34 protein-coding genes and 1 pseudogene (1 of these 35 running past the window's edge) are annotated in these 57,671 nt (G+C 72.8%); 12 read left to right on the top strand and 23 right to left on the bottom strand.

Annotated elements, in window-relative coordinates; translation table 11 throughout:
• A protein-coding gene (locus tag AACH11_RS22500) for a pectate lyase family protein (protein ID WP_341376525.1) crosses the window boundary here: on the top strand, positions 1-1,172 show its 3' end. The gene continues 2,242 nt to the left of window position 1, outside the view; 1,172 of the gene's 3,414 nt are visible here — the last part of the coding sequence; its start codon lies off the left edge, out of view; the stop codon is at positions 1,170-1,172.
• 52 nt (positions 1,173-1,224) lie between these two features.
• On the opposite strand, the gene AACH11_RS22495 is transcribed toward AACH11_RS22500, so the two are convergent.
• A complete protein-coding gene (locus tag AACH11_RS22495) occupies positions 1,225-2,538 on the bottom strand; it encodes a diguanylate cyclase domain-containing protein (protein ID WP_341376524.1) in 1,314 nt (437 codons plus the stop codon).
• Positions 2,535-3,950: a sensor histidine kinase gene (locus AACH11_RS22490; RefSeq protein WP_341376523.1), complete on the bottom strand. Its 1,416-nt coding sequence runs from the start codon at positions 3,948-3,950 to the stop codon at positions 2,535-2,537. Before AACH11_RS22490 ends, AACH11_RS22495 begins: the two co-directional genes overlap by 4 nt.
• Positions 3,951-4,144: 194 nt before the next feature.
• Between AACH11_RS22490 and AACH11_RS22485 the strand changes: the two genes are divergently transcribed.
• Complete coding sequence (locus tag AACH11_RS22485) at positions 4,145-5,119, top strand: bifunctional riboflavin kinase/FAD synthetase (RefSeq protein WP_341376522.1); 975 nt, start codon at positions 4,145-4,147, stop codon at positions 5,117-5,119.
• Positions 5,120-5,173: 54 nt separating this feature from the next.
• Here the strand turns inward: AACH11_RS22485 and AACH11_RS22480 are convergent, their stop codons facing one another.
• The 5 genes from AACH11_RS22480 to AACH11_RS22460 form a co-directional block, all read right to left on the bottom strand.
• Complete coding sequence (locus AACH11_RS22480; protein WP_341376521.1) at positions 5,174-6,817, bottom strand: TolC family protein; 1,644 nt, start codon at positions 6,815-6,817, stop codon at positions 5,174-5,176.
• Positions 6,817-8,136 carry an HlyD family type I secretion periplasmic adaptor subunit gene (locus AACH11_RS22475; RefSeq protein WP_341376520.1) on the bottom strand — a complete coding sequence of 440 codons (1,320 nt, stop codon included), beginning with the start codon at positions 8,134-8,136 and terminating at the stop codon, positions 6,817-6,819. The genes AACH11_RS22480 and AACH11_RS22475 overlap by 1 nt, the downstream gene beginning before the upstream one ends.
• A complete protein-coding gene (locus AACH11_RS22470; RefSeq protein ID WP_341376519.1) occupies positions 8,133-11,549 on the bottom strand; it encodes a type I secretion system permease/ATPase in 3,417 nt (1,138 codons plus the stop codon). Before AACH11_RS22470 ends, AACH11_RS22475 begins: the two co-directional genes overlap by 4 nt.
• Before the next feature lie 367 nt (positions 11,550-11,916).
• Entirely contained in the window at positions 11,917-23,151 is an 11,235-nt protein-coding gene (locus AACH11_RS22465) for an SdrD B-like domain-containing protein (protein ID WP_341376518.1), read from the bottom strand.
• Positions 23,152-23,492: 341 nt separating this feature from the next.
• Positions 23,493-23,648, bottom strand: a complete 156-nt coding sequence (locus tag AACH11_RS22460) for a PEP-CTERM sorting domain-containing protein (RefSeq protein WP_341376517.1) — start codon at positions 23,646-23,648, stop codon at positions 23,493-23,495.
• Between the two features lie 706 nt (positions 23,649-24,354).
• Between AACH11_RS22460 and ileS the strand changes: the two genes are divergently transcribed.
• Both ileS and AACH11_RS22450 read left to right on the top strand, forming a co-directional pair.
• On the top strand, positions 24,355-27,264 hold the full coding sequence (gene ileS, locus AACH11_RS22455) for an isoleucine--tRNA ligase (RefSeq protein ID WP_341376516.1): 2,910 nt from the start codon (positions 24,355-24,357) through the stop codon (positions 27,262-27,264).
• 94 nt (positions 27,265-27,358) lie between these two features.
• Positions 27,359-28,654, top strand: coding sequence for a hypothetical protein (locus AACH11_RS22450; RefSeq protein WP_341376515.1), 1,296 nt, complete (start codon positions 27,359-27,361; stop codon positions 28,652-28,654).
• Positions 28,655-28,682: 28 nt separating this feature from the next.
• On the opposite strand, the gene ribBA is transcribed toward AACH11_RS22450, so the two are convergent.
• The 3 genes from ribBA to AACH11_RS22435 all read right to left on the bottom strand — a co-directional run bounded on the left by ribBA (position 28,683) and on the right by AACH11_RS22435 (position 31,471).
• Positions 28,683-29,795, bottom strand: coding sequence for a bifunctional 3,4-dihydroxy-2-butanone-4-phosphate synthase/GTP cyclohydrolase II (gene ribBA / locus AACH11_RS22445; protein ID WP_341376514.1), 1,113 nt, complete (start codon positions 29,793-29,795; stop codon positions 28,683-28,685).
• A gap of 186 nt (positions 29,796-29,981) precedes the next feature.
• Positions 29,982-30,923 (bottom strand): DUF2145 domain-containing protein, encoded by a 942-nt coding sequence (locus AACH11_RS22440; RefSeq protein WP_341376528.1) that lies wholly within the window; start codon positions 30,921-30,923, stop codon positions 29,982-29,984.
• A gap of 77 nt (positions 30,924-31,000) precedes the next feature.
• Entirely contained in the window at positions 31,001-31,471 is a 471-nt protein-coding gene (locus tag AACH11_RS22435) for a hypothetical protein (protein ID WP_341376513.1), read from the bottom strand.
• 254 nt (positions 31,472-31,725) lie between these two features.
• On the opposite strand from AACH11_RS22435, the gene AACH11_RS22430 reads away from it, so the two are divergent.
• The 5 genes from AACH11_RS22430 (at position 31,726) to AACH11_RS22410 (ending at position 38,373) form a co-directional block, all read left to right on the top strand.
• Positions 31,726-32,628, top strand: coding sequence for an FHA domain-containing protein (locus AACH11_RS22430; protein ID WP_341376512.1), 903 nt, complete (start codon positions 31,726-31,728; stop codon positions 32,626-32,628).
• Positions 32,621-33,169 carry a cyclic nucleotide-binding domain-containing protein gene (locus AACH11_RS22425; protein WP_341376511.1) on the top strand — a complete coding sequence of 183 codons (549 nt, stop codon included), beginning with the start codon at positions 32,621-32,623 and terminating at the stop codon, positions 33,167-33,169. The genes AACH11_RS22430 and AACH11_RS22425 overlap by 8 nt, the downstream gene beginning before the upstream one ends.
• Entirely contained in the window at positions 33,166-36,153 is a 2,988-nt protein-coding gene (locus AACH11_RS22420; protein ID WP_341376510.1) for an FAD-dependent oxidoreductase, read from the top strand. The genes AACH11_RS22425 and AACH11_RS22420 overlap by 4 nt, the downstream gene beginning before the upstream one ends.
• Positions 36,154-36,338: 185 nt before the next feature.
• Positions 36,339-37,421, top strand: a complete 1,083-nt coding sequence (locus tag AACH11_RS22415; RefSeq protein ID WP_341376509.1) for a hypothetical protein — start codon at positions 36,339-36,341, stop codon at positions 37,419-37,421.
• A gap of 268 nt (positions 37,422-37,689) precedes the next feature.
• Positions 37,690-38,373, top strand: coding sequence for an exopolysaccharide biosynthesis protein (locus AACH11_RS22410; protein WP_341376508.1), 684 nt, complete (start codon positions 37,690-37,692; stop codon positions 38,371-38,373).
• A gap of 129 nt (positions 38,374-38,502) precedes the next feature.
• Here the strand turns inward: AACH11_RS22410 and AACH11_RS22405 are convergent, their stop codons facing one another.
• Positions 38,503-39,180 (bottom strand): HD domain-containing protein, encoded by a 678-nt coding sequence (locus tag AACH11_RS22405; protein WP_341376507.1) that lies wholly within the window; start codon positions 39,178-39,180, stop codon positions 38,503-38,505.
• 170 nt (positions 39,181-39,350) lie between these two features.
• On the bottom strand, positions 39,351-40,955 hold the full coding sequence (gene garD, locus AACH11_RS22400; protein ID WP_341376506.1) for a galactarate dehydratase: 1,605 nt from the start codon (positions 40,953-40,955) through the stop codon (positions 39,351-39,353).
• 190 nt (positions 40,956-41,145) lie between these two features.
• Here garD and AACH11_RS22395 point away from each other — a divergent pair, with 190 nt between their 5' ends.
• Positions 41,146-42,159, top strand: coding sequence for a LacI family DNA-binding transcriptional regulator (locus tag AACH11_RS22395; RefSeq protein WP_341376505.1), 1,014 nt, complete (start codon positions 41,146-41,148; stop codon positions 42,157-42,159).
• Positions 42,160-42,217: 58 nt separating this feature from the next.
• On the opposite strand, the gene AACH11_RS22390 is transcribed toward AACH11_RS22395, so the two are convergent.
• Together AACH11_RS22390 and AACH11_RS22385 are read right to left on the bottom strand one after the other, a co-directional pair.
• Entirely contained in the window at positions 42,218-43,273 is a 1,056-nt protein-coding gene (locus AACH11_RS22390; RefSeq protein ID WP_341376504.1) for an NAD(P)/FAD-dependent oxidoreductase, read from the bottom strand.
• Between the two features lie 279 nt (positions 43,274-43,552).
• Entirely contained in the window at positions 43,553-44,545 is a 993-nt protein-coding gene (locus AACH11_RS22385) for a tripartite tricarboxylate transporter substrate binding protein (RefSeq protein WP_341376503.1), read from the bottom strand.
• A gap of 303 nt (positions 44,546-44,848) precedes the next feature.
• Between AACH11_RS22385 and AACH11_RS22380 the strand changes: the two genes are divergently transcribed.
• Positions 44,849-45,850 carry a Bug family tripartite tricarboxylate transporter substrate binding protein gene (locus AACH11_RS22380; RefSeq protein WP_341376502.1) on the top strand — a complete coding sequence of 334 codons (1,002 nt, stop codon included), beginning with the start codon at positions 44,849-44,851 and terminating at the stop codon, positions 45,848-45,850.
• Positions 45,851-45,880: 30 nt separating this feature from the next.
• Here the strand turns inward: AACH11_RS22380 and gndA are convergent, their stop codons facing one another.
• The 9 genes and pseudogenes from gndA to AACH11_RS22335 form a co-directional block, all read right to left on the bottom strand.
• Positions 45,881-47,317 carry an NADP-dependent phosphogluconate dehydrogenase gene (gene gndA / locus AACH11_RS22375; protein ID WP_341376527.1) on the bottom strand — a complete coding sequence of 479 codons (1,437 nt, stop codon included), beginning with the start codon at positions 47,315-47,317 and terminating at the stop codon, positions 45,881-45,883.
• Positions 47,318-47,390: 73 nt separating this feature from the next.
• Positions 47,391-48,614 carry an acyltransferase family protein gene (locus tag AACH11_RS22370; RefSeq protein ID WP_341376501.1) on the bottom strand — a complete coding sequence of 408 codons (1,224 nt, stop codon included), beginning with the start codon at positions 48,612-48,614 and terminating at the stop codon, positions 47,391-47,393.
• Between the two features lie 151 nt (positions 48,615-48,765).
• Positions 48,766-48,879 (bottom strand): annotated as a pseudogene (locus tag AACH11_RS24865) (PEPxxWA-CTERM sorting domain-containing protein); the annotation flags it as partial.
• 1,180 nt (positions 48,880-50,059) lie between these two features.
• Positions 50,060-51,919 (bottom strand): dihydroxy-acid dehydratase, encoded by a 1,860-nt coding sequence (gene ilvD / locus AACH11_RS22360; protein WP_341376499.1) that lies wholly within the window; start codon positions 51,917-51,919, stop codon positions 50,060-50,062.
• 135 nt (positions 51,920-52,054) lie between these two features.
• On the bottom strand, positions 52,055-52,786 hold the full coding sequence (locus tag AACH11_RS22355; RefSeq protein WP_341376498.1) for an ABC transporter ATP-binding protein: 732 nt from the start codon (positions 52,784-52,786) through the stop codon (positions 52,055-52,057).
• 7 nt (positions 52,787-52,793) lie between these two features.
• Entirely contained in the window at positions 52,794-53,540 is a 747-nt protein-coding gene (locus AACH11_RS22350; RefSeq protein WP_341376497.1) for an ABC transporter ATP-binding protein, read from the bottom strand.
• A gap of 6 nt (positions 53,541-53,546) precedes the next feature.
• Positions 53,547-54,527 (bottom strand): branched-chain amino acid ABC transporter permease, encoded by a 981-nt coding sequence (locus tag AACH11_RS22345; RefSeq protein ID WP_341376496.1) that lies wholly within the window; start codon positions 54,525-54,527, stop codon positions 53,547-53,549.
• A 14-nt stretch (positions 54,528-54,541) separates the two neighbouring features.
• Positions 54,542-55,417, bottom strand: a complete 876-nt coding sequence (locus tag AACH11_RS22340; protein WP_341376495.1) for a branched-chain amino acid ABC transporter permease — start codon at positions 55,415-55,417, stop codon at positions 54,542-54,544.
• Between the two features lie 83 nt (positions 55,418-55,500).
• Positions 55,501-56,649, bottom strand: a complete 1,149-nt coding sequence (locus tag AACH11_RS22335) for an ABC transporter substrate-binding protein (protein ID WP_341376494.1) — start codon at positions 56,647-56,649, stop codon at positions 55,501-55,503.
• A gap of 144 nt (positions 56,650-56,793) precedes the next feature.
• Between AACH11_RS22335 and AACH11_RS22330 the strand changes: the two genes are divergently transcribed.
• Complete coding sequence (locus AACH11_RS22330) at positions 56,794-57,591, top strand: IclR family transcriptional regulator domain-containing protein (RefSeq protein ID WP_341376493.1); 798 nt, start codon at positions 56,794-56,796, stop codon at positions 57,589-57,591.
• Positions 57,592-57,671 lie beyond the last annotated feature (80 nt).

Below are 57,671 nucleotides of genomic sequence, written 5' to 3'. Positions count from 1 at the left end.
CGGTCGGCGCCAGCGGTGCCACGCCGGACTTCCGCACCGTGCAGGGCGCGCTGAACTGGGTGATGAGCCGCTGCGCGACCACCGTCACCACCTGGGGCTGCGCCAGCGTCACCGTGCCCAAGACCATCACCGTGCTGCCCGGCCGTTATGCCGAGATGCTGGTGCTGCGCAACGTCGCCAACCTGACCCTGGCCGGCACGCAGCGCGATGCGGTCCAGGTCTTCGACCAGAACTTCGAGTCGCTCAACCGCGGCAGCGGCGCGACGGCGGCCGCGCCCGGCACCGACCTGACCACCAGCGGCAAGGTGCCCGGCCATCGCATCCTGGGCGGCGGACGCTCGGTGTTCCTGGTCGAGAACGCCGACCTGCTGCAGCTGCGCGACTTCACGCTGGCCAACACCCACGCCCGCGGCACGCTGCTCGACAACCAGGCCGAGGCGATCTACTTCAACACCTCGACCACGTCGGCCGCCGCGCGCCTGGTGGCCCGTCGCATGAACTTCCTGAGCGAGCAGGACACGCTGCAGCTCAAGGGTTATGTCTGGGTGCACGACACGCTGGTGGCGGGCAACGTCGACTTCATCTGGGGCAACGTGATGGCCGCGCTGTTCGAGGACAGCGAGATCCGCTCGGTGGCCGACAGCGCCGGCAGCTCGCCCGGCTACATCCTGCAGTCGCGGGCCACACCGGGCGATGCCGGCTTCGTCTTCCTCAACAGCCGGCTGACGGCCGGCCCGGGGGTCAGCCAAGCCTATCTGGCGCGCAGCGGCGGCACCACGGCCACCAGCTATGCCGACAGCATCGCCTTCATCGGCACCCGCATGGGCGGCCACATCCTGCCCGTGGGCTGGTGCGTGGGCACCGGCACCAGCCGCACCGGCACCGCTGCCGGCAGCTGCGGCAGCAACCCGCCGCCGTGGTCGGGCACGGCCGATGGCGGCGCCACCGAGACCACCGGCTGGCGGGAGTGGGGCAGCCTGGACGCCCAGGGCGCACCGCTGGACGTGTCGGCCCGGCTGGGCACGGTCACCGTCACCGCCGGCGGCCTGCCGCGCACCGTGACGCTGGCCCGCCAACTGGGCGCCCCGGGCGCACTGGCGCTGCGGGCCGAGGTCTTCCGGCAGTCGACGATCGCCACCGGCGCGCCCGGCGGCTGGGTGCCGGCGCCCTGAGCCGGGCCGGTCGACGCCGGCCGTCTGCCGGTCATGACGGACCGGCCGGCCTTCAGCCCGCCGCCACCCGCCCCGGCTTGCGCCGGTACATCGCCGCATCGGCCACGCGCAGCAGCGTGGCCGCGTCGCGGCCGTCCTCGGGGCTGAAGGCCAGGCCGGCCGAGGCGCCGACCTGCAGCTCCAGCCCGTCGACGCGCACCGGCTCGCTCAGGCTGTCGACCAGGCGGCCGGCGATCTCCTGCAGCACCGCCCGCGAGGACACGGCGGCGGCCATCAGCACGAACTCGTCGCCGCCCAGGCGGGCGACGACGTCACCGGGCCGGGTCTGGGATTGCAGGCGGCGGGCGAGCGCACGCAGCAGCGCGTCGCCGGCCTCGTGGCCGTGCTGGTCGTTGACCGGCTTGAAGCGGTCGAGGTCGATGTAGACCAGGCCCACGCCGTCGCCCTGGCGGTCGGCACGGCCCAGCGCCTCGGCCAGGCGCTCGTGCAGCAGCGCGCGGTTGGCCAGACCGGTCAGCGGATCGTGGAAGGCCTGGTGCTGCAGGCGCTCGTTGGCGGCCTCCAGCTCACCGGTGCGCGCGCGCACCAGCGCCTCCAGCTCGGCCGTGTGGCGGGCCACGGCCTGCGAGGCGGCCCACTTGGCCGTCAGCGTGTGGGCCAGCTGGGCCACCTCGATGGCGTCGAAGGGCTTCTTCAGCACCAGCAGGCGGTCGGCCGGCTCCAGCCGGGCCAGCACGTCCTCCCAGGCGTAGTCGGTGTAGGCGGTGCAGATGACGACCTGCAGCGCCGGGTCGGCCCGCCACAGCTGCTCGATGGTCTGCACGCCGTCCCAGCCCGGCGGCATGCGCATGTCGACGAAGGCCATCGCGTAGGGGCGGCCTTCGCGCCGGGCGGCCTCGACCTGGGCCAGCGCCTCCTGGCCCTGATAGGCGGAGTCGACGGCGAAGCCGCCGCAGCGGGCGCACTCCGGGCCGCGCCGGTGCGGGGCGGGCGTCGCGCCGCAGCCCTCCGCGGCCGGGGTCGGTGCCGCGGCAGCGTGCGGGCCGGCCATCGGCTGGGGCGCCGGGGACGGATCGCCGAACAGGCTGTCTTCCAGCGCATCGAATGCGGCGGCGCCGGCGGCCTCCGGCGTCCCGGCCGACCGGGAGCCGCCGGGGCACAGCACCTTGCGGAAGTCCTCGTGGATGGCCGGCATGTCGTCGACCAGCAGCACGCGGCGCTCGCCACCGGCCCAGGCGCAGGGCGGTGCCGCCACGGCGAGGGTGACGGCGCTGCGGATCTCGCCGGCGACGGGCCCGTCCGGGCGGAGCGGGGAGATCGGGGCGTCCGGCAGCAAGGCCGGGATGCGGACCGCGGGCGCGTTCATGCGGAGGTCTCCAGCGGCAGGCTGAGCGTGAAGCAGGCGCCATGACCGGGGCCGGCGCTCTCGGCCATCAGCCGCCCGCCCATCTCGTGCGCGGCCAGGATGCAGCTGTGCAGCCCGAAGCCGTGGCCACGCGCCCGCGTCGTGTAGCCATGGGCGAAGATGCGTTCCAGGTCCTCGGCGGCGATGCCGTCGCCCTCGTCGCTGACCGACAGCTTCAGCTGCCCCTCGGCCGGCTCGGCCCAGACGCGGATCGTCAGCTGGCGGCCCTGCGCACCGTCGGCCTCCATCGCCTGCTTGGCGTTCGAGATCAGGTTGACCAGGATCTGCAGCACGCGGTGGCGATCGACCGGCACCGGCGGCAGCTCGGCGATCTCGCGCCGCACGTCGATGTGGTGGCGGGTCAGCGCACCGGCCTGCATGCGCAGCGCGTCGTCGACCAGCTCGGCCGGGGCGATGGCCACGCGCTGGCGGGCCTGGGCGCCCGGCGTGGCATAGGCCTGCTGGGTGGCGACGATGTCCTTCAGGTGGTCGATGCTCTTGCCCATCTGGCCCAGCTCGTCGAGCAGCTGGGTCTGCTCCTGCTGCAGCTGGCCGTGCAGGCGCTCCAGGTACTCGGGCAGCTGGCGGCCGCGGGCATCCGCGGTCAGCAGGTGGACCAGGTCATCGCTGCCGCGCAGCATCTGCACCGCCTTGCCCAGGCCCGGCAGGCGCGAACCGCGCACCTGCTGGCCGATCACGCCCGCGGCGATGTTGACGCTGTTGAGCACGTTGCCGACGTTGTGCAGCACATTGGTCGCCACCTCGGCCATGCCGGCCAGACGGGCGCTGTCGACCAGCGCGGCCTGGGCCTGCTCCAGCTCGCGGGTGCGCTCGCGCACCCGTTCCTCCAGATCGGCATGCAGGGCCTCCAGGCGGTGGTTGGCCTGCTCCAGCTCGGCGGTGCGGGCCTGCACGCGGATCTCCAGCTCGTCGTTCAGGCGCCGCACCTCCTGCTCGATGCGGCTGCGCTCGGCGATCTGGGCCTGCAGGTCGGCATGGACGGCCTCCCACTGCGCCGGCCCGGGCAGGGCCACCGCCTTGGGCACCAGGGGCACCAGCACCGCCGCGGTGGCCACCGAGGCCGCGGCGGTCAGCACCTTGATCCAGCCGGCCAGCGCGTAGTCGGGATGCCACAGCGTCCAGATCGACATCACGTGGGTCGCGCCGCAGGCCAGGATGAAGACGCCGAACAGCAGGAAGACCCAGCCGAACTGCAGATCCTTGCGGCGATGGACGAGCAGGCCGAGCGACACCGGGATGGTGGCGTAGGACAGTGCCGTCAGCGCGTCGGAGCCGACGTGCATCAGCATCAGCCGGGGCTGCCAGGACAGGCAGTAGCCGTGGGGCAGGTACTGCGCGAGGGTCTGTTCCATGGGCGTGGGGTGGCCGTGGCGGGGGGCAGCCGGTGACGGGAGCGTGGTGGCCGCGTGGGCGCCGTGCGCGGGAGGCGGCACGGCGGCCGTGGCGATCGGGACGCGGGTCGGGGACTGCTGCCGGTCATATCGGCCGCGGGCCGGCGCGCTTGAGCCGCAGCGGGGCCGGGCGCTGCGCGGATAATCCCCGGACCATGCAGGTCTTCCGCGGCTTCCATCATCCTGGCCTGGCCGACGCCTGCGCCGTCACCATCGGCAATTTCGACGGCGTGCACCGGGGCCACCAGGCCATGCTGGCCTTGCTGCACAACGAGGCGCGTCACCGCGGCCTGGCCAGCTGCGTGCTGACCTTCGAGCCGCATCCGCGCGAGTTCTTCGCCCGTCGCGGCGGTCAGCCGGAATCCGCCCCCCGGCGCATCGCCACGCTGCGCGACAAGCTGGCCGAGCTGGAGCGCTGCGGCATCGACCAGGTCGTGCTGCTGCGCTTCGACCCGGCGCTGGCGGCGCTGGCCCCGCAGGACTTCATCCAGCAGGTGCTGCTGGACGGCCTGCGCGCGCGCTATGTGCTGGTCGGCGACGACTTCCGCTTCGGCGCCCGCCGCCTGGGCGACTACGCGACGCTGGACGCCGCCGGCCAGCGCCTGGGCTTCGACGTCGCCCGGATGATGAGTTACGAGGTGCACGGCCTGCGGGTGTCGAGCTCGGCCGTGCGCGAGGCGCTGGCCCATGGCGACATGGACGCCGCCGCCGCGCTGCTGGGCCGGCCCTGGTCGGTCAGCGGCCATGTGCTGCACGGCCGCAAGCTCGGCCGCAGCCTGGACGCGCGCACGCTGAACCTGCGCTTCGAGCCCGGCCATCCGGCGGCCGCCGGCATCTTCGTCAGCCGCGTCCACGGCCTGACGCCGCAGCCGCTGCCGGCCGTCTCCAGCCTGGGCGTGCGGCCGACGGTCGAGGACGCCGGCCGCGTGCTGCTGGAGACCCACTGCCTGGACTGGCCCGACGCCCTGGGCCGCGAGGGCGGCTACGGCCGCGTGGTGCGGGTCGAGCTGACCCACAAGCTGCACGACGAGCGCAAGTACCACTCGCTGGAGGCGCTGCGCGAGGGCATCGCCCGCGACTGCGCCGACGCCCGGGCCTGGCACGCCGCCCACCCGCCGCGCCAGGTCTGAGGCGCGGCCCGCGCGGGCGGCGCCCTGCACCGCCCCGCCCCGCCGCGGGCGGCCTCAGCGCAGCGTGGTCTCGCCGGTGGCCAGCGTGGGCAGCAGCTGGCCGGTCAGCGCCAGACGACGCAACTGCGCCTGCTGCCAGCGGTAGGTCTGCTCGGCCAGGCGCTGCTGGATGGCATAGAGCCCGTCCTGCAGCCCGATCAGCTGGGACAGCGAGCGCCGGCCGGCCTCGAACTGCAGCTCGCCGGCGCGCACCAGGCCGCCGTACTGCTGCACCTGCAGCCGCAGACGGGCGACCGCGCGCTCCGACTGCTCCAGCCGCGGCACCAGGGCCTCCAGCTCGGCGCGGTTGACGCGCTGCAGCCGCTCGGCCTCGGCCTGGGCGGCCTCGGCACGCAGCCGGCTCTCGTCGCGCCGGTACAGCGATTCGCCGCCGAGGGACACGTCCCAGCGGGCGGTCAGCGCCCAGGCGTGCTGCTCGATCGTGGTCGGCGCGGGCGTGGTGCGATCGCTCAGGCGCTGGCGCAGCTCCAGGTCGACGCGCGGGGCCAGCAGGCTGGCGGCGCTCGGCACGCGGGCCTGGGCGGCCTCGGCCCGGGCCTGGGCCGCGGCGATCTGGCCGGTCGGCTGGGCGATGTCGCCGCCGGCCGGCGGTGGCAGCAGCGTGGGCTGCACGCCCGGCACGTCGAAGCCGGTCAGGCGCATCAGCTTCTGCCGCGCCCCGGCGCGCTCGGCCTCCAGCTGGTCGAGCGCGATCTCGGCATCGACCTGCGACGCGCGGGCCTGCTGCAGATCGATGTCCGAGGCCTTGCCCAGCGTGTTCTGGCGGCCGACGAGTGCGACCAGGCGCTGCACGTCGTCGAGCCGGCGCAGCGCGTGCGGCGTCAGCTGCTCCAGCCGCAGCAGATCGAGATAGGCCTCGGCGATGCGCTCGGCGCCCTCCTCGCGCGAACGGCGCACGTCGGCATCGGCGGCACCGACCTCGCGGCGGCTGGCCTCGAGCTCCCGGGCATCGTTGCCGGCGTTGTAGACGTTCAGGCGCAGCGAGGCGTCGATCCGCTGGTTGCGCCGCGCGACGTCGGTGCCGGACTCCTCGTCACGCGCCTGGCCGCGCAGGACATTGACGCCGAGGGTCGGGGCGTAACGGGCGCCAGCCGCCTTGCGCCGGGCGTCCGCCGCCTCGCGCAGCAGGCCGGCTCCGCGCACGCCGGGGTCGTCGGCGAGCGCCCGGCCCAGCACCTCGGCCAGGGCCAGGGCATCGGGTCGCGGCTGCCAGAGCGGCGCGGCGGCCGGCGCGGGCGGCGGCGGCAGGCCGGGCTCGGGCGAGACGTCCTGCAGCAGGGGGCGGCCGGTGGCCGCTCCAGCCGCTCCGGTCGAGACGGCCGATGCCGCGGCCGCGGCGCCCGCCGCCCGGGCCGGTACCGCGCGCCGCACCGCCGCCCCGGAGACGCGGGCGCCGGACTGGGCGACCGTCAGCACACCGCCGTCGAGCCCCGGCGTGCGCCAGCCGGCGCGGCCGTCCTCCAGCGTCGCGGCGCCGGCCGAAGGCACCGCCAGGGCCAGGGCCATCGCCAGGGCCGCGGGCGCGCGCCGGCCGAGGGGAGCCGCCGCAGCGGCCACCGGTGCGACGGCCGCGTTGGCCGTCAGCGGGTTCATGCGGCGGCCGGCCACGCGGGTCGCCTTCTTCGGATCGCGGACCATCATCGCTCCTGCAGCGCGCCCTGCACGCCACGCAACACGGGTTTGAGCAGGTACTGCATGACGCTGCGCTGGCCGGTCAGGATGCCGGCCTCCACCGGCATGCCGGCATTGATCGGCAAGGCCTTGCCGTGCAGCTTCAGCTGGTCGCGCGCGGCCGCGAGCTGGACCTCGAAATAAGGGCCCTCCTTCTCGTCGGGCAGCGCATCGGCACCGACGCGCTGGACGGTCGCGCCCATCTTGCCGTAGGTCGATGCGTCATACGGCAGCACCCGCACCTGGGCCTGCTGGCCGACGTGGATGAAGCCGATGTCCTGCGGCTTGACCCGCACGCTGAGCACCAGTTCGGCCTCGTCAGGCACGATCTCGACCACCGGCTTGCCGGGCACGGCCAGCGCGCCGCGGGTGGTCAGCAGCACCCGGTTGACCACGCCGTCGATCGGCGCCAGCAGCTCGCGCCGGGCCGCCCGGTCGCGCCGGCCGCCGAGCTGGGCGTCCAGCGTCGCCGTGCGGGCCTGGAACTCGGTGCGCAGGCGGCCCCATTCGGCACGTGCCCGCGCATCGGACTGGGCCAGCTGGGCCTGGGCCTCGGAGGCACCGGCCCGCAGCCGCGGCAAGGACTGCTGGACGGCGTCGAGCTCGGTGCGCTGCTGCAGCAGGCGCTGCTGGGCGGCCAGGAAGTCGGCGCGCGACCCCGCGCCCTCGCGGAACAGCCGGTCCTCGATCGCGTGCGCCTCCTCGGCCACCTTGACCGCGGCCGACAGCGCCCGGATGCGGGCCTCGGCCTCGGCCAGCTCGGCACGGCGGGCGCTGGCCGCCTCGCGCAGGCCGGTCTGGGCCGACAGGTACTCGCGCTGGGCATCGCGCCACAGCTGCGTCTCCTTGTCGACCAGGGACGGCGCCTCGCGCTGCACCAGCGCATCGAAGTGCGGCTCGCCGCCCTGCAGCAGGGCGTCGACACGCGCCAGTCCGGCCAGCGCGGCCAGCTGCTGCTGGCGCGACTCACCGACATCGGCTTCGGCCTGGGCGGTGTCCAGCCGGGCCAGCACCTGGCCGACGCGCACGCGCTCGCCGGGCTGCACCAGCACCTCCTGCACGATGCCGCCTTCCAGCGTGCCGACCTCCTGCAAGCGGCTCGGCGGCACCACGGTGCCCCGGACCTGGACGGCGACATCGAGCTCGGCGAAGCTGGCCCAGGCGACCGCGGTGACCAGAAAGGCCAGGATCAGCCCGACCATCAGGCCGATCAGCCGGCGCGGGCCGGCATCGGGATCATGCGGCGGCGCCTCGAGCGAGGCGGCCGGAGAGGGCTTGCGGCTCATGACGGACGTCCGGGCGTGAAACGGGCACGGATGCGGCCGGGCGGCGGCGCAGCGCGCGAGGCGGGCATCGACGGCACGGGAGCGTCGGTGCGCGGAGCGGGCTCACGCCCGCGCCCGGCCCCGGGCGGGAGGTCGGACGGGAGCTCAGGCAAGGCGTCCGGCAGCACGCTGTGCAGCGTCGGCGGCTCGGGCGCCCTGTCGGCGGCCGCCACCGCACGGGCGGGGGGCGGACGCGGGGCGGCGACCGCACGGGGCGGTGCGGGCACCGGGGGCACCGGCGCCAGCGGATCGAAGGCCGGCTCCAGCGGCGGCAGATGGCGCCCCCAGGTCGCGGCGTCGATGGCGTCATCGACGACGATGCGCTCGCCCCCGGCGACCATGGCCGGATCGCCGAGCACACCCTCGGCCGCCGCGGCGGCGTCATCCCCGGGCTCGTCGGGCCACTGCAGATGGAGCGGACGGGGCGCCAGGCCCGCGGCGCCGCGCGGGCGGGCCGGCGGCACGGCCTGGCCTTGTGGCACGGGCGGCATCGACGGCGGCGGAACGGGCGACGGCGGGAGCGGCGGCGACAACGGCGACAGCGACTCCGGCACGCCGGACGGACGGACCGCCGGGCCCGCGGCCCCGGTCGCGCGAGGCGCCACCGGCTGGTGCGGCTGGTGCGGCTGGTGCGGCACGTGCGGCGCGAGGAGGTCGAAGGGCGAGAGCGGGAGCTCGACCGTGGGCGGTTCGAGATCGGGCGCCGGATCCAGCACCAGATCCAGCGCCAGATCGATGTCGAGGTCCGACGCGGAGGATGCCGTGGGCGCGGCGGCCTCGGCCTGGGCGGCCGGCTGCGCCGCGGGCACGGCGGCCGCTGTCGGCGCGGCCACCACCGGGCGCGCCGGCCGCACGGGCACGGGCACGGGCACGGGCACGGGCACGGGCACAGCGGCAGCGGCAGCGGCAGCCGACGCAGCCGCTCGGGGCGCCGCCGGGGCCGTTGCCACAGGGATCGTCGCCACAGGGGCTGTCGTCGCCTGGGTTGCCGCCTGGGTTGCCGACTGGGTCACCGCCTGGGTCGCCGCCACCGGCGCCGCGGCCACGGATCGGGCCGCCGGCTCGCGGACCGGCGCACGCGGTGGCGCCGTGCCCCGGGTCGAGGCCGGCAGGGGCACCGAGCCCGCAGCCGGCGGGACCGGCCGCGCCGCGCCGGACGCCGCCGGCCCCACGCCGGCGCCCTCGGCCGCCGGCCGCTCGGCGGACAGCGCCTTGAGCACCGCGTCGCGCGGGCCATCGGCGATCACGCGGCCACGGTCCATCACCACCAGGCGATCGACCAGCTGCAGCATCGCCATGCGGTGGGTGACCAGGATGATGGTCGTGTCGTGCAGCGCCCGCAGGCGCTCGATCAGGCGGGATTCGGTGCCCGGATCGACCATCGAGCTGGGCTCGTCGAGCAGCAGCAGGCGCGGCCGCGTCAGCAGCGCCCGCGCGATGGCCACGCACTGGCGCTGACCGCCCGACAGGCGCTCACCGCGCTCGCCGACCTCGGTGCCCACGCCTTCGGGCAGCGCGTTGACGATCTCGTCCAGGCAGGCCGTCTGCATCGCCTCCAGCAGCGCGTCGTCGTCGCGGCGCACGCGGCCGAGCTCGATGTTCTCGCGCAGCGAGCCGTGGAACAGCGTGACGTCCTGCGGCACGTAGCCGATCTGCCGGCGCAGCGACAGCGGCTCCAGCGTCGTCGTCACCAGCTTGTCCACCAGCACGCTGCCGGCCGTGGGTTCGTACTGGTTCAGCAGCAGCTTGAGCACCGTGCTCTTGCCCGAGCCCAGCTTGCCGATGATGCCCACGCGCTCGCCCGGGCGGATCTTGAGCTTGAGGTCGTGCAGCACCGGCGGCTGGTTGGGATAGCCGAAGCTGACCTCGCGGAACTCGACCCGGCCCTTGATCGGCGGCGCCTGCAGCGCGGCCGGCGCCTCGTCGGTGGGGGCGTTCATGATCTGGTCGAGCGCGCGGTAGCTGAGCTTGGTCTGCTCCCAGCGCACGATCAGGTTGGCGATCTGCGCCACCGGCCCCAGCGCGCGGCCCGACAGCATGCTGACGGCGATGATCTGGCCCAGCGTCAGCGTCTGTTCGGCGGCCATCACCGCCCCGACGGCGACGATGGCCACGTTCGACAGCGTCATCAGGCCGGCGCTGAGGTAGTTCAGGCGCGAGGTGACCTCGCGCGTCTCCAGCGTGTTGTGGGCGATGGCCTGGGTCAGGCCTTCCCACTTGCGGCGGCTCCAGGCCTCGACGCCCAGCGCCTTGACCGTGTCCAGCCCGTTCATCGTCTCGAACAGGTGGGCCGTGCGCTGCGAGCTCTCGCGCGTGCCCTCGGAAATGCGGCGCGAGAGGGCGCCACGCGCGAACCAGGACACGCCGATCAGGATCGGGATGAAGGCCAGCGGCACCAACGCCAGCCAGCTGCCGATGGCGAAGATCACCAGCAGGTACAGCAGCATGAAGGGCATGTCGCCCAGCACGGTCAGCGTGGTGGTGGCGAAGAAGTCGCGCACCGCCTCGAAATCCCGCACCGTGTTGGCCAGCACCCCGCCCGAGGCCGGACGGCTGCTGGCGCGCAACTTCAGGCACTGCGCGAACACGCGGGCCGACAGCGCCACGTCGATGCGCCGCGCCGCGCTCTCCAGCAGATGGCTGCGCAGCAGCTTCATCAGGAACTCGAAGACCAGCAGCAGCGCCACGCCGCTGGTCAGCACGCCGAGGCTGCCCAGCGCGTTGTTGGGCAGCACGCGGTCGTAGACCGCCATCGTGTAGAACGGGATCAGCGCGCCGAAGATGTTGAGCGCCAGCGTGCCCATCAGCGCCCACTGGAAGATCCAGCGGTTGCGGCGGAACACGCCCCAGAACCACTGCGCCGGCTCGGGCAGCGTGTAGAGCAGGCTGCGCTGGTCGAAGTACAGGCGCGGGCGCACCGCGTACCACAGCGCCGGCCCCACCTCCTCCTCGATGCCGGTGAGGTCCAGCCAGGTGCTGCCGTCGATGCCGGGCAGATGGCATTCGAAGCGGCCGTCGCGCATCGCGACCACGGCGATGGCCTCGCCATGCGCGCCCAGCACCAGGGCCGGCATCTCGCTGGCCTTGCGCGCGCTGCGCCGCGACAGGCGCGAGGCCACCATGCCCGCGCTCGACAGCATCTTGCGCAGCTGCTCGGGGTGCGGCGTGGTGCCCAGCGGCGCCGTGCCGGTGACCAGCACGCCGAGCTCCTTCAGGCGCTCGGCCTGCACCGGCAGCCCGAGGAAGCGGGACAGGAAGACGATGCTCTCGTGGAGCGGCACGGTGCCCGCCAGCTGGGTGCTGCTGGCGAACTGGGTGCTGGAGGCGAACGGTGTCGCCTCCGCGGAAGACTCGGCGACGGACTTGCGGAACATGGACCTGGGCCTGGACTGCGCGCGGCAGGACAGCTGCGGACACGGACGTGGGTCCGTGGCGGTCAGCCGGGGCGGTGCACGGCGCGCGCCGGCGGCCGCAGGGCCGTGGCGTCACGCGCGCATCGCACCGTGGCCCAAATTCTTGCATCGGGCCGGTGCACTGCCGGGCCCCGCGGGGGGCCGGTCCGGACTTCCCTCACGCTCCGGACTGGACGGATTTCACGCCCGGACACGTAAAGCGGACACGCCGCCCATCCGTAACAGGATGTGCGGCGTGCGAAGGCCCCGGATCACCGGCTGACGACCGGACCGAGGGGCCCGCGACAGGCGCGGTCCCCCGGCCGGCATCGGCCGTCCGGACTCAGGCTCAGGCGTGAGCCAGGGTGTCGGCCGTCTGCAGCGTGGTCAGCTTGCGCAGCAGCTCGCTGGTGTCGGCCGCGGCCGTGCAGGCGCTGTCGCAGCTGGCGGTCGCCACCGTGGTGGCGGCCACAGCGCTCTGGCCCAGCACGGTGTCGAGACTGACATCGTCACCCAGCAGCTCGCCGATCGTCGGCGCGGTGATGCCCGCGGCCGCCGCGTCTTCGGACGAGACGTTGAAGTAGATGTCGGTCATCGTCACCGAGCGGCCGTCGGCCAGCGTCACCGCACTCGACTCGCCGTGCACGTTGCCCTGCGCGTCGACCGCGAAGTCGCTCGTGTGGGCGACCTGCAGGCTGACGATGCCGGCATCGGCCAGGCTGTAGAGCTCGCCGGCATCGGTGACGTGGTCGCCATCGATGTCCTGCCAGATCTTCAGCTCGGCGAAGGCCGCGTCGCTGGCGTTGACGAAGCCGTCGCCGTTGCTGTCGTAGGCGGCCAGGTCGGCGTAGCCGTCGCCCTGGTTCACGCCACCGAACAGCTCGTCGATGCCGTCGATCGTGCCGTTGCCGTCCTTGTCGACCGCCAGGAAGCCGTCACCCGACGAGATCCAGCCCGAATCGATGCCGTGGCCGGTGCCCAGCAGGTCGAAGGTGCCGGCGCTGTTCTCGCGGCTGAGGGTCTGGATGCCGTCACCGTCGAGGTCGATGACCAGCGGCGTGATGCCGGCGTCCTTCGACACGTCGTTCTGGCCTGCCGTCAGCGTGAAGGTGCTGGTGCGCGAGACGTTGGTGGTCGCCGCCGCGTCACCGGCGACATCGGAGTCGATCAGGTCGTTGCTGCCGCTGTCCTTGACCGCGTACTTCCAGGCATTGAGGTTGATGCCGTCGTAGATGACGTTGGTCTTGTCGAACTCCAGGAAGTAGCTGCCGGCGGCCAGGCCGCTGAACAGGTACTTGCCGTCGTCATCGGTCTTGCAGGTGGCCACCACGGCGCCGGTGGAGGCGCTGTAGAGCCGCACCGTCACGCCCTCGATGCCGCACTCGCCGGCGTCGTAGACGTTGTTGTGGTTGCTGTCCTGCCAGACCATGTTGCCGACCGCGGCCTTGCCGGTGGTCACCAGGCCGGCATCCACCGTCAGGTTCTGCTCACCGGCGGCCAGGGTGATGACGCCCGTCGTGCCGCTGGCATCGACATCGCTGTCGCAGGCGTCGTTCGTGCCCTTGTTCTGACCAGTGAAGGTGGCGTTGGCCGCGGTGAACTCGACCTGGTACTTGCCGGCGGCCAGACCCGAGAACTGGTAGCGGCCGTTGGCATCGGTGACGGTGCTGGCGGCGATGTCGTCGGTGGTGCCGAAGACGCCGTCGGTGCCCGCGCCCTTGAGCTTGACCGTCACGCCGGCCACGCCCTTCTCGGTGCTGTCCTGCACGCCGTCGCAGTCGGTGTCCGCCCACACGCGGTCGCCGATCGCGCCCTTGGCCGTCGAGGCGGCGCCGGTGTAGTACGCGGCGTCGCTGTCGGTGACCTTGGTGGCGCCGTCGACCGTGTCGGTGGCCGTGACCGTGCCGACGTTCTTGATCGTGCCCGAGGAGGCCGTTTCGCGCGCCGTGTAGGTCCAGGTCTCGCCCACGTCCAGCAGGCCGTTGCAGTTGATGTCGCCACTGACGTAGCTGATCGACTGGATGCGGTCGTCGGTGACGGTGACGTTCTTCAGCGCGGCATCACCGGTGTTGGTCACCTTGTAGGTGAACACCACGGTGGAGCCGGTGGTGACGTCCAGCCCCGGAGGCGCATCGGCGTCGTACAGCTGGGTGTCGACGACCGAGGTCGAGGTGGTCTTGCTGGTGCTCCAGTTGCAACCCTGCTCGTTCTCGTACTTGAACGAGGCGAAGCTGCTGTCGTAGCTGCCGCTGGTGAAGCAGTACTTGACCTGCTGGCAGACCTGGTCCTTGCTGTACTCGTAGTCGACGCTGCTGTGGCAGGCGTTCAGGTAGGCGGCCACGGCCTCGCGCATCAGCGCCTTCTTGCCCGAGGTCTCGGTGAAGGCCAGCACCTGGGCCAGCGTGCAGTTGCCGTAGCTGCTGTCGCTGGTGCCGAAGAGGCTGTTGAAGCTCGTGCCCGTCTTGCAGCCGGTGCCGGTGAACTCGTAGCTCCAGCTGTACCAGTTGAAGGTCGTCGCCGACTTCCAGTAGCTGCAGGTCGCGCCCTCGGTGCCACCGGTGGTGCTGGTGCTGGTGCGCACGGTCGAGACGTACTTCTCGATGTCCACGCCGATGTCGCGGGTGGTCGTCAGGCCGGCGTCGACGGTCAGGTTGTCGGCGCAGGTGTTGACGGTCACGTCGGTCTGCACCACCGTGTCCTTGGTCACCAGCTTCACGTTGTCGATGATGCCGCCGATGCTGTCATCGTCGTTGCTCGTCTCCTTGAAGGTCAGGCGGTCGTTGCCGCCCGTGCCCGTGACCGAGAACGTGTAGGTGGTCAGCGTGGTGCTCGACGGATCGATGGTGGCGATCTTGGTGCCGGCCCAGTAGATCTCGACCGTGTTGGTCGAGGCCGAGTAGCCCGCGCGCTGGGCCAGGTCGACCGACAGCTCGTAGGTCTGGCCCGCGGCGGTCTTGACCTCCTGGTACAGACCGCCGGTGACGCAGGCGTTGGCGTCGAGCTCGACGACCATGTTGCCGCTGGCACCGTTCACGCCGTAGGCCGTGGCCTTGTTCAGCTCGATCTTGTCGTTGACCGCGCACCAGCCGCTGAAGCTGCTGTAGTAACCCGCGGTCTGCGTCGCCTCGAAGCTGCCGTTGACGATCAGGTTGGTCGTGCCCAGCACCGTGGACTTGACGAAGTCGGAGTCGACGGCGTCGTTGGTGCCCACGTTGGCCGTGGTCAGCGCGTAGGACGACGGCACCACCAGCTGCACGCGGTAGCTGCCATGGGCCACGTCGGCGAAGCTGTAGTTGCCGCTGGCGTCGGTCGTCGTGGTGCGCACGGTGTCGTCGGACGTGCCCAGCACGCCGTCGGTACCGGCCCCCACGAGCTTGACGGTGACGCCGGCCACGCCGGCCTCGCCCGCGTCCTGCACGCCGTCCTTGTCGGCATCCAGCCAGACCTTGTCGCCGATCTTGACCAGGCAGACCTTCAGGCCGGCATCGACGTCGGTCCGGGCATCGCCCGAGGCCAGCGTGTAGCTGCCGGTGGTGCCGGTGGTGCCATCGACGTCGCTGTCGGTCGCGTCCGCACCGCTGTTGGCGGTGGTGAACTTGTAGCCCGACGGCGCGACGAACTTCACCGAGTAGCTGCCCGGGGCCAGGTCGCTGAACAGGTAGTTGCCGCTGGCGTTGGTCAGCTGCGTGGCCACCACCGTGCCGGCGGCGTTGAGCAGCTGCACGGTCACGCCGGCCGCACCGGCCTCGCCCGCGTCCTGCTGGCCGTCACCGTCGGTGTCGAACCAGACCTTGTCGCCCAGGCTGGCCTTCTTGTAGAGGCCGGCATCCAGGCTGCTGACGACGTCACCGGCGTTGACCGAGACGGTCGCGCTGCGGCCGGTGGTCGCGTCGACATCGCTGTCGACGGCATCGTTGCTGCCGCTGTCCTTGCCGGTGAAGACGTAGCCCGTGGGCGCCGTCACCTGCACCGAGTAGCTGCCCGGGGCCACGTCGAAGCCGTAGACGCCGCTGGCGTCGGTGGTCGTGGTGGCCACGGCGTTGCCGGCGCTGTCGCGCAGCGTCACGGTGGCGCCGGCCAGGCCGACCTCGCCCGTGTCCTGCACGCCGTTGCCGTTGGCATCGACCCACACCTTGTCACCGATCTTCGCGACCTTCTCGTCGACGAAGTCGTTGCCGGTGTTGGTCTGGCCCGCCACCACCGTCACGGCGATGCTGTTGAGGTTGCCGCCGTCCTTGTCGGCCACGTCCAGCACGCCGGCCGGGTTCACCTCGGTCACGGTGTAGCTGCCCGGGGCCACGCCGGTGAAGGCATAGCTGCCGTCGGCGCCCGTCGTGGTGGTCGCCACCACGGTGCCGGCGGCGTTGCGCAGCTGCACGGTCACGCCGGCGGCCGGGGTGTCGCCCACGTTGTCGTTGTTGCTGTCCAGCAGGACCTTGCCGGTCACCGCGCCGCTCGTCGGCAGGGCGACCAGACCGGCATCGGCCGTCAGGTTCGCGTCGCCGGCGTTCAGCGTGTAGGTGCCGGTCAGGCCGGTGGTGGCGTTGGCGTCCGAGTCGGTCGCGTCCGCACCCACGTTGGCCGTGGTCAGCGTGTAGCCCGTCGGGGTGACGAACTTCACCGTGTAGGCACCCGGGGCCAGGTTGTCGAACAGGTAGTTGCCGGCGGCATCGGTGGTCGTGGTCGCCAGGACCGTGCCGGCCGCGTTCAGCAGCTGCACCGTCACGTTGGCCACGCCGGCTTCGCCCGCGTCCTGCTGGCCGTCGGCGTCGCTGTCCAGCCACACCTTGTCGCCCAGCTTCGCGGCCTTCTCGTCGACGAACACGTTGCCCGTGCTGGCCTGACCCGCCACCACCGTCACGGCGATGTTGTTCAGGTCACCACCGTCCTTGTCGGCCACGTCCAGCACGCCGGCCGGGTTGACTTCGGTGACGGTGTAGTTGCCCGGGGCCACGTTGGTGAACGTGTAGCTGCCGTCCGCGCCCGTCGTGGTGGAGGCCACCACGGTGCCGGCCGGATTGCGCAGCTGAACCACCACGCCGGCGGCCGGGGTGTCACCCACGTCGTCGTTGTTGCTGTCCAGCAGCACCGTGCCGGTCACCGTGCCGGTCGTCGGCAGGGCCACCAGGCCCGCGTCCACCGTGCGGTTGTCGTCACCGGCGTTCAGCGTGTAGGTGCCGGTGATGCCCGTGCTCTGGTTCGCGTCCGAGTCGGACGCGTCCGCGCCCACGTTGGCCGTGGTCAGCGTGTAGCCCGTCGGGGTGACGAACTTCACCGAGTAGCTGCCCGGGGCCAGGCCGTCGAACAGGTAGTTGCCGTTGGCGTCGGTGGCGGTCGTCGCGACCACCGTGCCGGCGCTGTTGAGCAGCTGCACGGTGACGTTGGCCACGTTGGCCTCGCCCGCGTCCTGCTGGCCGTCGGCGTCGCTGTCCAGCCACACACGGTCGCCCAGCTTGGCGGTCTTCTCGTCGACGAAGAAGTTGCCCGCGTTGGTCTGGCCACCGGTCACCGTCACCGCGATGACGTCCAGGTTGCCGCCGTCCTTGTCGGCCACGTCCAGCGTGCCCGCCGGATCCGTCTCCGTCACCGTGTACTGGCCCGCCGGCACACCGGTGAAGGTGTAGCTGCCGTCGGCGCCGGTCGTGGTCGTGGCCACCGTGTTGCCGGCAGCGTCCTTCAGCGTCAGCGTCACGCCCGGGGCCGGGGTGTCACCCACGTTGTCGTTGTTGCTGTCCAGCAGCACCGTGCCCGTGATCGAGCCCGGACGCTCATCGACGAAGTCATTGCCCGCGCTGGAGCCGCCCACCGGCAGCGTCACGGCGATGGTGTTCAGGTCACCGCCGTCCTTGTCGCTGACGTCGGTGAAGCCGGCCGGGGTCTGCTCGGTCACCGAGTAGTTGCCGCCCGCCAGACCGCCGAAGCTGTAGCTGCCGTCCGCACCGGTCGTGGTCGTCGCGATGACCGTGCCCGCGGCGTCCTTCAGCACCACCGTCACGCCCGCGATCGGGGTGTCGCCGGTGTTGTCGTTGTTGCTGTCTTCCAGCACCTTGCCGCTGATCGAGCCGTTGCTCGGCAGCAGGCCGGCATCCACCGTGCGGTTGTCGTCACCGGCGTTCAGCGTGTAGCTGCCGGTCACGCCCGTCGTGGCGTTCGCGTCCGAATCGGTCGCGTCCGCGCCGCTGTTGGCCGTCGTCAGCGTGTAGCCCGCCGGAGCGACGAACTTCACCGAATAGCTGCCCGGGGCCAGCGTGTCGAACAGGTAGTTGCCCGAAGCGTCGGTCAGCGTGGTGGCCACGACCGTGCCGGCCGCGTTCAGCAGCTGCACCGTCACGTTGGCCACGCCGGCCTCGCCCGCGTCCTGCTGGCCGTCGGCATCGCTGTCCAGCCACACCTTGTCGCCCAGCTTCGCGACCTTCTCGTCGACGAAGACCACGCCCGAGGTCGTCTGGCCCGCGGTGACCGTCACGGCCACGCTGTTCGGGTTGCCGCCGTCGCTGTCGACCACGTCCAGCACGCCGGCCGGATTCACTTCCGTCACGGTGTAGCTGCCCGGGTTCACACCGGTGAAGGTGTAGCTGCCGTCGGCGCCGGTGGTGGTGGTCGCCACCACATTGCCGGCCGGATCGCGCAGCTGCACGGTCACGCCCGGGGCCGGGGTGTCACCCACGTCGTCGTTGTTGCTGTCCAGCAGCACCGTGCCGCTGACCGTGCCGGTCGTCGGCAGGGCCACCAGGCCCGCGTCCACCGTGCGGTTGTCGTCACCGGCGTTCAGCGTGTAGGTGCCGGTGATGCCGGTGCTCGGGTTCGCGTCCGAATCGGACGCGTCCGCGCCCACATTGGCCGTGGTCAGCGTGTAGCCCGTCGGGGTGACGAACTTCACCGAGTAGCTGCCCGGGGCCAGGCCGTCGAACAGGTAGTTGCCGTTGGCGTCGGTGGCGGTCGTCGCGACCACCGTGCCGGCGCTGTTGAGCAGCTGCACGGTGACGTTGGCCACGTTGGCCTCGCCCGCGTCCTGCTGGCCGTCGGCGTCGGCGTCCAGCCACACGCGGTCGCCCAGCTTCGCGACCTTCTCGTCGACGAAGAAGTTGCCCGCGTTGGTCTGGCCACCGGTCACCGTCACCGCGATGACGTCCAGGTTGCCGCCGTCCTTGTCGGCCACGTCCAGCGTGCCCGCCGGATCCGTCTCCGTCACCGTGTACTGGCCCGCCGGCACACCGGTGAAGGTGTAGCTGCCGTCGGCGCCGGTCGTGGTCGTGGCCACCGTGTTGCCGGCCGCGTCCTTCAGCGTCAGCGTCACGCCCGGGGCCGGGGTGTCGCCGACGTTGTCGTTGTTGCTGTCCAGCAGCACCGTGCCCGTGATCGAGCCCGGACGCTCATCGACGAAGTCATTGCCCGCGCTGGAGCCGCCCACCGGCAGCGTCACGGCGATGGTGTTCAGGTCACCGCCGTCCTTGTCGCTGACGTCGGTGAAGCCGGCCGGGGTCTGCTCGGTCACCGAGTAGTTGCCGCCCGCCAGACCGCCGAAGCTGTAGCTGCCGTCCGCGCCGGTCGTGGTCGTCGCGATGACCGTGCCCGCGGCGTCCTTCAGCACCACCGTCACGCCCGCGATCGGGGTGTCGCCGGTGTTGTCGTTGTTGCTGTCCTCCAGCACCTTGCCGCTGATCGAGCCGTTGCTCGGCAGCAGACCGGCATCCACCGTGCGGTTGTCGTCACCGGCGTTCAGCGTGTAGCTGCCGGTCACGCCCGTCGTGGCGTTCGCGTCCGAGTCGGTCGCGTCCGCGCCGCTGTTGGCCGTCGTCAGCGTGTAGCCCGCCGGAGCGACGAACTTCACCGAATAGCTGCCCGGGGCCAGCGTGTCGAACAGGTAGTTGCCCGAGGCGTCGGTCAGCGTGGTGGCCACGACCGTGCCGGCCGCGTTCAGCAGCTGCACCGTCACGTTGGCCACGCCGGCCTCGCCCGCGTCCTGCTGGCCGTCGGCATCGCTGTCCAGCCACACCTTGTCGCCCAGCTTCGCGACCTTCTCGTCGACGAAGACCACGCCCGAGGTCGTCTGGCCCGCGGTGACCGTCACGGCCACGCTGTTCGGGTTGCCGCCGTCGCTGTCGACCACGTCCAGCACGCCCGACGGATTCACTTCCGTCACGGTGTAGCTGCCCGGGTTCACACCGGTGAAGGTGTAGCTGCCGTCGGCGCCGGTGGTGGTGGTCGCCACCACATTGCCGGCCGGATCGCGCAGCTGCACGGTCACGCCCGGGGCCGGGGTGTCACCCACGTCGTCGTTGTTGCTGTCCAGCAGCACCGTGCCGCTGACCGTGCCGGTCGTCGGCAGCGCCACCAGGCCCGCGTCCACCGTGCGGTTGTCGTCACCTGCGTTCAGCGTGTAGGTGCCGGTGATGCCCGTGCTCTGGTTCGCGTCCGAGTCGGAAGCGTCCGCGCCCACGTTGGCCGTGGTCAGCGTGTAGCCCGTCGGGGTGACGAACTTCACCGAGTAGGTGCCCGGAGCCAGGCCGTCGAACAGGTAGTTGCCGTTGGCGTCGGTGGCGGTCGTCGCGACCACCGTGCCGGCGCTGTTCAGCAGCTGCACGGTGACGTTGGCCACGTTGGCCTCGCCCGCGTCCTGCTGGCCGTCGGCGTCGGCGTCCAGCCACACGCGGTCGCCCAGCTTGGCGGTCTTCTCGTCGACGAAGACCACGCCCGAGGTCGTCTGGCCCGGCGTGACCGTCACGGCCACGCTGTTCGGGTTGCCGCCGTCGCTGTCGACCACGTCCAGCACGCCGGCCGGATTCACTTCCGTCACGGTGTAGCTGCCGGCCGGCACGTTCGGGAAGGTGTAGCTGCCGTCGGCGCCGGTGGTGGTCGTGGCCACCACGTTGCCGGCCGGATCGCGCAGCTGCACGGTCACGCCCGGGGCCGGGGTGTCGCCCACGTTGTCGTTGTCGCTGTCCAGCAGCACGGTGCCGGTCACCGTGCCCGAGGTCGGCGCGGCGACCAGGCCGGCATCGGCGCTCAGGTTCACGTCACCGGCGTTCAGCGTGTAGGTGCCGGTGATGCCGGTGCTCGGGTTCGCGTCCGAGTCGGACGCGTCCGCGCCCACGTTGGCCGTGGTCAGCGTGTAGCCCGTCGGGGTGACGAACTTCACCGAGTAGCTGCCCGGGGCCAGGTTGTCGAACAGGTAGTTGCCGCTGGCGTCGGTCGTGGTCGTCGCGATCACGGTGCCCGCCGCGTCCAGCAGCTCCACGGTGACGTCGGCCACGCCGGCCTCGCCCGCGTCCTGCTGGCCGTCGGCGTCGGCGTCCAGCCACACCTTGTCGCCCAGGGTCGCGACCTTCTCGTCGACGAAGAAGTTGCCGCCGCTGGTCTGGCCGGCGGAGACGGTGACGGGGATGCTGTTGAGGTCGCCGCCGTCCTTGTCGGCCACGTCCAGCACGCCGACCGGATTGGTCTCGGTGACGGTGTAGTTGCCCGGAACGACGTTGGTGAAGGTGTAGCTGCCGTCGGCGCCGGTGACGGTGGTCTGCACCACGGCGCCCGACGGATCACGCAGCACGACGGTCACGCCCGGCGCCGCGGTGTCGCCGACGTTGTCGTTGTTGGTGTCCAGCAGCACGGTGCCGGTGACGGTGCCGGTCGTCGGCGTCGGCGACAGCAGGCCGGCGTCGAGGTCGAACTTGTCCTGGCCCGAGGTCAGCGCGAAGGCGGCGGTCTGGCCGCTGGCATCCGCATCGCTGTCGCTCACGTCCGCACCGACATCCTGCTGGGTGAAGGTGTAGCCGGCCGGCGGCACGAACTTCACGCTGTAGGTGCCCGGCGCCAGATCGGTGAACAGGTAGTTGCCGTTGACGTCGGTCAGGCGCTCGTCGACGACGTTGCCGCTGGCGTCCAGCAGCTGTACCGTGACGCCCCAGATGCCGGTCTCGCCCGCATCCTGCTGGCCGTTGCCGTTGGTGTCGACGAAGACCTGGTCACCCAGGTTGGCCAGGCGGTAGAGGCCGGCGTCGACATCGGTCTTGCTCTGGCCGGCGACGACGCTGAAGCTGTTGCTGCGGCCGGTGGTCGGGCTGACGTCGCTGTCGAGCGTGTCGTCACCGCCTTGATCGCGGGCGGTCAGCACATAGCCGGCCGGCGCGGTGACCTGGACCGAGTAGGTGCCGGCGGCCACGTCGAAGCCGTAGTTGCCGCTGGCATCGGTGGTGGTCGTGGCCACGACGATGCCCGAGCTGTTGCGCAGGCTGACGGTCACGCCGCCCAGGCCCGCTTCGCCGGCATCCTGGACGCCGTCGCCGTCGAGGTCCTCGAACACGCGGTCGCCGATGTGGGCGGTCGGGGCCGTGGCGGTGACCAGGCCGGCGTCGATGTCGGTGACGTTGTCGCCCGAGCGCAGCACGATGGCCGCGGTGTTGCCGGTGGTGGCCGAGGCATCGCTGTCGGTGCCGTCGTTGCCGGCATCGGCGGTGGTGAAGTCGTAGCCGGCGGGCTTGACGAACTGGACCGAGTAGGTGCTCGGCACCAGACCGGTGAAGTGGTAGTTGCCGCTGGCGTCGGTCGTGGTGGTGGCCACCACGGCGCCGTTGGCGTCCAGCAGGTTGACCGTCACGTTGGCCAGACCGGCCTCGCCGGCATCCTGGGTGCCGTCGCGGTCGGCATCCAGCCAGACGCGGTCGCCCAGCTGGGCGTACTTGTAGAAGCCGCCGTCGACCGTGCTGTTGGTGGCCCCGGGGGCCAGCACCAGCACGCCGGACAGCAGGCCGTCGCTGTCGGTGGCGTCGTCGCCGCCGGCGTCGGTCGGCGACAGGGCGTCGTAGCCGGACGGCAGCGTGAAGCGGACCTGGTAGGCCACGCCCGGCGCCAGGCCGTTGAACAGGTAGTTGCCGGCGGCGTCGGTGACGGCGGTCTGCAGCACTTCGGCGGCCGAGATCACGCCGTCGCCGTTGACGTCACGCACCAGCTCGACGGTGGCGCCGGCGATGCCGGCCTCGCCCGCGTCCTGCACGCCGTCGGCGTCGGTGTCTTCCCAGACGCGGTCGCCGATGGCGGCGGCCTTGGTCGTGATCAGCAGGGTCTGCTGCTGCACGCCGTTGACGTTGGTGGGGTCGAGGACGACGCCGATCGTGTCACCGGCCTGGGCGACATAGCCGTCCTGGGCCAGCGCGTTGCTGACCAGGCCGTCGATGACGGTCTGGTCGGTGGTGCCCAGGTAGGCCGCGCCCACGTGCCAGTCCTGGCCCATCAGCGTCCAGATCGCGGCCTGCATGTTGCCGTAGCCGACCGACGCGCTGTTGGCGCTGTAGTAGCCCAGCAGCCAGTTGATCGAGTCCAGGTTGTCGGCGAAGCCGCCCGGGTTGCCCAGGTTGGGCAGCTCGCTGGCCAGCACGCTGCGGTCGTAGGGCGAGTAGGTGTCGGCCACGTAGGTGCCCGGCACATTGATGGAGATGCGCGTGTCGAGACACCAGGCGTCGTACAGCGTGCCCGATGCCGGGTAGGTCGGGTTCAGCGTCGACTCCGAGGACACGACGACATCGAACAGGGACGGCAGGCCGTTGGTGCCTAGGTAGGAAACGCTGATCGTGATGGACTGCGTGGACATCATCAAGGACTCCGGGGGACTCGGGGCCGATCTGCACGGCAGACCGGGTGACGGGGCGGACGGGCTGTGGGCACCACGAGGGCACCCGGGGCATCAAGACGAACCACCCGGGTTCGTCGCGCTCTCCGGCGTGGGCTGGGCGCACGCACAGGACGTCGTATCGAACGGGCGACCCGCACGGCAGGGCCGGGCCGGTCTCGAATCGGGGCAGACCCAGGGTCTGCGGGGATCAGGGTGGGAAACGGTCGACCTGCCGGGGCGCGGTCATGGACCAACGACTGCCGCGCCAGGGGCTGTCAGAGCTTGAAGGCGCAGGCGACCGGTTCCGCGAACCCGCCGGATTACTTGCGGCGGCTGAACAGCACGACGCCGGCGATGCCCAGGGCAACCAGCGAAACGGTGCCCGGCTCGGGCAGCGCCGGCAGCGCGTGGGCGGCGCCCATGGTGGCGACGGTCAGCGAGGCGGCGGCGCCGAGGAACTTGGCGATGGACTTCATGGAGGGACTCCTGTGGAACGAAGAGAGAGAAATTCAGCCGCTTCGGGAGCCGCGTGAAGCAATTCACAAAGCTGCATGAACACTCATTTTTAGCAATGCATGTGCCACACCCGGTTTTCCTCGTCGCCACAACGACTTGATCCCCGTAACGAGGGGTACACACAAACCCCTGTCAAATTCACCGACAAACCCTCTCCGTTTCCTGCGATTTCAGAATTGCACAAATTGCAACACTTCTCACCGAATTGACAGAATAAACAGCGCCAGTGACTTAAGTTGCAAATATTGAATCGCTGCAGCGGCATATTCAACAAGGGGTGCGACACGCCGATCAGGCCCCGGCCCGACCCCGGCCCGGCGGCGCCCCGGCAGGGCCGCGGGACGCCCTCGCCGGCCCCGCCACTTACAATCCGCCCCCATGCCTGCCGCTGTGCTCCGCCGGCTGCCGACCGCCCACGCCTCGACGCGGCGGCAGACCACCCGCGACCGAATTTGCGTCGCGCGCGGCTGAGCGGCCGCCCGCGTCCCGGACCTCCACCCCGCGCTCCGGCGCACACGGCGGCACCGGTGACCGGCCGGCCGTCCGCCGGGCCCCGCGCCCGGCCCGCTTCCGCCCCTCCAGCCGGCCGTCGGCGCATGCGCCCCGGCCACCCTCCGACTCCCCTCGAAGTCCGGCGCGTGCGGTCCGTGCGCGTCCCAGCCCGCCATGACCGACGCGACCCGCCCCGAAGGCAGCGCCCCTGACTACCGCGCCACGCTGAACCTGCCCGACACCCCGTTCCCGATGCGCGGCGACCTGCCCAAGCGCGAGCCGGGCTGGGTGAAAGCCTGGAACGAGGACGGCGTCTACAAGCAGCTGCGCGACGCGCGCTGCGGCGCCCCGAAGTTCATCCTGCACGACGGCCCGCCCTACGCCAACGGCGCGATCCACATGGGCCACGCCGTCAACAAGGTGCTCAAGGACATGATCGTCAAGTCGCGCCAGCTGAGCGGCTTCGACGCCCAGTACGTGCCGGGTTGGGACTGCCACGGCCTGCCGATCGAGAACGCGATCGAGAAGAAGCACGGCCGCTCGCTCAGCCGCGACGACATGCAGGCGAAGAGCCGCGCGTATGCCACCGAGCAGATCGCCCAGCAGCGCGAGGACTTCAAGCGCCTGGGCGTGCTCGGCGACTGGGAGCACCCCTACCGCACGATGGACCACGCCAACGAGGCCGGCGAGATCCGCGCCTTCAAGCGCGTGATCGAGCGCGGCTTCGTCTACCGCGGCCTGAAGCCGGTCTACTGGTGCTTCGACTGCGGCTCCAGCCTGGCCGAGTTCGAGATCGAGTACGCGGACAAGAAGAGCGACACGCTGGACGTGGCCTTCGAGGCCGACGATCTGGGCGCGCTGGCCGCCGCCTTCGGCCTGGCCGCCCTGCCCGATTCGGTGACCAGCGGCGCCAAGAAGGCCTTCACCGTCATCTGGACCACCACCGCCTGGACCATCCCCGCCAACCAGGCGCTCAACGCCCATCCTGAGCTGACGTACGCGCTGGTCGACACGCCGCGCGGCGTGTTGATGCTGGCCGAGGACCTGGTGGCGAAGTGCCTGGAGCGCTACCAGCTCGAAGGCAGCGTCATCGCCACGGCCAAGGGCGAGGCGCTCAAGGGCCTGGTCTTCCGCCACCCGCTGTTCGACACGGTCAGCGCGGAAGACGGCGGCCCGTACGGCTACCGCCGCAAGAGCCCGCTCTACCTGGCCGACTACGTGACCGCGGCCGACGGCACCGGCATCGTGCATTCGGCGCCGGCCTACGGCGTGGACGACTTCAACAGCTGCGTCGCCCACGGCCTGAAGACCGACGACATCCTGAACCCGGTGCAGGGCCATGGCGTCTACGTCGACGCGCTGCCCTTCTTCGGCGGCCAGCACATCTGGAAGGCCGTGCCGCGCATCCTGGAAGTGCTCGCACAGAGCGACCGCCTGCTGGCCACCCAGGCCATCACCCACAGCTACCCGCACTGCTGGCGCCACAAGACGCCGGTGATCTACCGCGCCGCCGCGCAGTGGTTCATCCGCATGGACGAGGGCGAGGGCGTGTTCACGAAGGACAAGGCGCCGAAGACGCTGCGCCAGCTGGCGCTCGACGCCATCGAGCACACCCGGTTCTACCCCGAGAACGGCAAGGCCCGCCTGCGCGACATGATCGCCGGGCGGCCCGACTGGTGCATCTCGCGCCAGCGCAGCTGGGGCGTGCCGGTGCCCTTCTTCCTGCACAAGGTGACGGGCGAACTGCACCCCGACACCATGGCCATCCTGGACCGCGCCGCCGACATCGTCGAGGCCGGCGGCATCGAGGCCTGGAGCCGCGTCACCGCCGAGGACATCCTGGGTGCGGAGGACGCCGCGCTGTACGCCAAGAGCAGCGACATCCTGGAGGTCTGGTTCGACTCCGGCAGCACCTTCTGGCACGTGCTGCGCGGCACCCATGCCGACAGCCACGGCTCGCTCGGCCACCACGACGAGGGCCCTGAGGCCGACCTGTATCTCGAGGGGCACGACCAGCACCGCGGCTGGTTCCACAGCTCGCTGCTGCTGGCCTGCGCCCTGTTCGACCGCGCGCCCTACCGCGGCCTGCTGACCCACGGCTTCACCGTCGACAGCCAGGGCCGCAAGATGAGCAAGAGCCTGGGCAACGGCATCGACCCGCAGCAGGTCAGCCAGAAGCTGGGCGCCGAGATCATCCGCCTGTGGGTGGCCGCGTCCGACTACTCGGGCGACATCGCCGGCGACGACAAGATCCTGGCCCGCGTGGTCGACGGCTACCGCCGCATCCGCAACACGCTGCGCTTCCTGCTGGCCAACGTCAGCGACTTCGACGTCACCACCGACAGCGTGGGCGCCGACGAGCTGCTGGAGGTCGACCGCTGGGCGCTGGCCCGCGCCGCCGAGTTCCAGGCCGAGATCCTGGCCCACTACGAGCGCTACGAGTTCCACCCGGTGGTGGCCAAGCTGCAGGTGTTCTGCTCGGAGGACCTGGGCGCGTTCTACCTCGACGTGCTCAAGGACCGCCTCTACACCACGGCCCCCGGCAGCGTGGCCCGCCGCAGCGCCCAGACCGCGCTGTGGCACCTGACGCAGTCCATGCTGCGCTGGATGGCCCCGTTCCTGAGCTTCACCGCCGAGGAGGCCTGGGCCCTCTTCGCGCCCGAGCACGGCAGCATCTTCCTGCAGACGTACTGGCCGCTGGCCACGCCGGACGCCGGCCTGCTGGCCAAGTGGGCGCAGGTGCGCGCGGTGCGCGAGGCGGTCAACAAGGCGATCGAGGCGGTGCGCACCGAAGGCGGCGTGGGCTCGTCCCTGCAGGCCGAGGTGACGGTGACGGCAGCGCCGGAGACGCTGGAGATCCTGCGCTCGCTGGGCGAGGACCTGAAGTTCGTCTTCATCACCTCGGCCGCCCGTCTGCAGCCGGGCGAGTCGCTGGCCATCGAGGTCAACCCCACCGCCCACGCCAAGTGCGAGCGCTGCTGGCACTGGCGCGCCGACGTCGGCCACGACGCGGCGCACCCGACGATCTGCGGCCGCTGCACCAGCAACCTGCACGGCGACGGCGAGACGCGCCGCCACGCCTGAGGCCGCGCCGGGGCCGCCCCGCCCGGCCGGCCCCACGACCCGCGCCCCGCTTCTGCGGGGATAGGTCCGCGCCGGAGGTGGCAGACTGCGCGCCATGCTGCGCCTCCTGTTCCGCGTCCTGATCGCCCTGGCGATCGCCGTTCCCCTGCTGCTGGCCGCCGCCCTGTGGGCGGCCGTCGACGGCATGCCGCTGACCGCGCCGGCCGCCCCGGCCAGCGTCGAGGACATCGCCCGCGTCAACACCATCGTGCAGCGGCACGATCCGCGCTATGCCGCACCCGGGGTGCAGCGCGCGGTGCTGCTGAGCACGCGCGATCTGGAGCTGCTGGCCACGCAGGCGGCACGCCGCCTGCACCTCGAACCACGCGTGCGGGCCGAGATCGTCGAGGGCCGCATGGGCATCGAGGCCAGCGCGCCGCTGCGCCGCCTGGGCGAGGGCCGCTGGCTGAACCTGCGCGCGGTGCTGGAACAGACCGAGGACGTGCCCCGCCTGGCGGCGCTGCGCATCGGCTCCCTGCCGCTGCCGCCGGCCCTGGCCGAATGGGCGCTGCCGCGGCTGCTGGAGCGTGCCGGCCTGCTGGCCCAGGGCGAACTGGCCCTCGACCTGATCACCCGCGTCGGCTTCACACGGGGCGGCCAGATGGTGATCGCCTTCGCCTGGCCGCGCGACCTCGAACGCCGGCTGGCCAGCAGCCTGATGAGCCCCGAGGAACAGCTGCGCATGAAGGCCCACGCCGAGCGGCTGGCGCAGCTGACGCACGATCTGGCCCGCGGCCCCGGCCCGCGGCGGCCGGTCTCGCTGGTGGCCCTGCTGTCGCCGATGGCCGCCTTCGCCGAGGAGCGCAGCCGCGCGGGCGGCGACGCCGCGCGCGAGAACCGCGCCGCCCTGCTGGCCCTGACGAGCTATGTCAACGGCCGCGGCCTGCACGCGCTGGTGCCCGACGCCCGGCGCTGGCCCAAGCTGGCGCCGCTGCGCGTGGAGCTGGCCGGCCGCGACGACACGGTCAAGCACTTCCTGGTCTCGGCCGTGCTGGCGATGGAGGGCGGCAGCCCGCTGGCCGACGTGGTCGGCCTGTACAAGGAGGTCAAGGACGCGCGCGGCGGCAGCGGCTTCAGCTTCAACGATCTGGCCGCCGACCGCGCCGGCACCCGCTTCGGCCAGGTGCTGCTGCGCCAGCCGCAGCGCCTGCAGCAGGCGCTGGCCGCCGGCTTCACCGAGGCCGACCTGCTGCCCTCGATCGCCGATCTGCCCGAGAACATGCAGGACCCGGAATTCGTGCGCCGCTTCGGCGGCGTCGACGCACCGGCCTACAAGCGGCTGATGGCCGAGATCGAGCGCCGCCTGGACGGCGTGCCGCTGATCAACGGCCGCCCGGCGCGCGGGGCCTGAGCTCCCCGCCTCGCCGGGCCGCGGCGGCTCAGATCGCCTCGCCCGGGCGCACGAAGCCCACCGTCTCCAGCCCGTAGCCGGTCATGCTGGGCATGCGGCGCGGCGCGCCCAGCACCCGCATCCGCGCCACGCCCAGCGAGCGCAGGATCTGCGCGCCCACGCCATAGGTGCGCAGGTTCAGCTCGGCATTGCCGTGGCGCGCGGCCGGCTCGGCGTCGGGGCGGATCAGGCGCTCGGCCAGGTCGTCGCCGGTCTCGCCGCAGTTGAGCATCAGCGCCACGCCGCGGCCCTGGGCCTGCAGCGTGGCCAGCGCCTGCTGCAGCGGCCAGCTGTGGGCGCCGGCGGCGCTGCCGTCCAGCCAGTCCAGCACCGACAGCGGCTCGTGCACGCGCACCAGCACGTCATCGGTGTGGGTCCACTGGCCCAGCGTCAGCGCGAGGTGCACGCCGCCGAAGGCGTCGCGGTAGACCCGGCTGTCGAAGGTGCCGGCCGGCGTGACCATCGGCCGCTGCGCGACCACCTTGACCAGCGACTCGGTGCGGCTGCGGTAGCGGATCAGCTCGGCGATGGTGCCGACCTTCAGCCCGTGCTGCTCGGCGAAGACCAGCAGATCGGGCAGCCGGGCCATGGTGCCGTCGTCCTTCATGATCTCGCAGATCACCGAGGCCGGCAGCACGCCGGCCATGCGCGCCAGATCGCAGCCGGCCTCGGTGTGGCCGGCGCGCATCAGCACGCCGCCGTCGGCGGCCTGCAGCGGGAAGATGTGGCCGGGGCGGGTCAGATCGGACGGCTGGGCCGCGGGCTGCACGGCGGCCTGCACGGTCTTGGCCCGGTCGGCGGCGCTGATGCCGGTCTCGATGCCCTCGGCGGCCTCGATCGAGACGGTGAAGGCGGTGCCGTGGCGGGTGCCGTTGCGCTGCACCATCGGCGGCAGCGCCAGCTGCTCGCAGCGCTCGCGCGTCAGCGTCAGGCAGATCAGGCCGCGGCAGTGCTTGGCCATGAAGTTGATGTGCTCGGCCGTGCAGTGCTCGGCGGCCAGCACGACGTCGCCTTCGTTCTCGCGGTCCTCGTCGTCGACGAGGATGACCATGCGGCCGGCGGCGATGTCGGCGACGAGTTCGGGGATCGGGCTGAGGTTCATGGCGCGGGGCCGGCGGGGGCGCGTCCCGGCGGGAGGCGCCGCCGTCGCGGCGGGTGTGGACTCGGACGGAGCGTGCAGTCTAGCCCCGGGCCGAGGGCCGGGGCGGCCCGCCGCGCGCAAGAGCGGCGCATGGCGGCACGTGGCGGCGCCTGGGCGACGCGTGCGACCCGGTGGGCGACCGGCCGCTCAGTCCAGCTGCAGCACGCGGTCGCCGTCGGCCGGCGTGCAGTCGGCGTCCAGCGGCGCGCCGCCGCTGCGGATCACCACCTGGCGGTCGCGGTGGCACAGCGCCAGGCGCCGCGGCGGCGACGGCCGGCGCTCGACCCAGGCCGAGAGCGCGGACGGCATGCTGACCTGCAGCGCGCGCGCGTCCCACTGCGCGGCCGGCAGGTCGTCGGTGTGCAGCCAGGGCCAGACGCTGGCCACCCACATCAGCGGCAGCCAGCCCAGCTCGACGGTGCGCGGCACGTAGCCGGCCTGCCGCAGCGCGACCTGCGCGCGGGCACGCCGCTCGGCGACGGGATCGGTCGTCGCGCCGCCGATGGCGCCGGAAACATCGCCGGCCGCGGCAGCCGGGACCTCCACGGCGTCCGGCGCGCCGGCCGGCGCCGCCCAGGCCTCGCCCAGCAGCTCGGCCACCCACTGGTTGCAGTTCTGGTAGCGGGTCGACCAGGCGTAGGCATTGGCGCTGTAGTCGGCCGACAGCAGACCGAGCGCGCGCCGGTCGTCGAGCGCGGCGCGGGCCACGGCCCGGCCGTCCGCGCCGTCGAGCAGCAGCAGCTCGTAGTGGCCGCGATCGGGCTGGGCCGTGCCCATGACGAAACCGGCCAGCCCCTGGTCGAACAGGCGCGGCCGCCGCTCATCACAGGCGTAATAGAGCTGACGCACCGTCCAGCGGCCGTCGCGGTGGTCGCGCAGCGCCAGGCCGGCATGCGAATGGCGCTCGCCCAGCCACTCCAGGCGCAGGCCGCTGCGGGCGATCAGCGCCACCTCGACGCCGGAGGGCTCCAGCATCTCCTGCACCAGTGCGGCCACGCGCAGCAGGCCATCCTGCTGATGCGCATCGAGCGCGGCCGGCCCGTCGCAATAACGCATTGAATCGGCGGCCGCCGGGCCGGCCACGGCCATCAGCACCGGCAGCAGGACGCGGCGCGCCGGACGCCACGCGCCCCGGCCGGCACCGCGCACGCCGGCCCCTCGCCGACTCACAGCGTGACCGGGTGCGATCCGAGCTGACGGAACCAGGCGTCCTCGAGCACGAGGAAGAAGGGCTGGGCGGGCGCATCGGCACGCGCGAAGGCCAGACCGTAGGCCCGCTCGCTGACGGCCACCGTCTGGCCGACGGCCAGGCGGGCGGCATCGGCGGTGGCCTGCGGCAGGTACAGCAGCACCGGCTCCGCCGCGGCACCGGCCACGCCGGCCTGCAGCGTCACGCGCAACTGGCCCGGGCGCTCGGCGACGGTGGCCACGTCGATGATGCGGTAGTCGCCGGCAGCGACCTTGCGGTCACCGGAGATGCTGTTGCTCGATCCCTGGATCGAGTCCGACAGGCTGCCGACCGAGGTCGACAGGCTGTCCGAGGCCGAGGAGGCCGCTGAGCTGGCGGCCCAGGTGGGCAGCAGGACGCCGGCGGCCAGGGTGAGGGCGACGGCGGTACGGACAAGGGCATGGACCATGGCAGGCTCCTGGATCGGATGCGGTACGGACACGGCGCCAGGACGGAACAGCTCGCCCACCCGGCGTGGAAACCGGCGCAGCATAAACCGCCGCACCGCCGGTCGATGCACCGAATTGCACGGGTGGCCGCCGATCCTCGGCGTTTGGGGGGTGGTCGCCCGCAGGGGATTGGGCCAACATCGCGGGCCCGCCGAAACACGCCGGCAACATGCCGGCACACCCCGCCAGGTTCTGCCCGCCTGCCCCGATCCGGATGTTCAGACTCACTCTTGTCCAGGGCGCCGAGCACGCCGATCAGCCCCGCCTCGAGTTGAGCCTGGGCGCGGCCCCCGCCCGTGTGCTGATCGGCCGTGATCCGGCCGCCCACTGGCCGATCGCCGACCGCACGCGGGCGCTGTCGGCCCGCCACTGCGAGCTGCGTGTCGAAGCCGACCGGGTGATGCTGCATGACCAGTCGACCAACGGCACCTTCGTCAACGGCGCGACCCAGCGCCTGGGCGGCCCGCACCGCCTGCGCGACGGCGACCGCATCCAGCTCGGCCCTTACGTGATGGCGGTGCAGGCGCTGCAGACGCCCGCCGGCACGCCACCTGCGGCGGCCGACACGCCCGACGATCCGCCGACCGACAGCCTGCTGGGCGTGCTGCGCGACGACACGACACCGCTGCGCGGCGGTGATCCGGCCGCGATGCTGGCCGCCGGCTGGCGCGTGGACGCCGGACCGGGCCTGGGCGGCGCGCCCACCGCCGGTCGCGCCGCCCCCCGGCCCGTGGCGACGGCCGCGGGCGTCGAGGCCGAGGTCACGCGCATCGAGCGCGCACCGCCACAGCCCGGACCGCGCTCGCGCGTGCCCCGCCCGGGCATCGCCGCCGACCCGACGCCACGGCCACGCCCCCCCGGCCTGGCGCCGGCACAGCAGCAGGCCCTGGCCGAGGCGCTCGGCCTGCCGGCCGCCGCCCTGCCCGCGCTCGACGCCCAGGACTGGCTGCTGCGCCTGGCCACGCTGTGCCGGCGGGGCGTGCAACGCCTCCATGCCGAAGGGCGCCTGCCCGCGCCGGGCCCGGATGCCGCGGCCAGCCTGACCGCCCTGCTGCTGGCGGCCGATCCGTCGGCCCTGTTGCCGGTCACCGACCGTCCGGAGCCACCCGATGCCTGACTTCTTCCACTACGCCGGCGCCGCGCCGGCCCCGGCCCCCGGCCCGTACCGCAGCCAGCTGGCCCAGCTCGACGAGGCCGACTGGAACAAGCTCGTCAGCCACGCCCATCAGCGCCGTTATCCGGCCGGTGCGCGGGTCATCGGCGGCGGCGATCCGTCGGCGCAGCTGGGGCTGGTGGTCAGCGGCCGCGTGCTGGTGCGCGCCGCGCCGGCCCTGGTGCCCGACGACAGCCAGTTCGGCCAGACCGTCTGGCCCGAGCTGCACACCCAGACCGGCGGGCTCGGCGAGGGCAGCGCCAGCGACTGGCAGCCGCGCCACGCCGGCGAGCTGTTCGGCGTGCTCAGCTTTCTCGACGGCGCGTCCAGCGCGGTCGAGGTGCGCGTCAGCCGCGACGCCCCGGCCGAGGTGCTGCTGCTGGGCCCGGCCGCGCTGCAGCAGCTGATGGCCTGGCAGCCTCGGCTGGCGCTGGCCCTGCTGCGCGACCTCGGCGCCCACGTGGCGACCCGCTTGCGCCAGCTGCAGCCCGGCAGCGACGCATGAAGCGCGCCCGCCGTACCCGCGTCAGCCCCGAATCCACCCGCCAGGCCCGCCTGCGGGCCGTCGGCCCGGGTGCCCTGGCCGACGACGGGTCCACACCGGATGCACGGGGCGCAGCGCCAGCGGCCGAGGACACGCCCGCGGCGCCCGCCCCGAGCGGCACCGCGGCCCGCGGCCGCGTGATTCCGCTGCATCCGCTGCCCCCGCCGGGCGCGCAGCAGGATGCGACGCAGTTCTTCCGCAACTACACCCAGCGGGAGCCGCGCGTGCCGGCGGCCGTCTGGTGGACGGCCCGGGGCCTGGCGCTCGGCCTGGCGCTGCTGGTGCCGCTGCTGCTGTGGCGCCAGCCGCAGACCGGCCTGCTGCTGTTCTGGGGCGTGATCATCCCGCTGGTGCCGGCGCTGCTGGTGATCGCGCCGGGGCTGTGGCGCCAGGTCTGCCCGATGGCCACGCTCAACCAGCTGCCGCGGCTGCTGGGCCGCAGCCGGGGCGCCGAACTGCCCGAGCACTGGAAGGACGCGGCCTTCGGGATCTCGCTGCTGCTGCTGATCGGCGGCATCGCCCTGCGCCGGCCCTTGCTCAACAGCCATGCCGGCGCGCTGGCCGCGCTGGTGCTGGCGATGCTGGCCGCCGCGCTGATCGGCGGCCTGCGCTGGCGCGGCCGCAGCGGCTGGTGCGGCACCTTCTGCCCGCTGGGGCCGGTCCAGCGCCTGTATGGCCAGGCGCCGCTGGTGGTCGTGCGCAACGGCTACTGCACCCCCTGCGTCGGCTGCCAGAAGAGCTGCTACGACTTCAACCCGCGGGCGGCCGTCTTCAGTGACCTCTACGACGCCGACCCACGCAACGCCGCCCAACGCCGGCTGTTCATGGGCTTTCTGCCGGGGCTGGTGCTGGGCTACTTCCTGGCACCGGCCGGTGCGCACGCGCCGGTCTGGCTGCAGATGCTGGCGCCGGTGGGCGGCGGCTGCGCGACGGCCGGCCTGTATCTGGCGGCACAGACCTTCGTGCCCGCGCTGGCCGCCCAGCCCTTCCGCGTCGCGCTGGCCTTCGGCGTGACCGCGCTGGGGGCCTATTACGCGTTCGCCGGTCCCCTGCTGGTCGACGCGCTGGCGACGCTGACCGGCCACGAGGCGCCGCCGCTGCTGCGGTCGCTGGCCCGCGGCAGTGGCCTGGCCCTGGCCGCGGTGCTGGCCGCCAGCGGTCTGCATGCCGAACGCCGCTGGCGCGAGGCGCGCGAACAGGCCCGTCCGGCGCAGGCCGAGCCGGCCACGCTCAGCGTGCGGCCGGCCCAGGCCCTGCGCGAGGGCCTGGCCCGCCAGCAGCACGACGGCGCGACCGTCACCGACCGCGAGACCGGCATCAGCTTCACCGTGGCCCCCGACGCCACCCTGCTCGACGGCCTGCAGGCCGCCGGCCTGAAGATCAACTACGGCTGCCGCAGCGGGCTGTGCGGCGCGGACGCGGTCGCGATCTGCGCCGGCCACGAGCATCTGGCGCCGCCCGGCGCCGACGAGTGCGCGACGCTGCGCCGCCTCGGCCTGGACGGCCATGCCCGCCTGGCCTGCATGACCGAGGTGCGCGGCCCGGTGCTGATCGACCGCGACGTGCGCGCGCTGGCCGAGCCGCCGGTCGCCCCGCCGCCGCAGGATCCGCTGACCCTGCGCGCCGCCGGTGCCGACGGCGACACCGTGGTGCCGCCGCACGATCCGGCCCTCGACCGCGGCGTGGCCCGGGTGGTCATCGTCGGCAACGGCGTGGCCGGCATGACGGTGGCCGAGCAGCTGCGCCGCATGAGCCCGGGCGTGCAGATCACGCTGGTGGCCCATGAGACACACGGCTTCTACAACCGCATGGCGATCGCCCGCCTGCTGCACGAGCCCGACACCGACCCGCAATCGCTGGCCCTGCTGCCGGGCGACTGGGCGGAGCGCCAGCGCATCACGCTGCTCGACGGCACGGTGGCCGCGCGCATCGACCGCCCGAACCGCCTGCTGCTGCTGGCCCGCCCGGACGATGCGGGCACGCCGCAACCCGAAGGCGTGCTGGAATGGGACCGCCTGGTGCTGGCCAGCGGCGCCAGCGGCGTGGCGCCCGATGCCCGCTTCCTCGGCCATGCCAATGCCTTCGTGCTGCGCGGCGCCGACGACGCGCTGGCCATGCGCCGCTATGCGCAACGCCGCGCGGCACGGCGCGCGCTGGTGCTGGGCGGCGGCGTGCTCGGCATCGAGGCGGCCGAGGCCCTGTGCCGCGCCGGCCTGCAGGTCACGCTGGTGCAGCGCGCCGACCGGCTGATGAACGAGCAGCTCGACCGCCCGGGCGCGCAGCGGGTGCAGACCTGGCTCGAGATGCAGGGCGTGCAGGTGCTGACCGGCACCGAGGTGACCCGCTTCGAGGGCACGCCGCAGCGCATCGAATCGGCCTGGCTCAGCCACGGTCCGCGCGTGCAGGCCGACCTCTACGTGGCCGCGCTCGGCATCCGCGCCAACACCTTCCTGGCCGAGCAGTGCGGGCTGGCCATGGGCCGCCATGGCGTGCTGGTCGACGAGCACATGCAGACCACCGACCCGCAGATCCTGGCCGTCGGTGACGTGGCCGACCTGCCGGGCACCGCCCGCGGCCTGTGGCCGATCGCCACCGCCCAGGCGCACTGCGCGGTGGCCACCCTGATCGGCCTGCCGCAGGACTACAGCAGCCCGCGCCACGTGCTGCAGCTCAAGAGCGAGGGCATCGCCGTGTGCAGCAGCGGCGAGACCACCGGCCGCCCCGGTGACGAGACCTGGACCGCCGGCGACAACGCCGCCGACGGCGCCTGGTGGCGCCTGGTGCTGCGCCAGGGCCAGCTGGTCGGCGGGCTCTACGTCGGCCCGCCGGGCAGTGCCAAGCTCTTCGTGCGCCTGCTGCAGCGGCCGATCGACCTGACTCCGCTGCGGCCGACCCTGCGCGAGGGCCGCCTCGACGGCCTGGCCGAGCGCCTGGCCGCCACGTGATGCCCTGCCCCTCGACCGCGCCAGGCCCGCAGCGCGCGGCCTGTCCGGCCGCGGATCCGCCGCCGCGGCGGCCGCATGACGACGACCCGACGCCCATGAGCCGCCTCGCCTGCCCCGCCCGGTCCGCCGCCGCACGCCTGATGGCCGCACACCTCACGGTCTCACCGTTCACGGCCGTCCGGATCATGGCCGCCACCCTCGCGGCCACCGCCCTCGGCGTCCCGCAGGTGAGCGCCCAGCCCGCACCGCGCCCGGGCCCGGGCCCGCTGCCGGCCGCGCTGCACGCCTGCCTGGGCGAGCGCCAGCCCCTGAGCGTGGCCAGCCAGATGCCCTACGTGCTGGTCAGCGTCGGCGGGCGCCAGGGGCAGATGGTGCTGGACTTCGGCGCCACGCTCAGCACGATCACGCCGGGCAACTTCCAGGGCGTGGCCGAGGGCCAGCCGGCGCCCGAACCGCTGCCCGGCCAGCCGGACCTGTGGGCCGGCTTCGTCTTCTTCGGCCCCTGGGACCCGGTGCGGCTGCAGCCCCAGCCGGCGCCGGCCGTGCAGGCGCGCGCCGCCGCCGCGGCCGGCGGCTGGCCACTGGCCCAGGCCGGCGTGCTGGGCACCGACCTCCTGTCCTCGGCCACCTGGACGCTGGACTATGCCGGCGCCAGCCTCTGGCGCGCCCCGGCCGGCCGCGGCTGCGGCGACGCGGCCCTGCGGGCCGCCGGCTTCGCCGCGCTGTCGACCGCCGGCGCCTATGCCAGCGACGCCCGCACCCTGAGCTGCCCGGCCGACGGCGGCCCGGGCTGCGGCAACATCCCGACCGTGCCACTGCGCATCGGCCCGCTGACGGTGCCGGCCCAGCTGGACACCGGCTACGACGACAGCCGCCAGCCCGGCGCGATCAACATCAACGGCGCGCTGTTCGACGCGCTGCGGACGGCCGGCGTCGCACTGCGGCCGCGGCCCGACATCGCGCTGCAACTGAGCACCTGCGTGGCCGGCGTGAGCGAGCGCATCGACGCCTGGCAGCTGGCGCCGGCCGCCGGCCCCCGCGCCGGTGCCAGCGCCGGTGCCGGCGTGGCCTTCGTCGATGTCGACGGCCGCCCGGTGCAGCGCGGCCCGCGCGAGGTCACGCTGTTCGTCAAGCGCACGCCGGCCGCCGCGGCCGTGTGCGGCGGCATCGGCACCTGGCGCCAGCCGGCGGCCCAGCTCGGCGCGTCCTTCGTCGCCGGCGGGGCGCTGGTGGTCGACGCGGCACGCGGGCGCGTCTGGCTGCGCTGAGGTGGCGGCCAGGCGCCGCCGCCACGCCACGCCACGCCACGCCACGCCACCGCCACGCCACCGCCACCGCCACCGCCACCGCCACCGCCACCGCCACCGCCACCGCACCGCACCGCACCGCCACACCGCCACACCGCCGAGCATGCCGTCCGCCACGGCGGGCGACCCGGGCACCCCGATCGCCGGACCGCAGCGGACCCCGGCCACGGAACCGCCCGGGTCATCCGCCGGTCACACCGCGTCCGCAGACTGGAACTGACGACCGACGATGACCCCGGAGCCCGCCCTGCACACCCCGCCCCCCGAGCCCTGCGGCCCCGGCCTGCCGCTGCACCGGCGCCTGAACCTCGCCGCCGATGCGCTGTGCGGCCAGCGGCCGGTGACGCTGGGCGATCTGGCGGCGCTGCACGGCCCGGCGGCGGCCAGCTCGCTGCTGGTGCTGCTGTCGGTGCCCTGCGTGCTGCCGGTGCCGGGCGTGGGCAACGTCTTCGGGCTGGCGCTGATGCTGCTGGCGCTGGCGATGTGGCGCGGTCAGGGCCACGCGCCGCTGCCGCCGCGGGTCGCCCGCTGCGAGCTCTCCGGCCCCTGGGCGCAGCGGGTGCTGCGCCTGCTCGCGCGCTGCTACGCGCTGGCCGAACGCCTGGCCCGCCCGCGCTTGGGGCTGCTGGCCAGCCCGCGGGCCAGCCGCAGCCTGCTGGCGCCCAAGGTCGGCCTGATGGGCGCGCTGATCTTCCTGCCGATCCCGCTGGGCAATGTGCTGCCGGCCCTGGCCCTGGTGCTGCTGGGCCTGGGCCTGGCCTTCCGCGACGGCCTGGCCGTGATCCTGGCGGCCGTGGCCGGCGTGGGCGCACTGGCCTGGACGGCGGCCATCGGCACGGCCGCCTGGGCGGCGACCTGGGCCTGGGTGGCGGCACCGCTGCTGCGCGCCCTCGGTCTGGAGACCGGCGGCTGAGGCCCGGCGGGCCGGTCGCCAGGCCGGCACACGGGCTGAGCCGGGCCGGGCACGGGCACGGGCACGAGCACGGGCACGGGCCGAGCCGGGGCCGGCGCCCCCGCCACCCGACCACCGGCCGCCAGTCGCTCAAGCGCCCGGGCGCTCCGCGGCCTCGATCCCGAACCAGCCCGCGGCCTGCGCCGCATCGAGCTGGGCGCGCAGATGGGCCCACAGCGCCGGGCAGCCGGCGGCCACCGGCGGGCCGACGCGGGCGATCACCTGCGCGTGGCGCACACCGTGGGCGCGCCAGCTGACGCCGCCGCCGGCCAGGTTCAGCAGCGCCGGCATCGCGCGGTCCAGCGCGTGGGCGAAGCGGGCCTCGGCGGTCTGACCGGCGTCGAAGGCCTCCCAGCGTGCCAGCAGATGGGCGCCGCGCGCCGGCGGCAGCAGCGCGCACAGGCGTTGCACGCCGGTGCGCTCGGCCGCCTTCTGCGCGGCCCAGTCGGTGTCGGCATACAGCAGCACGTCACCGGCGTCGATCTCGCCCAGGTCGTGCACCAGCAGCATCTCGACCACGGCGCCGAGGTCCACCGGCTCGGCCGCGTACGGCGCCAGCGCCACCGCCAGCAGCGCGATCTGCCAGCTGTGCTCGGCGCTGTTCTCCTGCCGCTCGGTGCCCAGCGGGCGGTTCTGCCGCAGCACGCGCTTGAGGCCGTCGGCCTCCAGGATGAAGGCGACCAGACCCGGCATCGCCGCCAGGGCGGTGGGGTCGGGCGCCGGCAGGCTCGGCAGACTCGGCGGGGTGACGGGATCGGTGGCGTGCATCGGCCGATTGTGCGGGCCGGAGCGCCGACGGCGCCGATGGGATGGCGCTACGCCGATGCCCTGCGCAGCCAGCCGCTGCCCGGCCGCGGAACCCGTGCAGGGATCGGCCACGCCCGAGCGGCACGTCTGGACGCGTCAGGGCGCGTCCAGCGGGTGTGGCCGATGCGTTCTCAGGTCACCGGCGCCGGGTTGAACAGCACCAGCGCGTTGGCCAGGCCGTGGCGTTCGGCCCAGGTCTGCTGGCGGCCGCTGGCCACCTCCAGCATCAGGCGGAACATCGCCCAGCCGGCCTCCTCGATGGTCTGCGTGCCCTCGGCGATGGCGCCGGCATCGACGTCCATCAGGTCATGCCAGCGGCGCGCCAGATCGCTGCGGGTGGCGACCTTGATCACCGGGCACTCGGCCAGGCCGTAGGGCGTGCCGCGGCCGGTGGTGAAGACGTGCAGGTTCATGCCGGCGGCCAGCTGCAGCGTGCCGCAGATGAAGTCGCTGGCCGGCGTCGCGCAGTAGTTCAGGCCGCGCTCGACCAGGCGGTCGCCAGGGGCGATCACGCCGCGGATCGGCGCCGAGCCCGACTTGACGATCGAGCCCATTGCCTTCTCGACGATGTTCGACAGCCCGCCCTTCTTGTTGCCGGGCGTGGTGTTGGCGCTGCGGTCGACGCTGCCGCGCTGCAGATAGGCGTCGTACCAGGCCATCTCGCGGATCATGGCCTCGGCCACGGCCGGCGTCTCGGCGCGGGCGGTCAGCTGGGCGATGCCGTCGCGCACCTCGGTCACCTCGGAGAACATCACGCTGGCGCCGGCGCGCACCAGCAGGTCGGTGCAGTAGCCGACCGCCGGATTGGCGGTGATGCCCGACAGCGCGTCGCTGCCGCCGCACTGCACGCCGACGACCAGTTCGCTGGCCGGCACCGTCTCGCGGCGGCGGCGGTTCAGGCGCTCCAGGTGCTGTTCGGCCTGGCGCAGGATGGACGCGACCATGCTGCCGAAGCCCACGTGCTGCGCATCCTGCAGGCAGACCACGTCCAGGCCCGGCTCGGCGCCGGCCGGCGTCGGCGCGGCCTGGCCGACGGCCTGGATCGGCAGGCTGCCGGCCGGCAGCAGGCGCTCGGGCTGCAGCTTCTCGCAGCCCAGGCTGACCACCATCACCTCACCGCCGAAGTTGGGGTTGCGCGCCAGATGGCGCAGCGTGCGGATCGGGATCACCGCATCGGGCGCGTCGATGGCCACGCCACAGCCATAGCCGTGGGCCAGCGCCACCACGCCGTCGACGTTCGGATAGCGCGGCAGCAGCTCGCGGCGGATGCGCTCGACCGCCACGTCGACCACGCCGGCCACGCACTGCACGGTCTGGGTGATGGCCAGCAGGTTGCGCGTGCCCACCGAGCCGTCGGCATTGCGGTAGCCCTCGAAGGTGTGGCCGTCCAGCGGCGTCCAGTCCGGCCGCGGCGCGGTGGCGATCGGCAGGCCTTCGAGGCCGGCGGCCGCCGGCAGGCTCAGCAGCCGCTCGTGGACCCAGCGGCCGGCGACCAGGTCCTCGGTCGCGTAGCCGATGTCCACGCCGTAGCGGCGGGCGGCGGCGCCGGCCGGGATGTCGACCAGCGCCACCTTGTGGCCCTGCGGCACCGCCTCGCGCAGCACCAGGCCGGCGCGCTGGCCGGGCGCCAGGCCGTCGGGCACGGCGGTGCCGGCCGGCAGGCCGCCGTCGTTGGCGACGACGGCCACGTTGTCGTCGGCATGCATGCGGATCAGGATCGGGGCGGCGGCGGGCATGGGCGGGCTCTTTCGGTCGGGCAGCGGCATCGAACAGCCGCGAACGGCGCGGATGATAACGATGTCATCCGCACTCCACAACGTGGCCGACCCGCTGTCGGCCCGCCGGGAGCGGGCATCGATAATCGCGCCGCCCTGCAGCCCTGCGCCCGCAGGCCCCTCGTCCCTGCCCCGCGCCTCTTCGCCCACCATGACCGACCAGCCCCGCCAGCGCCCCGCCACGCTGCACGACATCGCCCGCCTGGCCGGGGTGTCGGTGATCACCGCCTCGCGGGCGCTGAGCCAGCCGCAGAAGGTCACGCCGGCCACCCAGGCCAAGGTGCGCGAGGCGGCCGACGCGCTGGGCTACGTGCCCAATCTGCTGGCCGGCGGGCTGAAGTCCGCGCGCAGCATGACGGTGGCCGCGCTGGTGCCGGTGCTGGCCGTGCCGCAGTTCCTGCCGACGATCCAGGCCCTGACCGAATCGCTGGAGGCCGCCGGCTACCAGCTGATCCTGGGCCAGACCGGCTACGACCGGGCGCGCGAGCCGGCGCTGCTGGAGACCATGCTGCGCCGCCGCGTCGACGGCATCGTCAGTGCCGGGCTGCTGGCGCGCGGGCCGGCGCTGCAGCGCCTGCTGCGCCAGGGCGTGCCGCTGGTCGAGACCTGGGACCTCGGCGATGACGCCGCCCCGGCCGACATGGAGGTCGGCTTCTCGCACGCGGCCGTCGGCCGGGCGGTGGCCGGGCATGTCCGCGCCCGCGGCTGGAGCCACGTCGGCGTGGCCGGTGCCGACGACCAGCGCGCGCGCCGCCGCAGCCAGGGCTTCGTCGCGGCCTGGGGCGCGCCGGTGGCGCTGGCCGAGGTGCCGGCGCCCAGCTCGCTGCAGGCCGGCCGGGAGGCCCTGGGCCGGCTGCTGGCGCAGGATCCGGCGCTCGACGTCGTGGTCTGCAGCTCCGACGGCCTGGCCCACGGCGTGCTGATCGAGGCCCGCGCGCGGGGGCTGGACGTGCCCGGCCGGCTGGCGGTGATCGGCTTCGGCGATGCCGATTTCGCCGCCCATCTGGCGCCCGCGCTGACCACCGTGCGGGTGGACGGCGCGGCCATCGGCCACGAGGCCGCCCGCATGCTCCTGGCACGCTGCGCCGGCCAGAGCGTCGAGCCGCGGCGGGTGGACCTCGGCTTCGCCATCATCGAGCGGGAGAGCAGCGCACGGGCGGTCTGAGCGCCGCCGGGGCCGAACCGCCGCCGCACGGGCCCGCGGCGGGCCCGGCCCTGACGCGTCAGCTGCCCGCCGCCCCCGACACCGCCGCGGCCGCCTGGGCCGAGGCCCAGGCCCCCTCGGCACCGCCACCGCCCAGCGCCTCGCCGCACAGGCCCAGGCCGAGCGCGGCGTCCCAGCGGGCGCGGCGCTCGGGGCTGACCATCGCGCGCACCGACGTGGCGTAGGCCCAGCGGTGGGCGGACGTGTGCAGCCACCGGCGCGGCCCCAGCCAGCGGCCGGCCGCGGCCACCAGCGCGTCGGCGACCGCCTCGGGCCGGTCGGCCAGATGCTGGGCGCTCCAGTCGGCGGTGGCCTGGATCACCCAGCGCTGCTGGCCGGGATGCATCGCGCGCCCGGGCTTGACATCGTCGCGGGCCAGCACGGCCAGCGGCCCGTCGGCCGGCCAGGCCAGGGCCCAGTCCGGTGCGTCCGGCCCGTCGTCGACCACCGCCATCAGCGACCAGGCCGGCCGCAGCACGGTGCTGCGGGCCTCGTGCGCCCAGTCGGCGCGCCAGGGATCGAGCAGGCTGGCGGCCTGGGCCGGCGGCAGGCTGAGCACGACGGTGTCGTAGGGGCCGCAGCGCGGGGCCTGCGGCAAGGCGGCGGCGCGGGCCTCGCCGTCGAGCGGCGCGGCCTCGTCGCGCTGCACCGGCAACCACCAGCGGCCGTCGGCATCGCGCTCCAGCGCCAGCACCTGGTGGCGGGCCAGCAGCTCCAGCGGCCGGGCGTCCGTCTGGCCGTGCAGCAGATGGCGGCACAGCCCGGCCATGCCGGGCAGGCCGACCCACAGCGCGGCGCCATCGAGCGGCTGCACGCTGTCAGGCGCCAGCCGCGGCGACCAGGCAGCGACGGCCCCCTGCGCCGCCCAGCCGGCCAGGGCCTGACGCCAGGCCGGCGCCCGTGCGCCGAGGGCCACGGCGCCGTGGTCGAAGGTCCAGCCCTGGGGCTCGACGCGCCGCGTCGACAGCCGGCCACCCGGACCGCGCGCCTTGTCCAGCACCGTCACGTCGTGGCCGGCATCGGCCAGTGCGCGGGCCAGCGTGCAGCCCGCCAGCCCGGCGCCGATGACGGCCACGCGGGACGGCCGGCCGCACGGCCCGGAACCGGGGACCGGCGCCACGCGGGCGACCGGGACATCCGACGCGGCCGCGGGCGCGGCCTCGTGTCGAGCAGAGGTGACAGCCATGCGGCCCATGCTAGGCCGATGTCGGTGCCCCCACCAGCCCACGGCCCGAAGCACCGTGATGCAACCCCGGAAAGCGGGGACAGCCCCGGGTCAGCCGTCAGCCGTCAGCCACCCGCCTGCCGTCGGCCACGTGCCGGGCCCGCCGGCATGCCGACCCCGGCCCGCGAATCAGTCGGTCAACGACACCTTGCCCTCGCGCGCCACGCGCTGCCACTTGGCCAGCTCCGCCCGGTTGAAGTCGGCGAACTGCTGCGGCGAGTTGTCCTTGTGGGCCAGGCCGAGGGTGTCGAGCTTGGCCTTGACCTCGGGCTGGACCAGGATCTTCTGCACCTCCTGGTTCAGCCGCGTGACGATGGCCGCCGGCGTGCCGGCCGGCGTCCACAGGCCTTGCCAGCTGGCGACCTCGAAGCCGGCCACGCCGGCCTCCTGCATCGTCGGCACCTGGGGCAGGCCGGGGAAGCGGGTGGCGGTGGTGACGGCCAGCGCACGCACCTTGCCGCTCTGGATGTGCGGCAGCGCGACGGTCACGGTCTCGAAGCTGGAGGGCACCTGGTGGCCGATCACGTCCTGGATCGCCGGGCCCGAGCCCTTGTAGGGGATGTGGGCCAGATCGGCACCGGCCATCAGCTTGAACAGCTCGCCCGACATGTGCTGCGAGCTGCCCTGGCCGGAGCTGGCGAACTGGATCTGGTCGGGCTTGGCCTTGGCCGCGGCGATCAGCTCCTTGACGTCCTTGTAAGGCTGGTTGGCGCCGACCAGCAGCACGTTGGGGATGCTGCCCAGCAGCACGACGGGCGCGAAGTCCTTGATCGCGTCATAGGGCATCTTGGCCCGCATCGCCGGGTTGATCGCGTGGCTGGCGATGGTGCCCAGCAGGATGGTGTAGCCGTCCGGGGCGGCCTTGGCCACCTGGTCGGCGCCCAGCACGCCGCCGGCCCCGGCCTTGTTGTCGACGATGACGGTCTGCTTGAGCGCCACGCCCAGACGCTCGCCGATCAGGCGCGCCAGGATGTCGCTGGTGCCGCCGGCGGCGAAGGGCACGACCAGCTTGATCGGCTGGGCCGCCGGCCAGGCCGCCTGGGCCTGGGCGAGGGGCGCCTGCGCGAGCAGCACGCCCGCGGCGGCGAGGGAGGACAGCAGGGTTCGGCGGTGGAGGGCCATGGCGATGTTCCGGAAGCGGGGGGATCAGGATCGACCACTGCACGCGGCGGCGGCCGCCACGATGTCAGTTGTCATATGACAAAACCCGCAATCTAGCGTTCGGCGCCGGCCCTCACCCCTGGTAGTTACCCGAAATTCGAGGCCTCACCACAGCTTGGCACAAGCCCTCATGACGCAGGATCACCCTCGTTGTACGATGACCAACATCCGGCTGATCCGGATCCCCTCGCACCGCCCAGGCCCTGACGGCCGGGGGCCGGGCGTCCCGCGCGACGCCCGCCGCAGCTTCAGGAAAGTCTCGAGATGACCCGTCCCTCCCCCACCCGCCGAACCCTGATCCACTCCGCCGGCCTGGCGGGCCTGGCCGGCCTGACGGGCCTCGGCGCGCTGGCGCCCGCCCGGGCCGCCGGCGCCACCTGGCCGACCCAGGCGCTGCGCCTGGTCGTGCCCTACCCGCCCGGCGGCTCGTCGGACATCATCGCGCGGGCCATCGCCCAGCCGCTGTCCGAGGCGCTGAAGCAGCCGGTGGTCATCGAGAACAAGCCCGGCGCCAACGGCAACACCGGGGCCGATCTGGTGGCCAAGTCGCGCGACGACCACACGCTGCTGCTGTGCGACGTGGGCGCGCTGGCGGTCTCGCCGTCGGTCTACAAGCGCATGCCCTTCGATCCGTCGCGGGATCTGCAGGGCGTGACCATGCTGGCCTATTCGCCGCACCTGCTGGTGGTGCATCCGTCGGTCAAGGCGAACTCGCTCAAGGAGCTGGTCGAGCTGTCCAGGCGCGAGCCGCTGAACTTCGCCGTCACCGCGATGGGCAGCGCGCCGCACGTGGCCGGCGTGGCGGTGGCGCAGGCCACCGGCGCCCAGTGGCAGTACATCCCGTACAAGGGCGGCGCCCAGGCCATCAGCGACACCATCGCCGGCCAGACCCAGGTGCTGATGAACGGCATGCTGGCCACGCTGCCGCACGTGCAGTCGGGCAAGCTCAAGCTGCTGGGGGTGTCGAAATCCACCCGCATGCCGCTGGTCAACCAGGTGCCCACGCTGGCGGAACAGGGCGTCAAGGACTTCGAGTCGGGCACCTGGCAGGGCCTGCTGGCGCCCGCCGGCTTCCCGGCCGAGGCGCTGAAGACGCTGTCGGCCGAGGTGGTGCGCATCATCCGTTCGCCGGCCATCCGCGCGCAGCTGGTCGGCCAGGGGGCCGAGGTGCGCACCATGAGCCCGGTCGAGTTCAGCCGCTTCTTCGCCCAGCAGCGCCAGCTGTGGGCCGGCGTGGTGGACAAGGGCGGCATCCGCGCCGACTGAAGCGGGCGGGCACCGCCCGCCGCGCCGCCCTCAGCCCTGGACCGCCGGCCACAGCGTGTGGAAGGCCTGGCCGGCCGGGCGGTCCACCCGCTCGTAGGTGTGGGCGCCGAAGAAGTCGCGCTGGGCCTGCAGCAGGTTGGCCGGCAGCCGGGCGCTGCGGCTGGCGTCGAGGTAGGCCAGCGCGGCCGACAGCGCGGGCACCGGCACGCCGGCCGTCACCGCCTGCGCCACCACCGTGCGCCAGGCGCCCTGGGCGGTGTTCAGCGCCTGGGCGAAGTACGGCGCCTCCAGCAGATGGGCCACCGGCGCGGCGCCGTCGACCGTCGCGCAGGCCTCGGTGATGCGCGAGAGGAACTGCGCGCGGATGATGCAGCCGCCGCGCCAGATGCGGGCGATGGCGCCCAGGTCCAGCTGCCAGCCGCGCTGCTCGCTGGTCGTGCGCAGCAGGTCGAAGCCCTGGGCATAGCTGATGATCTTGGCCGCGTACAGCGCCTGGCCCAGGCGCTCGACGAAGGCCGCTCGCTCGGCCGGCGGCACGGCCAGCATGGGCGGCGGCCCCTGCAGCCGCGCGCTGGCCGCCACCCGCGCGTCCTTGCGCGAGGACAGCACGCGGGCATCGACGGCCGCGCCCATCACGCTGACGACCACCGCCTGCTGGGCGGCGTTGACCAGCGTCCACTGGCCGGTGCCCTTCTGCCCGGCCTTGTCGAGGATGAGGTCGACCACCGGTGTGCCGGTCTCGGCATCGCGCTGGGCCAGGATGGCGGCGGTGATCTCGATCAGGTAGCTGCGCAGCGGGCCGGCGTTCCAGCCGGCGAAGACCGCGGCCATCGCGTCGGTGTCGAAGCCGGCGGCCTGCAGCAGCGCGTAGGCCTCGCAGATCAGCTGCATGTCGCCGTACTCGATGCCGTTGTGCACCATCTTCACGTAGTGGCCGCTGCCGCCGGGGCCCACCGGCGTCACGCAGGGCTCGCCGTCGACGCGCGCGGCGATCGAGGCGAACAGCGGCTGCAGCCGGGCCAGCGCCGCGGCCGGGCCGCCGGGCATGATGGCCGGGCCCTTGCGCGCGCCCTCCTCGCCGCCGGACACCCCGGCGCCGACGAAGTCCAGACCGACGGCCGCCAGGGCGGCGGCGCGGCGCTCGGTGTCGGTGTAGAGGCTGTTGCCGCCGTCGATGATCACGTCGCCGGCCTCCAGCAGCGGCTGCAGGCGCGCGATCACGTCATCGACCGGCGCGCCGGCATTGACCATCAGCAGCACCTGGCGCGGGCGTGCCAGCGCGGCGACGAAGTCCGCCAGCGTGGCCGCGCCGGCCAGCCGGCCCTCGGGCTGCGCCGCCACGGCGCGGGTGATGGCCTCGGGATCACGGTCCCAGATGGCGACGGTGTGGCCGTGGTCGGCCAGATTCAGGGCCAGGTTGCGGCCCATGACACCCAGGCCGATGAGCCCGATGGGGTGCTGTTGCAAGGTCATGTCGGTGGACAAGCGGCAAAAGGCGCAATTGTCCGATGATTGACCGCGGGCAGGACAGCCCCCGCGCTCAAGCCGGCGCCTGGGCGCGCCCGAGACGTCGCGCCGCCCAGCGCCGGATCGCCTCGCGGGCCGGCACCTCGTACACGCGCCAGACCGCATGGCTGACCGCCAGCATCACGGCCAGCGAGAGCAGCGTCCAGCCCGCGGCCCCGGCCACCGTGGCCTGCGGCTTCCAGCTGCCGGCCACCAGCGCCTCGGGCCACTTCAGCGCATGCCGGGCCAGGTTGTTCATCACCCAGAACACCGGCCCGTGCAGCAGATAGAAGGTGAAGGACAGCGTGCCCAGCCACATCAGCGGCCGCGTGCGCATCAGCCGCGCCAAGGGCCCGGGGGCACCCGGACGGCGGCCCAGCGCGCAGGCCACGTAGGCCACGGTCAGGGCCATCACCAGCAGGCCGGGCCAGGTCGGCGGCAGGCGGTCGGCCAGCGCGAGGACGCCGACGATGGCCACCAGCAGCAGCTCGGAGGCCCAGGCCGGCACCGTGGCAGGCGCCGGGCGCCCCGCCCGCGGGTACGAGGCCCACCAGCGGGCCACCAGGGCCCCCGTCATGAAACCGCAGAGCCCGCGCAGGAACCAGTGGCTGACCGGCCAGACGCCGCTGATCAGCACCGCCAGCGAGGCCAGCACCAGGAGAACGAACACGCGGTGGGCGCGCGGGCCCAGGCCCAGCACCGTCACCCCGAAGAGGAGGTAGGTGTAGAACTCCACCCCGATCGACCAGGACGGGCTGTTGAAGGTCAGGATGTCGTGGAACGGCGGGATGGCCTGCAGCAGCAGCAGGTGCTCGATGAACACGCCGACCGTGGCGTCCTGGTAGAGGCCGGCGTTCTGGCGGACCATGCCGAGCGCGCCGCTGTTCTGCCGCGCCAGCTCGATGGCCCCGAAGAACAGCAGCGTGACCAGGTGCAGCGGGTACAGGCGGGCGAAGCGGTTGGCCATGAAGCCCGCCAGCTCACGGCCGGTGCGCAGGCGCCGCGCATAGGCCGTGTGGATGATGAAGCCCGACAGCACGAAGAACAGATCCACCATCAGCCCCGATTGCCGCACGAAGCCGATGGCGTACAGCTGCGGATTCCAGGCCGGCACGTGGTTGAGCACCACCAGCAGCGCGGCGATGCCGCGCAGGCTTTCGAACTCGTCGAACACCCGCGCGGCGGGATCCGTGGTCGCGGCTGCCGCCGGTGGCGGGAGCGTGGGCCCGCGGGCCCGGCGTTCAGATCGTTGCGCCATGGTGAGGAGGGGTGAAGATCCGTGAAAACCCGGGAGGCGGATCTTGCCCCAGGCCGTCGCCGCCCACCCATCCCAGAAACCGCAGGGGCGTGCCCGCGCCCGTCAGCCGGCCGGTGCGGACGCGACACGCCCCCGCACCGACCGCGTCCGATCAGCCGCGACGACGGCGGGCGACGGCGCCCACGAGACCCAGGCCGGCCAGCATCAGCGCGTAGCTGCCCGGCTCGGGCACCGCGGCCGTCACGGCCGCGACGCTGACGCTGTCGAAGTTCAGCGCCACCTCGTCATAGCCGATGTGGCTGCGGTAGGTGAGCGCGCCCAGGTCCGGCAGAGCGCCGATGAAGGTCGAGGCCGGCACGGCGAAGTCGGCCTGGATCGTCACCGAGGTGACGTTGTCCGGCAGCGCCAGCGTCCAGTCGGAGAAGTTGTAGTTGTTCAGGCCGTTGTTGGCCTGGACGCCGTCGTAGTCGAAGCGGATGGCGGTGCCGGACGCGAAGGCGCCGTCAGCGACCTGGGTCGCGCTGCTGCCGACATAGGCCTCGGTCCACGGCGCGGTGGCGTTGGTGGTCCAGGTGCCGCTGGAGGACGCACCGGTCCAGCTGATGGTCCAGGTCGCGTACTCGGACATCCAGTGCGCACGGTCGGTCAGCGTCAGGCCGTTCAGGCCCTGGCTGAAGTCCAGCGTCAGCGCGAAGCTGGGATTGCGGGCGGAGGTGGCGTCGCCGACGAAGGGCGACATGATGGCCGCCGACGAGCCCGAGCCCCAGAACAGGCCGAAGTCGTACAGCGCGGCCGGGGCTTCCAGCAGGCCGCTCTGGGTCGAGGTCCAGTTGACGCCGACGGTGGTGCCGCCGCCGATGGCCACCGAGCCGGTGCCCGACAGCACATGGTTGGCATCCGCGTTCAGGCCGACGCTGTCGGACAGCACGTTGCCGCCATCGATGACGAAGGTGCCGGCGGCGTGGCCGATGGCCGGCACGAGGGCCAGGGCCGCCAGGCTGGAGCGCAGGACGGCGGGGGACGACAGGAAGGCGCGCAGGGACAGGGTCATGGAGTCTTCTCCGGATGCAGGTGGAGCTGTGGGCACTCGGGACGCGGCCGGGCCGGTGACGGGCATGGCCCGGGGCCCATGTCCGCAAACGTCCAAAATGAGGAGATAGACACAAACGGCCCGTCGTGGACCGGTTGTGCGGCCCTTCAGATGCAGGGCCGAGGACCAGTATCCGGGGCTGATTTCGGGGAAGTTCCCCCCGTGACCGCGGGGGACCGCCACAGGCCACGTGATCGAGTTGGCAACGACCACTCACATGGCAGCAACATGCGTACGGGCGGCCCACAGGGAAAACCCGCCGTCGACGGGCGCCCGATCCGCATGCCGGCCTGACACGGCATGCGGCGGCCCCTGCGCTCGCGAAGCCGCCCCGGGGCGGGGCGGCAGGACCGGATCAGTCCGGCAGGCGGGACAGGTCGCGCACCGCGCCCTTGTCGGCCGAGGTGGCCAGCAGCGCATAGGCCTTCAGCGCGGCCGACACCTGGCGCGGGCGCGGCAGGGCCGGCTTCCAGCCCTTGGCGTCCTGCTCGGCGCGGCGGCGCGCCAGTTCGTCATCGCTGACCAGCAGGTTGATGCTGCGCTGGGGGATGTCGATGCGGATCTTGTCGCCGGTCTTCACCAGACCGATGGCGCCGCCGGCCGCCGCTTCCGGCGAGCAGTGGCCGATCGACAGGCCCGAGGTGCCGCCCGAGAAGCGGCCGTCGGTCAGCAGGGCGCAGGCCTTGCCCAGGCCCTTGCTCTTGATGTAGCTGGTGGGGTAGAGCATTTCCTGCATGCCGGGGCCGCCCTTCGGGCCTTCGTAGCGCACGATCACCACGTCGCCGGCCTGGACCTTGTCGGCCAGGATGTCGGCCACGGCCTCGTCCTGCGATTCGGTCACGTAGGCCGAGCCTTCGAACACCAGGATCGATTCGTCCACGCCGGCGGTCTTGACCACGCAGCCGTCGAGCGCGATGTTGCCGCGCAGCACGGCCAGGCCGCCTTCCTGGCTGAAGGCGTGTTCACCGGAGCGGATGCAGCCCTCGGCGCGGTCGGTGTCCAGGCTGGGCCAGCGGGTGGCCTGGCTGAAGGCCACCTGCGTGGGGATGCCTGCGGGGCCGGCCATGTAGAAGGTCTTCACGGCGTCGGACGGCGCACGCGCGATGTCCCACTGGTCCAGCGCATCCTTCATGGTCTTGCTGTGGATGGTGGGCACATCGGTGTGCAGCTTGCCGGCGCGGTCCAGCTCACCCAGGATGGCCATGATGCCGCCGGCGCGATGCACGTCCTCGATGTGGTACTTGTTGGTGTTGGGCGCCACCTTGCACAGCTGCGGCACGACGCGCGACAGGCGGTCGATGTCGGCCATCGTGAAGTCGATGCCGGCTTCCTGGGCGATGGCCAGCAGGTGCAGGATGGTGTTGGTCGAGCCGCCCATCGCGATGTCCAGCGTGATCGCGTTCTCGAAGGCCTTGAAGCCCATCGAGCGCGGCAGCACGCTGGCGTCCTCCTGCTCGTACCAGCGCTGGCACAGCTCGACGGCCAGGCGGCCGGCGCGCTTGAACAGCTGCTCGCGGTCGGCGTGCGTGGCCACCACGGTGCCGTTGCCGGGCAGGCTCAGGCCGAGCGCCTCGGTCAGGCAGTTCATCGAGTTGGCGGTGAACATGCCCGAGCAGCTGCCGCAGGTCGGGCAGGCCGAGCGCTCGACCTCGGCCAGGTCGGCGTCGCTCACCTTGCTGTCGACGGCCATCACCATCGCGTCGACCAGGTCCAGCTTCTTGATCTGCACGGTCTGCGTGCCCGGCACGGCCAGGCGCACCTTGCCGGCCTCCATCGGACCGCCCGAGACGAAGACGACGGGGATGTTCAGCCGCATCGCGGCCATCAGCATGCCCGGGGTGATCTTGTCGCAGTTGGAGATGCACACCAGCGCGTCGGCGCAGTGGGCATTGACCATGAACTCGACCGAGTCGGCGATCAGGTCGCGGCTGGGCAGCGAGTACAGCATGCCGTCGTGGCCCATCGCGATGCCGTCGTCGACCGCGATGGTGTTGAACTCCTTGGCGACGCCGCCGGCCGCCTCGATCTCGCGCGCGACCAGCTGGCCCAGGTCCTTCAGGTGCACATGGCCGGGCACGAACTGGGTGAAGGAGTTGGCGATGGCGATGATCGGCTTGCTGAAGTCGTCATCCTTCATGCCGGTGGCGCGCCACAGGGAGCGGGCGCCGGCCATGTTGCGGCCGGCGGTGGAGGTCTTGGAGCGGTAGGCGGGCATGGCAGCGGCGGCGTCAGCCGGGTTGGACAGGCAAGGGAGCGCGGATTTTGCCTGTTGAGCGCCACGCCGGCGCACCCGGCCTTGCCCGGGACACGGCCGTCGGCGCCGCAGCGGGCTGCGCGCCTGCACGACCGCTCAGACCGGTGCCGCCATCGTGTGTGCGCCGCCCAGGAACAGGCGCTCGATGTGCGGGTCGGCCAGCAGCTCGTCGGCGCGCCGGTGCAGCACCTGGCGGCCGGACTCCAGCGCGATCGCCTCGTCGGCCATCTTCAGCGCGCTCTTGACGTTCTGCTCGACCATCAGCACGGTCACGCCCTGCTCGTCGGCCAGCCGGCGCAACAGGCGGAAGACGTCCTGCACCACCAAAGGCGACAGGCCGATGGACGGCTCGTCGATCAGCAGCACCTTGGGCCGCAGCAGCAGCGCGCGGCCGACCTCCAGCTGCTTCTGCTCGCCACCGGACAGGCTGGCGGCCGCGCTGTGCAGGCGCTCACGGACCCGCGGGAAGCGCTCCAGCACCTCGGGGATGCGCTCGTGCGTGGTCTTCATACCGAGCGTGATGCCACCGAGCTCCAGGTTCTCCCACACCGAGAGCTGGCCGAACAGGTTGCGCCCCTGCGGCACGAAGGCCACGCCGTGCTCGGTCAGCAGCTGCCGGGCCGAGGCCCCGGTGATGTCGCGCCCGTCGAGCCGCACCCGCCCCTGGCGCACCTTGAGCAGGCCGAACAGCGTCTTGAGCACCGTGCTCTTGCCCGCCCCGTTGGGCCCGAGCAGCAGCGTGATCTTGCCGCGCGCGGCCTTCAGGCTCAGGTGGTTGAGGATCATGAAATCGCCGTAGCCGGCGACGACGTCATCGAACTCGATCATGGCAGCCTCAGTTTCCGAGGTAGGCGTCGAGCACCTGCTTGTTGGCGCGGATCTCGTCGGGCGTGCCCACGGCCAGCACCCGGCCCTCGACCATCACCAGGATGCGGTGGCAGAGGTCCATCACGAAATCCATGTTGTGCTCGATGACGACGAAGGAGCCCTGGCGCTCGCGGTTGAGGGCCTTGAGCAGCGTGCTGATGCCACCGACCAGGCTGGGATTGACGCCGGCACACGGTTCGTCGAGCAGCACCAGCGCCGGCTCGCTCATGAAGGCCATCGCGATGTCGACCAGCTTCTGCTGGCCGTAGCTGAGCTCGCCGGCCTTCTGGTGGGCCACGTGGCGGATGCGGAACTGGTCGATCAGCGCATCGGCCCGGGCGCCCAGGCCCGAATCGCCGGGGGCGAACAGGCGGCCCAGCATCGAGCCCTGGTGCTCCTGCGCGGCGACGATCAGGTTGTCGCGCACCGTCATCTGGCCGAAGACCTGCAGCGTCTGGAACGTGCGGCCGACGCCCAGCCGGTTGAGCTGCCGCGGCGAGACCTGGGTGATGTCGCGGCCGTTGAGCGCGATGCGGCCACGGTCGGGCCGGATCTGGCCGAGCACGCTGTTGAACAGCGTGGTCTTGCCAGAGCCGTTGGGCCCGATGACGCCGAAGATCTCGCCCGGCTTGACCTCGAAGGACACGCCGTCGACGGCCTTGATCGCGCCATAGGCCTTGGCCAGATCGGCCACCTGGAGAACGGGTGGGGTCATGGCGGTTCAGCCTCCGATGCGGGCCGCGGCGGCGGCACGGGCGGCCGAGGCCGCGCGGGCCTGACGGCGGGCGGCCAGACGGGCCGGGATGCTCAGCAGTCCGCCGGGCAGCCACAGCATCAGCAGGATCACCGCGACGCCGAAGACGGTCAGGTACCAGGCCTGGGCGAAGCGCAGCCACTCGGGCAGCAGCACGCCGACGGCCGAGCCCAGCAAGGGCCCGAAGAAGTAGCCCGGGCCGCCGACGACGACCATCAGGTACATCATGATCGAGGCCCCGACGGTGAACGGCGCCGGCTCGATGAACTCGACCAGCGACGCGAACAGCGCCCCGGCCACGCCGGCATAGACCGCCCCGATGGCGAAGCTCAGCAGCGTGTAGGCCTGGATGTTCAGCCCCAGGCTCTCGGCCCTGATCGGGTTGTCGCGCAGCGCGGTGAAGGCCTTGCCCCAGGGCGAGGACAGCAGCTTCCACTGCAACAGCGCCATGACCACCGTCACGCCCAGCACGAAGTAGTAGTAGGGCAGCGCGCGGCCCAGGCTGAAGCCGAACAGCTCCGGCCGGCCGATGCCGTTGATGCCGAAGGTGCCGCCGGTCAGCCACTCCTCGTTGCGCATGACCAGCCAGACCGCGGTGTTGAAGCCCAGCGTGGCGAAGGCCAGGTAGAGGGTCTGCACGCGCAGGGCCGGAAAGCCCAGCACCAGGCCGATGACGAAGCAGCCGACGACGGCCAGCGCCAGCCCGAGCCAGAAGCTGTGGCCGTGCTGCATCAGGATGGCCACGCTGTAGGCGCCGATGCCGAAGAACGCGGCATGGCCCAGGCTCTTCTGGCCGGCATAGCCAACCGTCAGGTTCAGGCCCATCGTCGCGATGACGAAGACCATCCAGTAGCTGAACAGGTAGACCCCGTAGTTCTTCAGGAAGGGGGGCACGGCCAGCAGGACCACGGCCATCGCCAGGCCGGCCATGAGGGGAAGTTTCTTCATGGTGGAGTGCCTCGTCAGACCTTGCGTTCGACCTTGCGGCCCAGCAGCCCCTGGGGCTTGAACAGGATCACGGCCATGAACAGCACCAGCGCGACGGCATCCTTGTAGGCCGGCGAGATCCAGGCCGCGGCCAGGTTCTCGCACACGCCGACGATGAGGCCGCCCAGCAGCGCGCCGCGGCTGTTGTTGAAGCCGCCGATGATGGCGGCGAAGAAGGCCTTGGTGCCCAGGCCCTCGCCCATGTCGAACTTGGCCAGATAGGTGGGCGTGACCAGCAGGGCTGCGGCACAGGCCAGCAGCGCGTTGATGGCGAAGGTGTAGAACACCATCCGCGGCACGTCGATGCCCAGCACGGTGGCGCTCTCGGTGTTCTGCGCGACGGCCTGCATCGCGCGGCCGGTGACGGTGCGCTGCAGGAAGGCCTGCGTGGCCAGCACCAGGGCCAGCGCCAGCACCAGCGTGCCGATGTCGGCCAGCGTGACCGTCACGCCCGCGATCTGGAACAGCCGGTCACCGAACAGGCCGGGAAAGGGATGGGCCTCGGCCGAGTAGCCGGCCCGCACGCCGTTGCGCGCGGCGATCGCCAGGCCGATGGTGGCCACCACGATGGGCATCAGGCCGTGGCGCAGCAGCGGATCGGCGATGCCACGCTTGAAGGCCCAGCCCAGCACGCCCACGGCGACCCCGCAGGTGGCCAGGAAGGCGAGCGGCAGCGGCAGGCCGACCGAGCCGAAGGCCAGCATCATGAAGGCCGGCAGCATCACGAACTCGCCCTGGGCGAAGTTGATCGTGCCGGAGGCCTGCCACAGCAGGGTGAAGCCGAGCGCGGCCAGCGCATAGATGCTGCCGGTGGCCATGCCGGAGAGGACGAGTTGGAGGAAATCGGTCATCGGGCGTCCCGGGGACAGGCGCGGGGAGCGGACCGCGGCATGCGGCCCGCGCGGGGATCAGCGACGGCGCAGGCCGCGGCCGTTCACGGGCGGGCCAGCGGCGGCAGCACGCTCTTGACGACCTGCTTGCCGCCCTGCACCTCGACCAGGAAGCTCTCGCGATCCAGATCGCCCTTGTCGTCGAAGCGGACGTCCATCAGCACGCCGGGGTGCTTCGCCGCGCTCAGGCTCAGCCCGCGCATGGCCTGGGCGACGGCCCTGCGGTCGAGCTTGCCGGCCTTCTCGATGGCGGCCTTGAGCACGTAGACGCCGCTGTAGCCCTTGATGCCGTTGTGGTCGGAGATGGTCTTGGTCTCCTGGTAGAACTTGGCCTTGAACTTCAGCATCAGCGGGTTGGGCGCATCCACCGTCAGGCCGACGTGGGCCAGCGCACCGTTGGCGGCCTCACCGGCCAGGTCGATCACCTTCTGGCCGGTCAGCGTGGTCTCGCCGACGATGGGCTTGGCATAGCCCTGTTTGCGCAGCTCGCGCAGCGCGCGGGCCGACTCCTCCTCGTTGGTGTAGACGAAGAGCACGTCGGCATTGGCGTTCCGGGCCTTGAGCACGGGGGCCGAGAAATCGACCTGGCCGCTGTCGGTGGAGATGTCGGCCACCACCTTCGCGCCCTGGGCCTCCAGCGCCCGGGTGATCGCGTCACGCCCGCCCTTGCCGAAGTCGTTGTTGACGAACATCACCGCCACCGACTTCGCCTTCAGGCCGTCGACGATGTAGCGGGCCACCTTGGGCATGGCCGTGGCCTGCGTGAAGCTGGTGCGGAAGATGTACGGATTGCCCTTGGTGGTGATGGCCGCGGCCTCGCCACCGGTGAAGTTGGGCACCTCGGCGCGCTGCGTCTCGGCCATGCTGACCATGATCGAGCCCGAGAACACCGGGCCGAAGACGGCGAAGGCGCCGTCATCGATCGCCTTGGTGGCCAGGCCCTTGGCCACGCCGGGGTTGGTCTGGGTGTCGGAGATGGAATGCTCGATCTTCTTGCCCAGGATGCCGCCGGCCGCGTTGATCTCCTTGATGGCCAGATCCGCACCGTTCTTGAACATGGTGCCGGCGCTGGCGCCGGGGCCGGACAGCTCGTACAGGCCGGCGATCTTGATGGCCTGCGCCTGCACGGCGGCCGGCGCGGCGAAGGCCAGCGCGCAGACGGCGGCCATCAGGGTGTGCGGGATCGTCTTCATGGGGTCTCCTGGATCGTTGTCGGCGGCGGCGCGCGCCGGGCTCATGGGACGGCACCATAGGCACTGGCGGTGTCGGTCACCATGCGGGACGGCCCGCACTTTGCCCGACAATCGGATACCGACAACCGATCACCGGACGAATTCATGGTTAACACCGATGGGGATGAACCAGCGCCCGGCACCTTCGAGATCGACCGTGCCGACCTGATCAGCGGCCTGGGCCGCGGGCTGCAGGTGATCGAATCCTTCGATGACGACCATCCGCGGCAGAGCGTGGCCGAGGTCGCGCAGCGCACCGGCATTCCACGCACGGCGGCGCGGCGTCATCTGCTGAGCCTGTGCCACTTCGGTTATGCCGCGACCGACGGCAAATGGTTCTGGCTGACGCCTCGGGTGCTGCGTCTGGGCCAGAGCTATCTGGGTGCGGCGCGGCTGCCGCGGCTGGTCCAGCCCTTCATCCAGCGGGTGTCGATGCAGTGCGGGGAGACGGTGAACGTCAGCGTGCTGGACGGACACGAGGTGGTCTACGTGGCCCGCTCCAATCCGCCGCGCCATGTGTCGATCGGCTACCAGGTGGGGGTGCGGGTGCCGGCGCATGTGGTGACGCCGGGGGTGGTGATGCTGGCGCAGATGTCACCGGCCCGGCTGGCGCGCTGGATCGAGGGCCATGATTTCATCGGTTATACGGCGGCCACGGTGACCGATGTCTCCGGTTTCCGCCAGCAGATCGAGGAGGCCCGCAGCCAGGACTACTGGACGACGGTGGGCCAGCTGGACGCCGGACTGCGCGGCATCGCGGTGGCCTTGAAGGACCGGCACGGGCGCTGTGTCGGCGCCGTCAGCATGACGGTGCAGACCCAGCACTACGACGACGCGCTGGTGGCGGCGCAGCTGATGCCGCTGCTGCGGGAGACGGCGCAGACCTTGCGGCCGGTGTTGTGAGGGGGTTCCGGGCTGTGGAGGGGATGCGGGGGCGGGTGGTGCGGGCGACGGGGCGGGATGGGCGGCCCGCGCCCCAAACG

The organism is Pseudaquabacterium rugosum, assembly GCF_038066575.1.
Classification (GTDB): domain Bacteria; phylum Pseudomonadota; class Gammaproteobacteria; order Burkholderiales; family Burkholderiaceae_C; genus Pseudaquabacterium; species Pseudaquabacterium rugosum.
Note: the sequence above shows the minus strand (reverse complement) of the source record. Positions and strands in the feature narration are given on the sequence as shown.

Excerpts from the sequence above, each read along its gene's own strand:
- AACH11_RS22495 (WP_341376524.1), bottom strand. The coding sequence starts at position 2,538 with ATGAACGCGCCCGCGGTCCGCATCCCGGCCTTGCTGCCGGACGCCCCG.
- AACH11_RS22425 (WP_341376511.1), top strand. The coding sequence starts at position 32,621 with ATGCCTGACTTCTTCCACTACGCCGGCGCCGCGCCGGCCCCGGCCCCC.
- ilvD (WP_341376499.1), bottom strand. The coding sequence starts at position 51,919 with ATGCCCGCCTACCGCTCCAAGACCTCCACCGCCGGCCGCAACATGGCC.
- AACH11_RS22385 (WP_341376503.1), bottom strand. The coding sequence starts at position 44,545 with ATGGCCCTCCACCGCCGAACCCTGCTGTCCTCCCTCGCCGCCGCGGGC.
- AACH11_RS22370 (WP_341376501.1), bottom strand. The coding sequence starts at position 48,614 with ATGGCGCAACGATCTGAACGCCGGGCCCGCGGGCCCACGCTCCCGCCA.
- AACH11_RS22465 (WP_341376518.1), bottom strand. The coding sequence starts at position 23,151 with ATGTCCACGCAGTCCATCACGATCAGCGTTTCCTACCTAGGCACCAAC.
- AACH11_RS22380 (WP_341376502.1), top strand. The coding sequence starts at position 44,849 with ATGACCCGTCCCTCCCCCACCCGCCGAACCCTGATCCACTCCGCCGGC.
- AACH11_RS22470 (WP_341376519.1), bottom strand. The coding sequence starts at position 11,549 with ATGTTCCGCAAGTCCGTCGCCGAGTCTTCCGCGGAGGCGACACCGTTC.
- AACH11_RS22345 (WP_341376496.1), bottom strand. The coding sequence starts at position 54,527 with ATGAAGAAACTTCCCCTCATGGCCGGCCTGGCGATGGCCGTGGTCCTG.
- AACH11_RS22460 (WP_341376517.1), bottom strand. The coding sequence starts at position 23,648 with ATGAAGTCCATCGCCAAGTTCCTCGGCGCCGCCGCCTCGCTGACCGTC.
- AACH11_RS22355 (WP_341376498.1), bottom strand. The coding sequence starts at position 52,786 with ATGATCGAGTTCGATGACGTCGTCGCCGGCTACGGCGATTTCATGATC.
- garD (WP_341376506.1), bottom strand. The coding sequence starts at position 40,955 with ATGCCCGCCGCCGCCCCGATCCTGATCCGCATGCATGCCGACGACAAC.
- AACH11_RS22410 (WP_341376508.1), top strand. The coding sequence starts at position 37,690 with ATGACCCCGGAGCCCGCCCTGCACACCCCGCCCCCCGAGCCCTGCGGC.
- AACH11_RS22450 (WP_341376515.1), top strand. The coding sequence starts at position 27,359 with ATGCTGCGCCTCCTGTTCCGCGTCCTGATCGCCCTGGCGATCGCCGTT.
- AACH11_RS22440 (WP_341376528.1), bottom strand. The coding sequence starts at position 30,923 with ATGGCCGTGGCCGGCCCGGCGGCCGCCGATTCAATGCGTTATTGCGAC.
- AACH11_RS22480 (WP_341376521.1), bottom strand. The coding sequence starts at position 6,817 with ATGGTCCGCGATCCGAAGAAGGCGACCCGCGTGGCCGGCCGCCGCATG.
- AACH11_RS22395 (WP_341376505.1), top strand. The coding sequence starts at position 41,146 with ATGACCGACCAGCCCCGCCAGCGCCCCGCCACGCTGCACGACATCGCC.
- AACH11_RS22340 (WP_341376495.1), bottom strand. The coding sequence starts at position 55,417 with ATGACCGATTTCCTCCAACTCGTCCTCTCCGGCATGGCCACCGGCAGC.
- AACH11_RS22430 (WP_341376512.1), top strand. The coding sequence starts at position 31,726 with ATGTTCAGACTCACTCTTGTCCAGGGCGCCGAGCACGCCGATCAGCCC.
- AACH11_RS22330 (WP_341376493.1), top strand. The coding sequence starts at position 56,794 with ATGGTTAACACCGATGGGGATGAACCAGCGCCCGGCACCTTCGAGATC.
- ribBA (WP_341376514.1), bottom strand. The coding sequence starts at position 29,795 with ATGAACCTCAGCCCGATCCCCGAACTCGTCGCCGACATCGCCGCCGGC.
- AACH11_RS22335 (WP_341376494.1), bottom strand. The coding sequence starts at position 56,649 with ATGAAGACGATCCCGCACACCCTGATGGCCGCCGTCTGCGCGCTGGCC.
- AACH11_RS22475 (WP_341376520.1), bottom strand. The coding sequence starts at position 8,136 with ATGAGCCGCAAGCCCTCTCCGGCCGCCTCGCTCGAGGCGCCGCCGCAT.
- AACH11_RS22415 (WP_341376509.1), top strand. The coding sequence starts at position 36,339 with ATGGCCGCCACCCTCGCGGCCACCGCCCTCGGCGTCCCGCAGGTGAGC.
- AACH11_RS22350 (WP_341376497.1), bottom strand. The coding sequence starts at position 53,540 with ATGACCCCACCCGTTCTCCAGGTGGCCGATCTGGCCAAGGCCTATGGC.
- AACH11_RS22435 (WP_341376513.1), bottom strand. The coding sequence starts at position 31,471 with ATGGTCCATGCCCTTGTCCGTACCGCCGTCGCCCTCACCCTGGCCGCC.
- AACH11_RS22420 (WP_341376510.1), top strand. The coding sequence starts at position 33,166 with ATGAAGCGCGCCCGCCGTACCCGCGTCAGCCCCGAATCCACCCGCCAG.
- AACH11_RS22490 (WP_341376523.1), bottom strand. The coding sequence starts at position 3,950 with ATGGAACAGACCCTCGCGCAGTACCTGCCCCACGGCTACTGCCTGTCC.
- AACH11_RS22485 (WP_341376522.1), top strand. The coding sequence starts at position 4,145 with ATGCAGGTCTTCCGCGGCTTCCATCATCCTGGCCTGGCCGACGCCTGC.
- ileS (WP_341376516.1), top strand. The coding sequence starts at position 24,355 with ATGACCGACGCGACCCGCCCCGAAGGCAGCGCCCCTGACTACCGCGCC.
- AACH11_RS22405 (WP_341376507.1), bottom strand. The coding sequence starts at position 39,180 with ATGCACGCCACCGATCCCGTCACCCCGCCGAGTCTGCCGAGCCTGCCG.